Annotated in this window: 45 protein-coding genes (2 of these 45 only partly in view); 20 read left to right on the top strand and 25 right to left on the bottom strand. The window is 68.4% G+C overall.

Annotated elements, in window-relative coordinates; translation table 11 throughout:
* The 3 genes in view from A7G45_RS22800 to A7G45_RS22790 are tightly spaced (at most 18 nt apart) and all read left to right on the top strand, a layout consistent with a single transcriptional unit that may run on beyond the window.
* Positions 1 to 630, top strand: partial view of an EspA/EspE family type VII secretion system effector gene (locus A7G45_RS22800; protein ID WP_260940414.1) — the end only. 912 nt of this gene lie to the left of the window's left edge; the window shows 630 of its 1,542 coding nt (coding positions 913-1,542); its start codon lies off the left edge, out of view; it ends in the stop codon at positions 628 to 630.
* Between the two features lie 18 nt (positions 631 to 648).
* Positions 649 to 963, top strand: coding sequence for a type VII secretion target (locus A7G45_RS22795; protein WP_043394134.1), 315 nt, complete (start codon positions 649 to 651; stop codon positions 961 to 963).
* A 5-nt stretch (positions 964 to 968) separates the two neighbouring features.
* Positions 969 to 1,499 (top strand): hypothetical protein, encoded by a 531-nt coding sequence (locus A7G45_RS22790; RefSeq protein WP_260940413.1) that lies wholly within the window; start codon positions 969 to 971, stop codon positions 1,497 to 1,499.
* Here A7G45_RS22790 and A7G45_RS22785 read toward each other — a convergent pair.
* From A7G45_RS22785 to hrcA, 3 genes are read right to left on the bottom strand one after another with little or no spacing between them, the layout of a single operon-like run.
* Positions 1,496 to 2,233 carry a 16S rRNA (uracil(1498)-N(3))-methyltransferase gene (locus A7G45_RS22785; RefSeq protein ID WP_260940412.1) on the bottom strand — a complete coding sequence of 246 codons (738 nt, stop codon included), beginning with the start codon at positions 2,231 to 2,233 and terminating at the stop codon, positions 1,496 to 1,498. The genes A7G45_RS22790 and A7G45_RS22785 overlap by 4 nt on opposite strands.
* A 15-nt stretch (positions 2,234 to 2,248) precedes the next feature.
* Positions 2,249 to 3,400 carry a molecular chaperone DnaJ gene (gene dnaJ / locus A7G45_RS22780; protein ID WP_043394137.1) on the bottom strand — a complete coding sequence of 384 codons (1,152 nt, stop codon included), beginning with the start codon at positions 3,398 to 3,400 and terminating at the stop codon, positions 2,249 to 2,251.
* 41 nt (positions 3,401 to 3,441) lie between these two features.
* The gene (hrcA, locus tag A7G45_RS22775; protein ID WP_260940411.1) at positions 3,442 to 4,473 is read right to left on the bottom strand and encodes a heat-inducible transcriptional repressor HrcA; all 1,032 of its coding nucleotides are present in this window, start codon (positions 4,471 to 4,473) and stop codon (positions 3,442 to 3,444) included.
* Between the two features lie 179 nt (positions 4,474 to 4,652).
* On the opposite strand from hrcA, the gene A7G45_RS22770 reads away from it, so the two are divergent.
* Positions 4,653 to 4,982 carry a type II toxin-antitoxin system VapB family antitoxin gene (locus A7G45_RS22770; RefSeq protein WP_043394140.1) on the top strand — a complete coding sequence of 110 codons (330 nt, stop codon included), beginning with the start codon at positions 4,653 to 4,655 and terminating at the stop codon, positions 4,980 to 4,982.
* Positions 4,983 to 4,989: 7 nt separating this feature from the next.
* Here A7G45_RS22770 and A7G45_RS22765 read toward each other — a convergent pair whose 3' ends face one another.
* The 9 genes from A7G45_RS22765 to A7G45_RS22725 all read right to left on the bottom strand — a co-directional run bounded on the left by A7G45_RS22765 (position 4,990) and on the right by A7G45_RS22725 (position 24,850).
* Positions 4,990 to 5,382, bottom strand: a complete 393-nt coding sequence (locus A7G45_RS22765; protein WP_260940410.1) for a hypothetical protein — start codon at positions 5,380 to 5,382, stop codon at positions 4,990 to 4,992.
* Positions 5,383 to 5,501: 119 nt separating this feature from the next.
* Entirely contained in the window at positions 5,502 to 5,714 is a 213-nt protein-coding gene (locus A7G45_RS22760; protein WP_260940409.1) for an MbtH family protein, read from the bottom strand.
* Entirely contained in the window at positions 5,692 to 6,984 is a 1,293-nt protein-coding gene (gene mbtG, locus A7G45_RS22755) for an NADPH-dependent L-lysine N(6)-monooxygenase MbtG (protein WP_260940408.1), read from the bottom strand. Before mbtG ends, A7G45_RS22760 begins: the two co-directional genes overlap by 23 nt.
* Entirely contained in the window at positions 6,981 to 11,339 is a 4,359-nt protein-coding gene (locus A7G45_RS22750; protein ID WP_260940407.1) for a non-ribosomal peptide synthetase, read from the bottom strand. Before A7G45_RS22750 ends, mbtG begins: the two co-directional genes overlap by 4 nt.
* Positions 11,336 to 16,399 (bottom strand): non-ribosomal peptide synthetase, encoded by a 5,064-nt coding sequence (locus tag A7G45_RS22745; protein WP_260940406.1) that lies wholly within the window; start codon positions 16,397 to 16,399, stop codon positions 11,336 to 11,338. The genes A7G45_RS22750 and A7G45_RS22745 overlap by 4 nt, the downstream gene beginning before the upstream one ends.
* A 1-nt stretch (position 16,400) precedes the next feature.
* Positions 16,401 to 19,307, bottom strand: a complete 2,907-nt coding sequence (gene mbtD / locus A7G45_RS22740; RefSeq protein WP_260940405.1) for a mycobactin polyketide synthase MbtD — start codon at positions 19,305 to 19,307, stop codon at positions 16,401 to 16,403.
* Positions 19,307 to 20,611: a beta-ketoacyl [acyl carrier protein] synthase domain-containing protein gene (locus A7G45_RS22735; protein ID WP_260940493.1), complete on the bottom strand. Its 1,305-nt coding sequence runs from the start codon at positions 20,609 to 20,611 to the stop codon at positions 19,307 to 19,309. The genes mbtD and A7G45_RS22735 overlap by 1 nt, the downstream gene beginning before the upstream one ends.
* A 4-nt stretch (positions 20,612 to 20,615) precedes the next feature.
* On the bottom strand, positions 20,616 to 21,374 hold the full coding sequence (locus A7G45_RS22730; protein WP_260940404.1) for a thioesterase II family protein: 759 nt from the start codon (positions 21,372 to 21,374) through the stop codon (positions 20,616 to 20,618).
* Positions 21,371 to 24,850, bottom strand: coding sequence for a non-ribosomal peptide synthetase (locus A7G45_RS22725; protein ID WP_308204150.1), 3,480 nt, complete (start codon positions 24,848 to 24,850; stop codon positions 21,371 to 21,373). The genes A7G45_RS22730 and A7G45_RS22725 overlap by 4 nt, the downstream gene beginning before the upstream one ends.
* 105 nt (positions 24,851 to 24,955) lie before the next feature.
* Here A7G45_RS22725 and A7G45_RS22720 point away from each other — a divergent pair, with 105 nt between their 5' ends.
* The 3 genes from A7G45_RS22720 to A7G45_RS22710 all read left to right on the top strand — a co-directional run bounded on the left by A7G45_RS22720 (position 24,956) and on the right by A7G45_RS22710 (position 28,817).
* Positions 24,956 to 26,602 carry a (2,3-dihydroxybenzoyl)adenylate synthase gene (locus A7G45_RS22720; protein WP_260940402.1) on the top strand — a complete coding sequence of 549 codons (1,647 nt, stop codon included), beginning with the start codon at positions 24,956 to 24,958 and terminating at the stop codon, positions 26,600 to 26,602.
* Between the two features lie 126 nt (positions 26,603 to 26,728).
* Positions 26,729 to 27,391, top strand: coding sequence for a VC0807 family protein (locus tag A7G45_RS22715; RefSeq protein WP_308204152.1), 663 nt, complete (start codon positions 26,729 to 26,731; stop codon positions 27,389 to 27,391).
* Between the two features lie 43 nt (positions 27,392 to 27,434).
* On the top strand, positions 27,435 to 28,817 hold the full coding sequence (locus tag A7G45_RS22710; protein ID WP_260940400.1) for an acyltransferase family protein: 1,383 nt from the start codon (positions 27,435 to 27,437) through the stop codon (positions 28,815 to 28,817).
* On the opposite strand, the gene A7G45_RS22705 is transcribed toward A7G45_RS22710, so the two are convergent.
* Positions 28,758 to 29,468: a VldE C-terminal domain-containing protein gene (locus tag A7G45_RS22705; protein ID WP_260940399.1), complete on the bottom strand. Its 711-nt coding sequence runs from the start codon at positions 29,466 to 29,468 to the stop codon at positions 28,758 to 28,760. The two genes, A7G45_RS22710 and A7G45_RS22705, sit on opposite strands and share 60 nt — an antisense overlap.
* 90 nt (positions 29,469 to 29,558) lie before the next feature.
* Between A7G45_RS22705 and A7G45_RS22700 the strand changes: the two genes are divergently transcribed.
* The gene (locus A7G45_RS22700) at positions 29,559 to 30,050 is read left to right on the top strand and encodes a MarR family winged helix-turn-helix transcriptional regulator (RefSeq protein ID WP_260940398.1); all 492 of its coding nucleotides are present in this window, start codon (positions 29,559 to 29,561) and stop codon (positions 30,048 to 30,050) included.
* Position 30,051: 1 nt separating this feature from the next.
* On the opposite strand, the gene A7G45_RS22695 is transcribed toward A7G45_RS22700, so the two are convergent.
* The 4 genes from A7G45_RS22695 to hemW form a co-directional block, all read right to left on the bottom strand.
* A complete protein-coding gene (locus A7G45_RS22695; RefSeq protein ID WP_377042185.1) occupies positions 30,052 to 31,404 on the bottom strand; it encodes a salicylate synthase in 1,353 nt (450 codons plus the stop codon).
* Positions 31,405 to 31,446: 42 nt separating this feature from the next.
* Positions 31,447 to 33,201, bottom strand: coding sequence for an ABC transporter ATP-binding protein (locus tag A7G45_RS22690; RefSeq protein ID WP_260940492.1), 1,755 nt, complete (start codon positions 33,199 to 33,201; stop codon positions 31,447 to 31,449).
* 2 nt (positions 33,202 to 33,203) lie between these two features.
* Complete coding sequence (locus A7G45_RS22685; RefSeq protein WP_260940396.1) at positions 33,204 to 35,006, bottom strand: ABC transporter ATP-binding protein; 1,803 nt, start codon at positions 35,004 to 35,006, stop codon at positions 33,204 to 33,206.
* Between the two features lie 96 nt (positions 35,007 to 35,102).
* Positions 35,103 to 36,245, bottom strand: a complete 1,143-nt coding sequence (gene hemW / locus A7G45_RS22680; protein WP_260940395.1) for a radical SAM family heme chaperone HemW — start codon at positions 36,243 to 36,245, stop codon at positions 35,103 to 35,105.
* Positions 36,246 to 36,287: 42 nt separating this feature from the next.
* Here hemW and A7G45_RS32760 point away from each other — a divergent pair, with 42 nt between their 5' ends.
* The 7 genes from A7G45_RS32760 (at position 36,288) to epsC (ending at position 43,638) form a co-directional block, all read left to right on the top strand.
* A complete protein-coding gene (locus A7G45_RS32760) occupies positions 36,288 to 36,440 on the top strand; it encodes an Ms4527A family Cys-rich leader peptide (protein ID WP_407667542.1) in 153 nt (50 codons plus the stop codon).
* Positions 36,441 to 36,563: 123 nt separating this feature from the next.
* Positions 36,564 to 38,228 (top strand): nitrite/sulfite reductase, encoded by a 1,665-nt coding sequence (locus tag A7G45_RS22675; RefSeq protein WP_260940394.1) that lies wholly within the window; start codon positions 36,564 to 36,566, stop codon positions 38,226 to 38,228.
* An 8-nt stretch (positions 38,229 to 38,236) separates the two neighbouring features.
* On the top strand, positions 38,237 to 38,938 hold the full coding sequence (locus A7G45_RS22670) for a phosphoadenylyl-sulfate reductase (RefSeq protein ID WP_260940393.1): 702 nt from the start codon (positions 38,237 to 38,239) through the stop codon (positions 38,936 to 38,938).
* 8 nt (positions 38,939 to 38,946) lie between these two features.
* Positions 38,947 to 39,648 (top strand): sirohydrochlorin chelatase, encoded by a 702-nt coding sequence (locus tag A7G45_RS22665; protein WP_260940392.1) that lies wholly within the window; start codon positions 38,947 to 38,949, stop codon positions 39,646 to 39,648.
* Positions 39,649 to 39,949: 301 nt separating this feature from the next.
* Positions 39,950 to 41,866 carry a potassium transporter Kup gene (locus tag A7G45_RS22660; protein ID WP_260940391.1) on the top strand — a complete coding sequence of 639 codons (1,917 nt, stop codon included), beginning with the start codon at positions 39,950 to 39,952 and terminating at the stop codon, positions 41,864 to 41,866.
* Positions 41,867 to 42,085: 219 nt separating this feature from the next.
* The gene (cysK, locus tag A7G45_RS22655) at positions 42,086 to 43,021 is read left to right on the top strand and encodes a cysteine synthase A (RefSeq protein WP_260940390.1); all 936 of its coding nucleotides are present in this window, start codon (positions 42,086 to 42,088) and stop codon (positions 43,019 to 43,021) included.
* Positions 43,022 to 43,053: 32 nt separating this feature from the next.
* A complete protein-coding gene (gene epsC / locus A7G45_RS22650; protein WP_260940389.1) occupies positions 43,054 to 43,638 on the top strand; it encodes a serine O-acetyltransferase EpsC in 585 nt (194 codons plus the stop codon).
* Positions 43,639 to 43,808: 170 nt separating this feature from the next.
* On the opposite strand, the gene A7G45_RS22645 is transcribed toward epsC, so the two are convergent.
* The 6 genes from A7G45_RS22645 to A7G45_RS22625 all read right to left on the bottom strand — a co-directional run bounded on the left by A7G45_RS22645 (position 43,809) and on the right by A7G45_RS22625 (position 48,153).
* Positions 43,809 to 44,870 (bottom strand): sulfate/molybdate ABC transporter ATP-binding protein, encoded by a 1,062-nt coding sequence (locus A7G45_RS22645; protein ID WP_043394173.1) that lies wholly within the window; start codon positions 44,868 to 44,870, stop codon positions 43,809 to 43,811.
* 22 nt (positions 44,871 to 44,892) lie between these two features.
* Positions 44,893 to 45,705, bottom strand: a complete 813-nt coding sequence (gene cysW / locus A7G45_RS22640; protein ID WP_043394175.1) for a sulfate ABC transporter permease subunit CysW — start codon at positions 45,703 to 45,705, stop codon at positions 44,893 to 44,895.
* Positions 45,702 to 46,586, bottom strand: coding sequence for a sulfate ABC transporter permease subunit CysT (gene cysT, locus A7G45_RS22635; RefSeq protein ID WP_043394177.1), 885 nt, complete (start codon positions 46,584 to 46,586; stop codon positions 45,702 to 45,704). The genes cysW and cysT overlap by 4 nt, the downstream gene beginning before the upstream one ends.
* Positions 46,583 to 47,623, bottom strand: coding sequence for a sulfate ABC transporter substrate-binding protein (locus A7G45_RS22630; protein WP_043394179.1), 1,041 nt, complete (start codon positions 47,621 to 47,623; stop codon positions 46,583 to 46,585). The genes cysT and A7G45_RS22630 overlap by 4 nt, the downstream gene beginning before the upstream one ends.
* Before the next feature lie 121 nt (positions 47,624 to 47,744).
* Positions 47,745 to 47,837, bottom strand: a complete 93-nt coding sequence (locus A7G45_RS32755; RefSeq protein ID WP_353651654.1) for an Ms4533A family Cys-rich leader peptide — start codon at positions 47,835 to 47,837, stop codon at positions 47,745 to 47,747.
* 121 nt (positions 47,838 to 47,958) lie between these two features.
* On the bottom strand, positions 47,959 to 48,153 hold the full coding sequence (locus A7G45_RS22625) for a hypothetical protein (RefSeq protein WP_043394180.1): 195 nt from the start codon (positions 48,151 to 48,153) through the stop codon (positions 47,959 to 47,961).
* Positions 48,154 to 48,264: 111 nt separating this feature from the next.
* Between A7G45_RS22625 and A7G45_RS22620 the strand changes: the two genes are divergently transcribed.
* A complete protein-coding gene (locus A7G45_RS22620) occupies positions 48,265 to 50,301 on the top strand; it encodes a glycoside hydrolase family 15 protein (RefSeq protein WP_192830199.1) in 2,037 nt (678 codons plus the stop codon).
* 61 nt (positions 50,302 to 50,362) lie between these two features.
* Here A7G45_RS22620 and A7G45_RS22615 read toward each other — a convergent pair whose 3' ends face one another.
* Positions 50,363 to 51,601 (bottom strand): thioester domain-containing protein, encoded by a 1,239-nt coding sequence (locus A7G45_RS22615; protein WP_260940388.1) that lies wholly within the window; start codon positions 51,599 to 51,601, stop codon positions 50,363 to 50,365.
* A gap of 322 nt (positions 51,602 to 51,923) precedes the next feature.
* Between A7G45_RS22615 and A7G45_RS22610 the strand changes: the two genes are divergently transcribed.
* The 4 genes from A7G45_RS22610 (at position 51,924) to A7G45_RS22595 (ending at position 56,702) form a co-directional block, all read left to right on the top strand.
* Complete coding sequence (locus tag A7G45_RS22610; RefSeq protein ID WP_043985206.1) at positions 51,924 to 52,847, top strand: family 2A encapsulin nanocompartment shell protein; 924 nt, start codon at positions 51,924 to 51,926, stop codon at positions 52,845 to 52,847.
* Positions 52,834 to 54,636 carry a family 2A encapsulin nanocompartment cargo protein cysteine desulfurase gene (locus A7G45_RS22605; RefSeq protein ID WP_071286158.1) on the top strand — a complete coding sequence of 601 codons (1,803 nt, stop codon included), beginning with the start codon at positions 52,834 to 52,836 and terminating at the stop codon, positions 54,634 to 54,636. The genes A7G45_RS22610 and A7G45_RS22605 overlap by 14 nt, the downstream gene beginning before the upstream one ends.
* A gap of 220 nt (positions 54,637 to 54,856) precedes the next feature.
* Positions 54,857 to 55,621 (top strand): methanethiol S-methyltransferase, encoded by a 765-nt coding sequence (gene mddA / locus A7G45_RS22600; RefSeq protein WP_260940387.1) that lies wholly within the window; start codon positions 54,857 to 54,859, stop codon positions 55,619 to 55,621.
* 166 nt (positions 55,622 to 55,787) lie between these two features.
* Positions 55,788 to 56,702 carry a zinc-binding dehydrogenase gene (locus A7G45_RS22595; RefSeq protein ID WP_043985209.1) on the top strand — a complete coding sequence of 305 codons (915 nt, stop codon included), beginning with the start codon at positions 55,788 to 55,790 and terminating at the stop codon, positions 56,700 to 56,702.
* A 57-nt stretch (positions 56,703 to 56,759) separates the two neighbouring features.
* Here the strand turns inward: A7G45_RS22595 and lepA are convergent, their stop codons facing one another.
* Positions 56,760 to 57,671: the final stretch of a translation elongation factor 4 gene (lepA, locus tag A7G45_RS22590; protein WP_043985210.1), read on the bottom strand. 984 nt of this gene lie beyond the right edge of the window; the window shows 912 of its 1,896 coding nt (coding positions 985-1,896); the start codon falls outside the window, past its right edge; the stop codon is at positions 56,760 to 56,762.

The raw sequence follows: 57,671 nt of genomic DNA, 5'->3' as shown, positions 1-57,671 counted from the left end.
ACCGATCCGAGTAACCCTCCGGGAACCACGCCCAGCGGCAACACCGGTACGGGTGGCAGCCAGGGCGGTGGCGGCGGGAACTCCGGCGGCGGTGGCAGCTCCGGCGGCGGAGGTGGGTCACCCAGCGCACCCAAGATGCCCGAAATGCCCAGCACCACAGGTGCATCCGGCGGGTCCGGCGGCGGTTCCCCGACGGGTGGCATGCCGTCCTCGGGTGGCTCGCCCTCAGGCGGCGGGTCCCCCTCCGGGGGCGGCGGTAGCGGAGCCGGCAGCGGGCTCGGCTCCCTGGGCCAACTGATCGGTCAGGCAATCCAGGCCGCTCAGGAGAAGAAGGACGACAAGACCAAAGAGAGCGAAGAGGGCCCGGCCGACGAAAAGGACAAGGACGGCAAGGACAAAGAGGGCGAAGAGGACAAGCCTGGCGAGGAGTCGACGGACCCGGCCGCTGCGCCCGAGGGCGCTGCCGCAGCCGACGGCGGCGCAGGACGCGCGCCGATCCACGTCTCGGTGGACGACGGTGTCCGCCGCGTAGAGTTCGACGTCCAGCCCGAGCAGGCCCAGGGCACTGTCCACGTCAGCCTGGATCCGGCCAATCTGGCTGCGCCGCCCCGCATCACCACCGAGACCTAAACCCGAGAGGACTGCATCATGACCAACCTGAAAGTCATCCCGGGCAAGCTGCGGGAGCTGTCCGGCAAACAGAGCGAAGCCGCCGCGCACTACCCCACCGCAAGCAGCGCCACCGCAGGCGCGGCCGCCAAGGTGACGTCGACGCACGGCACCATCTGCTCGGCGACGGCCACCGCCGTGACCACTGCCACGACCGCACGCACCACCGCATGCACCAACCTCCAGCGCATGGTGACGCAGACCGCCGAAGACCTGATGACCGCTGCCGGGCAGTATGAGCGGGCTGACGCCCAAGGCGGCGAGAACATCAACCGCACCCCGATGCCGCGCTGATCGACATGCCCGGTGACTGGGATGACCCCGACGAGGACGACGCCGGCTGGCCCGGCGAAGACCAGGCCGAAACTGCTTGGGTGCCAACGCAGTATGACGAGCCGGCGCGCGAGGACCGCTGGCTGCCCAGCGACGACGGTGACCAGCAGCCGCGGGTGGCGCAATACGAGCAGCCGGCGCCGGACACCACCCCGGTCCCCGCTGTCCCGGTCTGGGTGAATGTCTCCAATCCGGCCGGTTCGGTCACGGTGCAGGCCAGCACCGGCGGGCGTATCCAGCGCGTCGCGCTCTCCCCCGAAGTCGCCCGCATGCCGGAATCACAACTCGCGGACCAGATTCTGGCCACTGCCAGGCTGGCCAATCTGAAAGGCCGGGCGGTGCAGCACCTGTTGGTCGAACAGATGCTCACCTATCAGGGCCTGGATCGGGCCGCGGCCCGCGATTACATCGATCAGCAGATGCAGCTGCCGACGCCCGAACAGTCACTGGCAGCCGAGGCCGACGCACGCGCCCGGTACCTGCGCGGCGAGTACTAGACCTGCCAGCGCGGCGTCAGCACGCCCAAGGCGCCCAACGCGACCGCGGCCGCGGTCGACGTCCGCAGCACCGATGGTCCCAGGCGAACGGCGATCGCACCGGCGGCAACCAGCGCCGCCACCTCGCCGTCGGTGATGCCGCCTTCCGGTCCGACGATCAGCGTCACAGCCGCGGTGGACGGCGAAATCACTTCGCGCAGAGCAACGTCCGCCGACTCGTGCAGGACCACGGTGACGCCGGTACCGATCGAGGCGACCAACTCGGCGGTCGATACCGGGCCGCTGACCGACGGTATGTATGGCCGCCGCGACTGCCGCGCCGCCGACCGGGCGACCGCGCCCCAGCGCCGTAAACCCTTCTCCGCCTTGGCCGCACCGTCCCAGCGCGCGACGCACCGCTCGGACTGCCATGCCACGAAAGCGTCGGCGCCGGCCTCGGTGGCCAATTCGATGGCCAGCTCGGAACGTTCTGATTTGGGCAGGGCCTGCACCACGGTCACCGTCGGCGCCGCGGCCGGGATCTCGGTGACCGACAGCACCCGCGCCGTCAGCCGGCCCTTCACCGCGTCCTCGATCACGCAGTGCGCCAACGTCCCTGCCCCGTCGGACAGGTCGAGTTCCTCGCCGGGACGGATGCGTCGCACCGTCGCCGCGTGGAATCCCTCGTCGCCGTCGACGACGGCAAGCCCGCCGACCTCCGGTACCGCGTCGACGTAGAACAGCGCCCGGCTCACCAGCAGCCCCGAAGGCTAACGGCCGCTGAAGGTTTCGCGCAGGCGGCTGAACAGTCCGCCGCCGCCGCCGGCGACGGACTGCGTGGACCGCACCTCGGTGACGTCCCGGGTCCGCTGCTCCTTGAACTTGCGCAGCAGGTCCAGATCCCGGTTGTCCAGGCGGGACGGCACCACCACATCGATGTGCGCGTGCAGGTTGCCCCGGACCCCGGACCGCAGGTGCGGCATGCCGTGGCCGCGCAGCGTGGTGATCGAACCGGGCTGGGTGCCCGGTGCGATGGTGATCTCGGTCGGCCCGTCGAGGATGGCGTCGACGCTGACGGTGGTGCCCAGCGCGGCGTCGACCATCGGCACCGAGACGGTGCAGTGCAGGTCGTCGCCGTCCCGGAGGAACAGCTCGTGCGCCTGCTCGTGCACCTCGACATACAGGTCGCCGGCGGGTCCACCGCCCGGGCCGACCTCGCCCTGGGCCGCCAGGCGCACCCGCATGCCCTCACCGACACCGGCCGGAATCTTGACGCTGACGTCGCGCCGCGCGCGCACACGGCCGTCGCCGCCGCAGCGATGGCACGGGTCGGGAATGACCTCACCGACACCGCCACACACCGGGCAGGGACGCGACGTCATCACGTTGCCGAGCAGCGACCGCTGGACCGTCTGCACCTCACCCTGACCGTGGCAGGTATCACACCGGGCCGGCTGGGAATTCCCGTGCGTGCCCTTGCCCTGGCACAGGTCGCACAGCACAGCGGTGTCGACGGTGACCTGCTTGGTGACACCCGTCGCACATTCCTCGAGGTCCAGCCGCAGGCGCAGCAGCGAGTCCGAACCCGGGCGCACCCGGCCGATCGGACCGCGCGAGGACGCACCGCCACCGAAGAACGCCTCGAAGACGTCGCCGAGACCGCCGAAACCGGCGAAGCCCCCGGCACCACCGCCGCCTCCGGCGCTCCCCATGGGGTCACCACCGAGGTCGACGATGCGCCGCTTCTCCGGGTCGCTGAGGACCTCGTAGGCGGTGCTGATCTCGGCGAACCGTGCCTGTGCGCCCTCATCGGGATTGACGTCGGGGTGCAGCTCCCGGGCCAGCCTGCGATAGGCCTTCTTGATCTCCGAGTCGCTGGCGCCCTTGCTCACGCCGAGCAGGCTGTAGTAATCGCGTGCCACGCCTAAGAACCTTGCCTAATCTCTCGAACCGCTGTGCACCCTCACCGGGTGCCCAGGACCTCGCCTATGTACCGGGCAACGGCCGCGACGTTGGCGATGGTCCCCGGATAGTCCATCCGGGTAGGACCCACCACGCCCATACCGCCGTAAACCTTGCCCAAGCTGCCGTAGGCGGTGCTCACGACTGATGTCCCTGCCATCTGCTCGGCCTCGGTTTCGTGGCCGATGCGTACCGTGACTTTACCTGCCTCCTGCTGGGCAGCCAGCAACCGCAGGACCACGACCTGCTCCTCCAGCGCCTCGAGCACCGACCGCAGGGACCCACCGAAATCGGCCGTGTTGCGCGTCAGGTTGGCGGTACCGCCGAGCAACAGCCGCTCCTCCTGGTGCTCGACCAGGGTCTCGACCAGCACCGTCGCCGCGCGGCCCACTGCGTCGCCCAGGCCGCCGTGACCGTCCATCTGCGATGCCAGGTCGGCCACCGCGATCGACGCGGCCGACAGCAGTTTGCCTTCCAGCGCCGCGCCGAGCCGCTCCCGCAGCTGGCCCAGCTCATGCTCGCCGATGGCGTCGCCGAGTTCGACAACCCGCTGGTCAACGCGTCCGGTATCGGTGATGACGACCAGCAGCAGCCTGGCCGGGGTCAGCGCGACGACCTCCAGGTGGCGCACCGTGGACCGCGACAGCGTCGGGTACTGCACGATGGCGACCTGCCGGGTCAGCTGCGCCAGCAGCCGCACCGCGCGGCGCAGCACGTCGTCCAGGTCGACCCCGGACTCCAGGAAAGTCAGGATGGCGCGGCGCTCGCCCGACGACAGCGGCTTGACGTCGTCGATCCGGTCGACGAACTCGCGATAGCCCTTCTCCGTGGGCACCCGGCCCGAGCTGGTGTGCGGCTGGGTGATGTAGCCCTCGGCCTCCAGCACGGCCATGTCGTTGCGCACCGTGGCGCTCGAAACGCCCAGGTGGTGACGCTCGACGAGCGTCTTGGAGCCGATGGGCTCCTTGGTGGAAACGAAGTCGGCAACGATGGCGCGCAGCACCTCAAAGCGACGGTCGTCGGCACTTCCCATTCGCTACCTCCGGATTCCCCGCCATTTTACGGTGACGATGGATTTGGGCGGGCGTCAGAGGCCATCTGGTGGTTGGATGCCTCGGCAAACCCCGAGTCGACCCGCTAGGGTCAGGTGTATGCCGACGCTGTCACCGCGGACCCGTTCGGCTCACGGGGAGCTTGCGGAGTGATCTACTCATGATTTTCAAAGGGGTACGCGACGGAAAGCCCTACCCGGAACATGGGCTGAGCTACCGCGAATGGGCCCAGATTCCACCGCGGCAGCTGCGTCTCGACGAAATCGTCACCACGACGACGGTGCTCGCCCTGGACCGGCTGCTGTCCGAGGACTCGACCTTCTACGGCGATCTGTTCCCGCATGCCGTGCGCTGGCAGGGCACCATCTATCTCGAAGACGGCCTGCACCGTGCTGTGCGCTCCGCGTTGCGGAACCGCGTGGTGCTGCATGCCCGGGTGTACGACATGGATGTGCCACTGTCGCAGCAGATTTCGCCGACCGGCGTGTGAGCTCGCGCTAGCGCAGGTACATACCGGCCAGCACGATGAGCACCAACGCGACGAGCCCGATCCCCATGCACATCAACGCCGTGACGACGCGATCGCGGGCGCTGCCGCCCAGCCGGTAGGTGCCGCGAAACAACAGGGACATTCCGATACTGGCGGCCCGCCAGCCCGTGGAATTGCCGTTGGGCGGCTCGGCCTGCTGCGGGTAGCCGTAGGGCTGTTGGTACCCGTACGGCTGCGGGTAGCCCGGCTGCTGGTACGGCGGCTGCGGGTAGCCCGGCTGCGCGTACGGGTACGGGTACTGCTGCTGCTGCTGCTGCTGCGGATTCGGATAGCCCTGCGGCGGCGGATACGGCCCCGGCGGTGGTTGTTGCTGCGGATACCGAGGATCGGGATACGTCATTGCTGCACTCCCCCTGGTCAGCTTTGGCTATCGCGACTCTACTCGGGCCCTCGAGCGTGGGGGTTGGCGCGGAAAATCGTCGCATTTTCCTCGTAATCCCCCACGCTCGAGGGAGCGGTTCAGCCGACCAGGGAGTCCCGCAACGTCTTGGGCCGGATGTCGGTCCAGGTCTCTTCGACGTAGGCCAGGCAGTCCGCGCGTGTGCTCTCGCCGAACACCACGCGCCAGCCGGCGGGCACATCGACGAACACCGGCCACAAGCTGTGCTGCTCTTCGTCGTTGATCAGGACGTAGAACGCGCCGTTCTCGTCATCGAACGGATTGCTGCTCATCGCTTCTCCTCGCGGATTGTGTGGAATATTCGGCACCCAGCACGCGGTCGCTGAGCAGACCGAGGCAGCTGAGGTTGGGGAAACCGGGGCCCTGGGTGAGCCAGGACAGGCTGGGCAGGAACAACTTCGGCGCGACGCCCGTGACCGCGAGGTCGTAGCCGATGGACCGCTGCAGCGAGTCGGACGACAGCGGCGCACCGATGCCCAGCTCCAGTACGTCCAGTGCGTCCTGGCTCAGCAGCGGCGTGAACCACATGGCATCGGCACCGGAACCGTCGATCACCAGGTCGAAGCCGTGCACCGTCTCCAGGCTGCCGGACTCGCGTTCGGTCTGCAGGGTCAACCGGATTCGGTCTTCCCGCGGCACCGCATGGGCGACCCGGCCGCGCAGATGCCGGATGCGGTCGTCGGCCAGGAGCGAATCCTGCACCCGGGCGGAGAACACGCCACGGTCGGTGCGGGCCATGGCATCTCGGCGCTCGGAGACGCTGAGCCCGGCCCAGCCGGTCGGGTCGGAGAACAGAGTGTTCTCGAAGTAGCCCTCGCCGCGGGTGAACAGGGTGACCCCCGGGGAGATCACCGTGATGGTCGAAACCCGGTGCGAGAACAGCTCATCGAGCATGGTGGCGGCCGTCTCGCCGCCACCGATGACGGCGACCCGCTCGGCGTTGATGCGCTCGTCCTGGGCCACGCGATGCCAGAACTGGGCGATCGACAGCACCCGCGGGTGTCCCGGCAGGATGGACCGCTCGGCCTGTCCGGGCCCGGTGATCATCACGCCGTCGGCGCGGACCTGCTGATCGCGGCAGTGCAGCACCCATTGGTCGCCATCCACCGACAGTTGCGTGACCTCGCCCGTAACCACCTGCATGGCAACGCTTTCCGCCACCCACGCCAGGTACTGGCTCCAGCGCCGGTGGGTGGGCGCGGGCCGTCCGCGGTCGATCCATTCGGCGAACTGCCCCGTCGAGATCAGGTACGACTGCCAGCTGTGCCGCATCATCCGTTCGTCGAGCTCGACATTGCGGCGCGGCACCAGCGCGGACCGGTACGGGAATCCGACGTCCTTCTCGGGCCCGGTACCCAGCCGGTGCCGGCCGTCGGTCCAGCCGCCGGCGGCCTGCCAGTTGGCGCCCACGCCAAGGCGTTCCACCGCGATGATGTCGGGCGCGTCCACGCCCATCGCCCGCAGTTCGGCGGCCTTGGCGGCCACGGCGACGGCTTTGGCGCCGGCGCCGATGACGGCCAATGTGTTTCTTGTCTCGGTCATTTCACCACTTCCCTGAGCTGCGATTCCCACAGCTGCTGCAATTCGGCAATGTCGTCTGCGCTGAGAATGTCTGGCACCGTGCGCCATTGGACACCGAGCATCGTGGTCCCCCCGTGGTCGATGATCCCGGCCATCAAGGTCAGCTCGTGGTGCACCGCGTAGTTCGGCTCGGGTACCGGTGACGCGCCGGCCAGCAGTGCACCATCGAGCTGCATCGCATCACCGCTTGCCCCGAGGTGCACTCGGCCCAGGTAGTTCAGCAGCACCTGAGGTTCCGGGTAGGCCGACAACCGCTCCGCGGTGTCCGCGCGCAGATACCGCAGTAGCCCGAAGTCGATGCCGTGGCCCGGGACCGCGGCGATCTCGACGCTGACCTCGTGTGCCGCTTCGGAGCTGATCCGCACCGGGTAGATGGCACTGAGCAAGCCGACGGTGTCACCGGTGTCGACGTCATCCGACACCACGGAGTCTGCGCGGCCATGGGTCTCCAGAGCCAGCAGCGGAGCCGGGGTGTCCTGTCCGCGGCGCTGCCGCCAGCGGGTCACTGTGCGCGCGGTCGCGGCGGCCAGCAGATCGGTGACCGGTTGACCCGCCGCAAGCACTCGCGCGGCCAGCTCCGGGTCGATGATCGCCATGGCGACCACCACGTCTGCGGCGCAGTCCGTCTCGGGCTGCACCCGGCGGCTGCCGAGCTGCGGATCGGGGCCGGCGACCTGCGCCTCCCAGAAGTCCACGGTGTCGAGGCGTTGCGCTCGTTCGACGACCAGTCGGGACCACGCCCGATAGCTGGTGTGTTCGCGGATGGCGGCGGGTTCGGCACCAGAGGTCAGTGCGTGCCAGCCGTTCTCCAACTCGCCGAGCACAATTCGCCAGGATGCCGGATCGACGGCCAGCACGTGCGCACTGAGGACCAACACCTTGTCGCCGGACTCGGTGTGTATCAGCACCGCCTGCAGCAGGCGTCCCTGCTCCGGGTCGAGCCGTTCGACCGCGAGATCGGTCTGCTCGGCGACCGCGGCCACGACGTCGCCGTCGACGGTGATCTCGGACAAGATGTCCCCCACCGGATGGTCGACCAGGGTCATCGTGGCCCGGTCCAGGCGGCTGCGCAGGGCCGGGTGTGCGGCGATGACGTTGTGCAGCAGCAGGGTCAGTTGCTCGGCGGTGATGGCGTCCGGCAGTCGCAGTGCCTGGGTCTGGGCCAGTCGCCGGCCGTCGCCGTATTGGTACAGCCAATGCACGTTGGGCAGCACCGGTACGGGGCCGGCCTCCTCGGCCACGGTGGCGGCCAACTCGTTCTCGGCGTCCAGTTCGTCGGCCAGTTCGCGAATGCTGGTGCAGTCCAGCATCATCCGCGCACGCAATGCCAGTCCGCGGCGGCGTGCGGCCTGTACCACCGACAGCGCGACGATGCTGTCGAGCCCCAGATCGAGGAAATCGGCGGTGACGTCGAGCCCGGACGGCTCCGCCACACCGAGGACCTCAGCGAACAGCTCGGCCACGGCCAGTTCGGTAGCAGAGGCCGGAGCGGCCGTCTGCCCGGCGCCGGCTGCGGCGTCGATCGCGGCCAACGCGGCGTCGTCCACCTTGCCGTTGACGGTCAGCGGAATCTCGTCGACGGCGATGATGTGGTGCGGCACCAGGTATCTCGGCAGCCGGGACGCCAGCATCCGCCGCAACTCGGCGACCGTTGCCACCCCGGCGACGTAGGCGACCAGCCGTGGCCCGCTGCCGTGCCGCCGGACGGTGACGTGCGCGTGCCGCACCCCTGGGTGCGCGTGCAACACCGCGGCGACCTCGCCGGGTTCCACCCGGAAGCCACGGATCTTCACCTGATCGTCGGAGCGCCCCTGGAACTGCAGTCCGCCGGTGGCGGGATCGCGGCGCACCACGTCGCCGGTGCGGTACATCCGGGTGCCGGGCACGAACGGATCGGCGACAAATCGAGCGGCGGTCTCGCCGGCGCGGCCCAGATAGCCGCGCGTGAGCTGTTCACCGGACAGGTACAGCTCACCGGTGACACCGTCCGGCACCGGCCGAAGCCAGGCGTCCAGGACGTAGGCGCGTGTGGAAGTGGTCGGGTGCCCGATGGACGGCGCGTCGTGCTCGGTGAATGCGGCCACGACGGCTTCGACCGTGGTTTCGGTTGGGCCGTAGCAGTTGTAGGCCGACATGCCGGTGCGGTCGCACTCGGCGCGGATGGCCGCCCACGCGTTCGGGTCGACGGCTTCGCCGCCCAGCGCCAGCGCGGTCAGTGGCACGGTCGTCAGCAGGCCCTCGGCTTGCAGCTGGGTGAACATCGACGGCGTGGTGTCGATCAGGTCGACGCCGTACTGCCCGATGGTCGCCACCAGCGCCTCGGCATCGCGCTGCACCTCATCACCGACGATGTGCAGGCCGTGGCCGTCCAGCAGCGCGGCCAGCGGCTGCCAGGCCGCGTCGAAGGTGAACGACCACGCGTGCGCAACCCGAAGTGGCCGACCCGTTTTCGCCACCGCAGGGTGCAACACTCGAGCGGCATGATCGGCGGCGTACGCCAGCACCGCGGCATGCGTGCCGATCACGCCCTTGGGCTTGCCCGTGGTACCCGACGTGAACACGATGTAGGCACCCTGGCCGGGATGTGTTGGCACCGGCTCGAATTCGCCGAGGGGAGTACTGCCCGCGGCGGTCAGCAGGGCGTCGTCCACCACGATCGATGCATTGGTCTGGCCCAGGATCTCTTCGATCCGGTCGGCGGGCATCGACGGATCCAGCGGCACGATCAGACCGCCGGCCTTGAGCACGCCGAGCATCGCAACCACGTAGTCGGGGCCCCGGCGCAGCAGTATCGGCACCGGCGTCTCGGTCACGACGCCGCGGCGCCGCAGTTCGGCGGCGACGTGGTCGGATGCTTCATCGAGACCGCGGAAGGTCAGTGCGCCGCCGTCGTAGGTCAGGGCCACCGACCCCGGCTTGCTGCGCGCCGCGGCGGTGAACTTCTCGTGGATGCCACCGGTTTCGGTGGTGGCCGGCGCGTCCGCCACGGCGGGCGCCGTCAGATGGATGCCGACGTCACGCAACGGCCGGTCCCAGCCGTCGACGAGCCGCTGCATCACCGCGAGCACCTGCCGGCCGAGACTCTCCGGCGAAAGCAGCCCGGTGGCACCATCTTTCGTCTCGACCAGAATGGTCAGTTCGCCGTCGGTCAGGTGCGCCGCGACGGTGATCGGGAAGTGCGCGAGGCTCTGCAGTGCCCGGGGCCGGAAGGTGGCTCCGCGAACCTCGAAGTCGCCGCTGCCGACCAAGGCACCCGGCGGGAAGTTCTCGTAGACCAGGAGGCTGTCGAACAGTTCCCCCACACCGCCGAGGGATCGGAGTTCGGTGTGCGTCAGGTAGCTGTGCTCCCGCAGTTCGGCGGCGTCCCGCTGCAGTGCCAGACACTGCTCGCCGACGCGCCGCAGCGGGTCCAGTCGGATCCGCAGCGGCACGGTGTTGATGAACAGCCCGACCATCGACTCGACGCCGGCCAGTTCTCCCGGCCGTCCCGAGACGGTGACGCCGAAGACCACGTCGCGCCGGTCGGTGAGCACCGACAGTATTGCCGCCCAGGCCATCTGGGTGAGCGTGTTGACCGTGACGCCGTGCGCCCGCGCAGCCTCGACCAGACGGTGCGTGTCCTCGCGGGATGCCTTGATCTCGGTGCTGTGCGGCAGATCGTCGCCGAGTTCGCCCGAGCCGAGCGCCGGAGCCAGCATGGTCGGGCCGTCGAGTCCGGACAGGTGCTGCTGCCAGAGCCGGCGGCTGGCCTCCGGGTCGCGGGCCGCGAGCCATCCGATGTAGTCGCGGTACGGGCGAGGTGCGGCGGGCAGCACCGTGATGTCGCCGCCGGCGGCGTACAGCGCGAGCAGTTCGCCGACGAACAACGGCAGCGACCAGCCGTCGATCACGATGTGATGCGCGACTACCGCGAAACGCCAACGCCGCTCCGGCATTTCGATGAGCAGGAAGCGGACGGCCGGGCCGCGCTCCAGGGCGAACGGACGGCGCCGTTCCCGCGCTTCGAGGTGGTCCGCATCTTCGGACGACTCGGCCGTGAGCTGCTGCCACGGCAGCTCGACGGCACTCGGAATCAACTGCACCGTCCGGGTTCCGGCCTGCACGAAGCTGGCCCGCAGGTTCGGATGCCGCACCAACAACGCTGCCGCGCAGTCCCGCAGGAGCGCCGCGTCGACGTCGCCATCGATGTCGGCCGACATCGCAATCAGGTACGGATCGTCCGCCTGATCGAGCTGGGCCATCGAGTACAGCCCGTGCTGCAGTGGGCTGAGTGCCAGCACGTCCTCGATGACCGGTGCCGGTTGCAGTGTGGTCACTGCGGCTCCTGCGACGCCGCGAACGACGCGGTCAACTCGGCCAGCTCTGCCGCGGACAGACCCGACACCGTCATCGGCGCGTGCTCGCGGTCCTCACCCTGTGCCCCAGGAGTTTCCGCGGACGACCGGGCGTCGATCGCCGCCGCCAACTCGTGGACCGTCGGGTACTCGAACACCATGCGAGCGGTCAGCTTCAGGCCCGTGTCGCGGCCCCGGGCCGCCAGCTGCACTGCCTTGATGCTGTCGCCACCCAGACTGAAGTAGTCGTCGTTGCGTCCGATCTCGGCGTCGGCGTCGAGCACCTCGGCCAGCAGGGCGATGAGGGCGCGTTCGGTGTCGGTGCGCGCAGGTTCCGCGACGGTTGTCCCGGTGCCGGCCGCGCGCAGCTGTACGGCTTCGATGCGCTCGAGCTGCCCGGTGGCCAGCCACCTGCCGCGTTCGCCGGTGGGTGTCGATTCCGAACCCGCCTGGTAGATGTCACCCACCACACCGACGCCCACAGGCTGACGCCACTCGTCGAGCACCAGCACCCCGTCGGTACCTTCGACCGCCTCATCGACACGCAGATCCCGCAAGCGCTGATCGGCGTTCTCGGCGATGCCGGTGATCACCCGGACCAGCCGATCAGCGAGCCGCTCCGCCGTCTGCCGCGTGTACAGATCGGTGCGGAAGATCAGGTGACCGCGGTAACCGTCCTGCGTGGCAAAGAAATTCACCGACAGGTCGGCATGCGCCACATCGAACGTCGGCTCCAGCGCGGTGAACGTGGTGTCGCCGTCGGCACGCGAATCGATGACGTGGTCGGTGGGCAGGTCTTCCCGCACGTGCACGACGACGCCGAACAGCGGGTTGCGCGACAACGACCGGGCCGGGCTGACCGCATCGACGACGTGATCGAACGGCAGGTCCTGATGCGCGTAGGCCGCCAGGGCGGTGTCCCGGGACCGGACCAGAATCTCGCGCAGGGTCGGGTCCCCGCTCAGGTCGTTGCGCAGCACGAGGATGTTGATGAAAAAGCCCACCAGCGCATCGAGTTCGGCTTCGGTGCGGCCTGCGACCGGGGTGCCGAGCGGAATGTCGAGCCCCTCGCCCGATTTCGCGAGCGCCACGGCCACCGCGGACTGCAGCAGCATGAAGTCGGTGATACCGAGCTCGCGGGTCAGCGCGGTCAGCTTGGCCCGAACATCGGGGTCGACGACGAACGGCACCGACGCGCCCTCACCCGAGAGCACCGGCGGCCGGGTGAAGTCGGGCCGCAGACCCGGGTCGGCGGCCGGCGCGGCGAGGTGGCCGCGCCAGTAATCACGTTGCTCCGCAAGCATTCCCGACTCATCGGACAGCAGGGTGGCCTGCCAGGCCGCGTAGTCCGAGTACTGGATCGGCAGCGGCGCGAACTCGGGAGCGCGGTGCTCGAGGCGAGCCCGGTACGCGGTGACCAGGTCGGTGAACAGCACGCCGGCCGACCAGTGATCGGCGGCGATGTGGTGCACCATGATCGACAGCACGTGCTGGCCCGGGATCGACAGCACCGCGGCCCGGATCGGCCACTGCGCCTCCAGATCGAACACGTACCGGCGTTCCTGGTCGAGTTCGGCCTGCAACCACTCCTCGTCGGCACCGCGGGCGCGGCGGACCGGCAGCGGCGCCGGGTCGTTCACGACCTGGTAGGGCACGCCGTCGATTTCGGTGTAGGTGGTGCGCAGCACCTCATGCCGCTCGACCAGATCACCGAGCGCGGCGACGAAGGCGTCGACGTCGCACGGGCCGGTGATCCGGGCCGCGAACGGGATGTTGTTGACCGGGCCGGGACCGTCGATGCGGTACTGGAACCATTGGCGCAGTTGCGATGCCGACATCTGGCGCGGGCCGGTGTGCTCGATCGCCAGCAGCGGCGGCCGGTTGTGCGGCGCCCCGGTGTCGACCCGAGCGGCGATCTCGGCGACGGTGCCCAGCTCGAACACCTCACGAACGCCGATCTCGGCGTTGCAGCGCGCCCGGATCGCGGCGACCAGTTTGGTGGCCAGCAGCGAGTGCCCGCCGAGTTCGAAGAAGGAGTCGTCGGCACCGATCTGGTCGACGCCGAGCAGGTCGGCAAACAGTTCGGCGACCTTCCGCTCGGTGTCGGTGGTCAGTTCACGGAAGGCGGTGCGGGACTGGATGTCCGGATCGGGCAGCGCGCGGCGGTCGATCTTGCCGTGCGCGGTGATCGGGATTTCGTCGAGCACGACGTAGCCGGCCGGCACCATGTACTCCGGCAGCGCTGCCGCCACTCGGGCCTTGATTCGTTGCACGTCAACCGATTCCAGGTCACCGCGCTCGGCCGGGGTGAGGTAGCCGACGAGGCTCTTGCCCAGCCCGGGCAGGTCGCTCGCCACGACGACGGCCTGGCCGACGCTGGGGTCCACCGCGATGGCGGCGGCGATCTCGCCGAGTTCGATGCGGAAGCCGCGGATCTTGACCTGCTCGTCGGCGCGGCCGACGAATTCGATGTCACCGTCGCTGTTCAGACGAGCCAGGTCACCGGAGCGGTAGAGCCGGCCACCCGCGGTGAACGGGTCGGCGACGAAGCGCTCGGCGGTCAGGCCGGGGCGCCGGTGGTATCCGTGCGCGACATGTGTTCCGCCGATGTAGATCTCGCCGATGACGCCGACCGGCACCGGCCGCAGGACATCGTCGAGCAGGTGCATCTGCGTGTTGATCTTCGGCTTGCCGATCGGCACGATGCGCGTGCCCTGCTTACCCTCGACGCGGTACCGGCTGGCATTGATGACCGTCTCGGTCGGTCCGTAGAAGTTGTGCAGCAGCGCGTCGAAGGTGGCGTGGAACTTGTCGGCCACCTCACCCGGCAGCGCTTCACCACCGATCGGCACGCGCTTGAGGCTGCGCCATTCGTTGACGCCCGGCAGGGATAGGAACAGCCCCAACAGCGACGGCACGAAGTGCATGGAAGTGATGCCCTCGCCGCGCAGCAGCTCGGTCAGGTACCCGATGTCGTTGAGGCCGCCCGGGCGCGGAATGACCAGGCGCGCACCGCACGCCAGCATGCCGAACACCTCGGCGATCGACACGTCGAAGCTCGGCGAGGCGACCTGCAGCAGCCGCTCGTCGGCGTCGATCTGGTACTCGTCGACGAACCACACGAAGTACTCGGCGACCGGACGGTGCGGCACCGGGACGCCCTTGGGCAGACCGGTCGAACCCGAGGTGTAGATCAGGTAGGCGGTGTTGCCCGCGGTGAGCGGCCGCACCCGATCTGCGTCGGTGGGGTTGTCCTCGCGCTGCCCCGAGAGGTCCGTGATCGGTTCGCGGATCACGAGTTTCGGATCGCAGTCACCCAGGATGAAGGACAGCCGGTCCTCCGGGTAGGTCGGATCGACCGGCAGGTACACGCCGCCGGCCTTGACGATGGCCAGTGCCGTGATCACCAGCGCGGGCGACTTCTCCAGCAGCACGGAAACCCGGTCTTCGGTGCCGATGCCCTGGCCGATCAGCCAGTGCGCCAACCGGTTCGCCTCTGCGTTGAGTTCGCGGTAGGTGTAGTACCGGCCCTCGTAGGCGACGGCAACCGACTCCGGGGTGCGCTCGGTCTGGGCCTCGATCAACGCGGCCAACGTGGTGTCCGGGGTGCTGAACTGCTCCCCGTTCGCCATCTGCCGCAGCCAGTCGGCGTCGTGGTCGTCCATCAGATCCAGCTCGGCCAGCGCCCGGGTCGGGTCGGCCAGTGCAGACTCCAGCAGCACCACGTAGTGCCGCAGCAGTTGGTCGGCCAGAGCGGCGTCGAGGATTTCGGTCAGGTACTCCGCCTCGACCACTGCCCCGTCGTCCTCGAACTCGACCATGAAGCCCAGCGGCAGCTGCGTCTGGTGGCCCCGGTATTCAGCCCGGCGGCAGGTGATGCCGGACGGGCAGAAGCCGCGGCCGTCGGCCTCGCGGGCGCCGAACGAGACCCGTGCCAGCCGCTCCACGCCGTGCCGGCGGTCCGGGTTGAGCTCGCGCACCACCCGGTCCAGGTTGATCTGCTGATGCGCGAAGGCGCCGTGGGTGGTGTCCTTGGCCTCGGTGACGAATTCGCCGAAACTCTGGCGTGATTCGGGGCGCAGCCGCAACGCCACCGTGTTGCCGTAGTACCCCAGTGCTTCCTCGGTGCCGCCGCTGCGGTTGAGCACCGGCGTCGCGACCAGGACATCGTCGGCGTGGGTGTAGCGGTGCAGCAAGGTGCCGAACGCCGCCAGCAGCACGGTGTACGGCGTGGATCCGGTCTGGCGAGCCAGCTCGGAAATCCGGGCCACGGTGTCGGCATCGATGCGCCGGGTGACGCGCTGCGAGCGGTGACCCGTCGGCACCAGGGAGCCGTGCGGGCCCGGAAGTTCCAGCGGCTCAGGCGGATCGGCGAGCACGCCGCGCCAGTACTCCAGGGCCTCGGTGTGGTCATCGGCGGGCACCGCCGCCGGAATCATCTCGGCCAGCTGCTCGCCGTCGTAAGCCCGCGTGAGATCGCCGAAGAACACCTGCCAGGACGCGTCGTCCCAGGCGATGTGATGTGCGGTGAGCAGCATGATGTGCTCGTCCGCCGCGGTGCGAATCAGGCTGATCCGCAAGGGCGATTCGATGTCGAGCTGGAACGGCGTGCCGAATTCCCGCTGTGCCAACACTTCGAGGCGCAGGGCGCGCGACGCTTCCGAGAGCTCGCTCAGGTCGTGGGTGCTCCAGCCCGGTGCCAACTGGTCGTGCACCGTCAGGCCGGGTTCGCCTGTCGCATCCGCCCGGTAGGTGGTGCGCAGTACCGCGTGCCGGCCGGCCACCGCGTTCACCGCAGCCTGCAGGCGCTGGTGGTCGAGTTCGCCGGTGATCGCGAAGGACACACAGACGTTGAGCAGGGCGCCCGCGGGTTCGGCGGTCTGCACGAACCACATCCGGCGCTGGCCGTCGGACAGCACCGGCACCACCGGCGCCCCATCGTTCGACTGCGTGTTGCCCTGGGACTGCAGGCCGCGCTCGGCCAGCTTGCGCCGCAACAGCTCCAGGCGAGCGTCTTCTGCCCGGATGTCGGTCTCGGTCACGCTAGCTCTCCACCTTTTCTGATCTATCGGTTAGCAAATCCACCAGTTCGATACCGGTGATGCCGCTGAGCAGCCCGGCCAGCGGCACGGACCGGCCGGTGCCCCGGCGCAGTCGCTTGCGCAGGTCCAGTGCCAGCAGCGAATCCAGGCCCAGGTCGAACAGGGCCGCGGTCAGGTCGATGCCGCCGGGGTCGCCCAATTTGAGCACCGCCGAAAGCTCGTGCCGGACGACGTCTTCGGCGTCGGCACCGGCACTGATGGCGACCGGAACCTGCTGCGGTACAGCCGGTTCCGCGTCAGCGGGGGCAGCACCGAGCAGCGTCGCCAACCGCTCGGCATCGGCGCTGAAGATCAGCGGCGCGGGCGCGGAGGTCCCCAGGGCCGCCTCGATGGCGACGTCGGGATCCATCTCCCGCAGCCCGGCGCGCTCGATTCGCGCCACCTCCTCGGCACCGACGATGCCGGCGCCCGGCCACAGTCCCCACCGCACGGCCACACAGTCGAGCCCCTTGGCGCGGAACTGCCCGGCCAGCACATCCTGCATGCGGTTCACGGCTGCGTAGGCGACATGACCGAGCCCGCCCCACAGTCCGGACACCGATGAGCACACCAGGATTCGGGCATCGGGACGCAACGGCCAGGACTCGGTCAGCCGGGCCAGACCGGCGACCTTCGCGGCCGCGGTGGCGATGAACTCATCCGCGCCGACCGTCGTGCCGAACGCTGCCGCACCGGCCGCGTGGACCACGAGCGTCGCACCGACACCGGCGTGGGTTGCCGCGGCGGCCGAAACCTGCTCGGACGACGTGATGTCGCACTGCACCGACACCACGTCGGTGCAGTCGAATTCGGCCAGTTGCTGTGCATCGGTGCCGCTGCGGCTCACCAGCACGATGCGCCGGGCGCCCGCGGCGGCCAGAGTCCGCGCGAAGTGCAGGCCGACGGCACCGTTTCCGCCGGTGATCACCACGTTGTCCAGTAGCCCGGGCGCCGGTGCGTCAGCATCCGGCAGGGCCGCCAGGCCGCGCCGGTACTGCTCTGAATCACGCAGCGCCACTTCGGTACCCGTACCCAGCATGGTCTCGACGACGGCAGTCGCGGCCGGCGTGTCGATTTCCCAGGAGGCCAGGTCAAGGTGGCGGAAGGACTGATCCGGATGGTCGAAGCCGATGCTGCGGTGCATGGCGGCCAGGGCCGCCTGAGCCGGCAACGCCACCGGCTCGTCGTCGCGCACGTGCTCGCCGCCGACGGTCACCAGCCACACGTCGTTGCATTGTGACCCAATGGCATTCGGGTAGTCGCAGAGTCCACCGCGGATCAGCTCGGCGAGGTCCGTGATCGCCGCCTCGGTGTCGGGGTGGTCGAGCATCGGCGCGACGACGATGAGCAGATCGGCCTCGGCGGGCTCGACCAGCACGGTGCCGAGATTGGCCCGCACACCGTCGCGGATCCGGTCGGCCAGCTCACCCCGTGGTCCCGGCAGGTCCAGCACCGCGGCACGCCGGATGATCAGCGGCACGGTCTCATCGGGCTGCGGCAGCCAGTGTTCGGCGCTGACCGTCAGTCCGGCCACCGCGGGCAGCGGTTCCGGCGCGGCCCACAGGTGCATCGCTGCCATCGGGGCATGCGGAAATCCGCGCAGCATCGGTTGATTCGGCTCGATGTGCTCGGCCCAGTCGTAACCGGGATCGGCCACAGCCACAGTGGCGATGTTGTCGGAGAGCACGTCGACGAGGGCCTCGTCGCGGCGTCCCGACCCGACGATCAGCGGCGCATCGGTATCGGCGAGCGCATGCAGCAACGCGGGGTGCGCCGACATCTCGACGAATCCCTCGACGCCGCTGTCCCGCACCGTCGCGGCGGCCCGGTCGAACCGCACGGTGCTCCGCAGATTCCGGTACCAGTACTCGGCGAATTCCGTGTCCGCGCCGACGACCTCACCGGTCACCGATCCGACGAACGGCACCGTGCCATCGCTGAATCGAGACTCCGGCACCCCGGCAAGCAGTTGCGCCCGCAGCGGATCCAGCGCGCTGGTGTGGGCGGGGAAGCTCATGGCGATGACGCGCGCGAAACGCCCGCGCGATTGCAGGTCGGACACCAGGTCCGCGATGGCGTTCCGTTCCCCGGACACCACCACCGAGGCCGCCGAGTTGACCACCGACAATTCCATCCAGCCCGCGGCATCCGAAACCGCTTGCCGCGCTTCGTCGACGCTCACACCCAGACTCGCCGCGCCAAAGTCGCCGGCCAGGCTGTCCAACGCCCCGGCCCGGGCGATCACCACGGCGACCGCTTCCGCCAGCGTCATGGCACCGGCGACATGGGCCGCGGCGATTTCGCCGAGGCTGTGCCCCAGCGTGACGTCGGGCTCGATGCCCAGCGCCTGCCAGACCGAGGTCAGTCCGACGGCGTGCGTGAACTGCGCGCTCTGACTGTGGATTTGGGTCCACTCGCGATCGACGGGGTCGACCAGGAAGTCCAGCGGAGAGTCGATTCCCGCGGCGACGAACGCGGCGGCGCAGCGGTCGACCGCGGCGCGATACACCGGCAGCTGCCGATATGCGTCGGTGCCCATCGACGGCCACTGGCCACCGTTACCCGGGAACACGAAGGCCGTCCGGGGCGCTGCGGTCCGAGAGGACACCGCCACCAGGGGGTGCTCCTCGCCCGCCGCCAGCGCCCGCAGCGCGGCCGCCAGTTCGGCGGCGTCGTGTGCCCGGACCACGGCCCGGAACCGACGACGACGGCGCAGCCGCAACAACATCGCGGCCACCGCACCGAGGCTCACGGCCCCGATCCGGTCCAGGAAGTCGGCGACGCCGGTCGCCTCAGCCGCCAGCAGCTCTTCGGTGTGCGCGCTGAGCAGCACGGGTACGCGGCCGTCAGGAAGGTGCGAAAGGCTCATCACGCCACCCGCTCCTCGGGCATGGCGACGATGACGTGCGCATTGGTGCCGCTCATGCCGAAAGCCGAAACCGCGGCAAGACGTTCGCCGTTCACCGCAGGCCACGGCGCGGGGTTGGTGGCGAGCTTCAGTCCCTGTGCGCTCCAGTCGATTTCGGCGCTGGCCTGTTCGATGTGCAGGCTCGCCGGGATGGTGGCGTGCTCGGCCGAGACGAGTACCTTGGCCAGTCCGAGCGCGCCCGCGGCGGCCTGGCTGTGTCCGACATTGGATTTCACCGAACCGAGGACCGCGCCCTGCCCGGGTGCGGTGGCACCGTAGGTCTGGGCCAGCGAGTTCAATTCGGTCCGGTCCCCGAGTTTGGTTCCGGTGCCGTGCCCTTCGACCATCCCGATCTGGTCGGGCCGGGCGCCGGATTGGTCGAGCGCGCGGCCGAACAGCCGGGCCTGGGCCGGACCGCTCGGAGCGGTCAGGCCGGTGCTGCGTCCGTCCTGGTTGAGGCAGCTGGCACGCACCTCCGCGAGCACGCGGTGCCCGTTGCGCTGCGCCACCGACTTTCGTTCCAGCACGAACATCCCGGCGCCTTCGGCCCACACGGTGCCGCTGGCCTGCGCGCTGTAGGGCCGGCAGTGCCCGTCGTCGGAAAGTGCGTGCTGCTTGGCGAATTCGACGAAGTATCCGGGCGACCCCATCACGCATACGCCGCCGGCCAGCGCCATGCTGCAATCCCCCGCGCGCAGTGCCTGCACCGCGGTGTGGAACGCAGTCAGCGCCGACGAACACGACGTGTCGACCGTCAGCGCCGGACCATCGAGGCCCAGCAGGTAACCGATGCGTCCGGAGATCACGCCCAGCGACGTCCCAGTGATCAGATGCCCACTCAAGTCCGAGTATTCGGCAAGGTCGGGGCCGTACCCGGTGCCCGAGGCGCCGATGTAGCAGCCGACGTCGTGTCCGGCCAACTCGTCCGGGTTGATCCCGGCGTCCTCCAGCGCCCGCCACGTCACCCGCAGCGCCACTCGCTGCTGCGGGTCCATCGCCACCGCCTCGCGCGGCGAGATACCGAAGAACGACGGATCGAACAGGGCGGCACCGGAGAGGAAGCCGCCGCGGTTGTGGATCCGTTTGAATCCATCGCGGCGCGAGCCCGCGAGCAGGTCACGCACGGCCCAGCCCCGGTCCTCCGGGAACGTGCTCAGCGCCTCGCGTCCGGAAGACAGTAACTGCCAATAACTTTCGGCGTTGTCCACGTCACCGGGCGCTTCGACCGCCATCCCGACGATGACCACCGGATCGTCCGTGCCCATCAAGTCAGCGCGCACTGATCACTTCCGCGATCGCGTCCAGCTGGTCGTTGAGATAGAAGTGACCGCCGTCGAATTCGGTCAGGGTGAAGGCACCCGACGTGTGATCTTCCCAGCGGCGCAGCATGTCCTGGTCGATGCGATGGTCGTCGCGTCCGCCGAGGGCGTGGATGTCGGCGGCGATGCGGCCGCCGCCCAGGTACCGGTTGAGTGCTTCGTAGTCGGCACCCACCGCCATCAACAGGAGTTCGACGAAATCTGGATCGGCGAGCAGCCGGGGGTCGGTTCCCCCGAGATCGACCATCTCCGCGAGCATTTCGCGAGGTCCGGTCGGCAGTGGAGGCGCGTCGACCACATCGCACGGCGCCTGGCCGGCGGATGCCCAGAGGCTGTGCACGGTGGCGCCGCTCTGTTCGGCGACCCGGGCGAACTCGAATGCCACCACCGCACCCATGCAGTGCCCGACGAGCCGCAGCGGGCCCGCGGCCGCCCAGTCGCCCGCGGCGAACAGGTCGGCTGCCAGTTGCTCGACCGTCGGGTGCGCCGGATGCGCGAGCCGATCGGCACGGCGCGGATACTGCACGACGTACGTGTCGATCCCCTTGCCCGACAAGGCAGTTGCCAGGTTCCGGTAGGCCACCGCGGCACCGCCGGCATGCGGGAAGACCACCACGGCCCCAGCGTCGCCGGTGCCCGGGTAGTGCTTGATCCATGGCGCGAAGGCGCCTTTCAGCCCAGTCGCGGAGGCCGATCCCATTTCGGTCATGAGACAGCCGCCGGATCCAGCGCGGTGAGCACGTCGTCGTGGTTCATCTCAGCAATCTCCAGGTAGAGCTCAGCGACCATGTCCAGCCGCCCGTTGCCGTCCTCGCGGCCGATGAGCCGCTGCGCCAGGGCTCGCACGGTCCGGGCGGCAAAGATGTCGGGCACGCCGACGGTCGGGGTGTCCAGCCACTTCCGGATCCGCGCCACGGTGGCGGTCGCCAGGACCGAGTCACCGCCGAGCTCGAAGAAGTCGTCCTCGACACCGGCGTCGACCGTGAGCAGCTCGGAGACGATCGCCACCAGCGCCCGCTCCAGCGTGGTCTCCGGCAGTGCCCGGCCGGCGCCGTCGGCCGCCTGAACCAGCGCTGCCAGTTGACCGGCTGCGGCCCGACGGTCGGTCTTGCCGCCGACGGTGAACGGAATCGCTGCAACCACCTGCAGCTGCCGCGGGATCATGTGCGGCGGTACGAGTTCGGCCACCGCCGCGCTGATGCGCTCGGAGGTCAGGTCGGGATCGTCAACCGAGACCAGCGCCGCCAGCACGTCGTGACCGCGTTCTCCTCCGGAGACCACACCGGCCACCGCGGCGCGCACCCCGGGCACCCGCTGCAGTGCGGCTTCGACGTCACCGAGCTCGATCCGGTAGCCGCTGATCTTCACGCGGTGGTCGGCACGCCCGACGAACTCCAGGATGCCGTCCGGCCGGTATCGCGCCAAATCCCCCGAGCGGTACCAGGTTCGGCCGGCGTAGCGCACGAATCGGTCGGCGGTCAGGTCCGCCCGGCCACGGTAGCCGGAGGCGATGCCGCGTCCGGTGAACCACAGTTCGCCGGCCACCCAGTCGGGGCAATCCTGGCCGGCCTCGTTGACCACCCGGCATGCGTTGTTCGTGAACGGCACGCCGTAGGGCACCGCCGACCAGGTGTCGGGCAGCTCGCCGGCCTCGAAAATGGTTGCGTGGATGGCAGTTTCGGTGGCACCGCCGAGCCCGGCGACGCGCACACCCGGTGCCTGCGCCTGCAGGTGCCGCACCATGGCGGTCCGGACCCAGTCACCGCCGGTCAGCACCACTCGCACGGTGTCCAGACGTCCCGCGCCCACCTCGACGAGCATCTCCAGCCAGCCCGGCAGGAAGTTGAGCACCGTCACGCCGTGCTCGGCGATGAGGGCGGCCCAGTGGTCCGGGTCGCGCCGGTACGGCTCGTCGACCACCACGATGCTGCCGCCGGTGGCGAGGGTGGCGAACATGTCGAGCACCGACAGGTCGCATTCCAGGGTGGCCAGCGCGAGGCAGCGGTCAGCCGGTCCGATGTTGAAGTGCCCGTACAGGAATTCGGCGGTGTTCATCGCCGCATCATGGGTGACCTCGACGCCCTTGGGCTCGCCCGTGGAACCGGAGGTGAACAGCACGTAGGCCAGCTCGTGCGGATCGGTGGCGGCGGGGACGAACGGCCCGTCGGCGCGGCGCCCGATCCGCATCGCCTCCGTCACGGTCAGTGACGGCTTCCACGACGGTGTCAGGTCGCCGCAGTACAGCGCCATCCGGACGCCGCCGGTCGCCAGAATCTTTTCGGTGCGGTCGGCGGGCTGGTCGACGCCGATCGGCAGGTAGACGCCGCCGGCAGCCAGGATGGCCAGCAGCGCGATGATCTGTTCTGCGCCCTTGGGGCCGAGCACGGCCACGGTGTCCCCCGGCGTGATGCCGGCGATCCGCAACGCCGATGCCACGGCCGAAACTTCCTCGGCCAGTTCGGCATACGTCCACTGCCGGGTCTCGCCGATCATCGCCGTGGCAGCCGGCCGCGCGGCAGCCGAGGCGAAGAAGCCGGTGTGCAGCGCCGCGCCACTCGGCGCCGCGGTGCGGCTGTTGGCCTCGTCGCGCACCGCGCGCTGGGCCGCCGACAACGGTTCCGGCGTCGTGGCCTCCCAGGCGGTGTCGTCGACGGCCAGCCGCTCCAGCTCGGCGATGTGCCGGGCGAACATGGCGTCGATGACGCCCGCCGGGAACGCCTCTTCGCGGACGTCCCAGTTGACCAGCACGCCGCCGTTGAACTCGGTCACCTGGGCGTCCAGCATCACCTGCGGCCCTTGCGAATTGATCCATCCCGGGGTGCCGAAGGTCTCGATCACCGCCGAGCCGAACAGTTCGCCGAGACCGAGGGCGCTGGTGAAGACCACCGGCGCCAGCACCTGGGTGCCGCGGTGCCGACTCAGGTCCCGGAGCACTTCGAGCCCGGAGTAGTCGGAATGTGCTGCGGCGCTGCGGAATGCGTCCTGCAGGACGGCGCATCGCCCCGTCGCGGTGGCCGCGTCGGTCAGGTCGACGTCGAGCAGCAGCGACGACGTGAAGTCGCCCACCAGGCGGTCGACATCAGCGTGGCGTTGGTCGCGCCCGAACAGCGGCACGTTCAGCAGGAAGCGCTGCCCGGCCGACCAGCAGGCCAGCGCGTCGGAGAACGATGCGGCCAGTGCCATCGCGGGCGTGATGCCGCGCCGGCGCGCGGCGGCATACAGCGCGTCCCGCACGTCGGGGGCCAGCCAGTGCCAGCGCCGGGTGGTGTGGCGCGGGTCGTTCTGCTCGGCGGCCGGTACCAGCGGCAGGCGCGGCGGATCGGGCAGTTCCGGGAGCCGGTCGCCCCACCACTGCCGGTCCGCATCAGCCCTGGGATTGACCTGTTCAGCTGATTGTGTTGTGGCCATGCGATATTCGCGGTAGGTGTAGGCCAGCGGAGCCAACTCGACACCGCGGTACAGAGCCGCGAGATCGGCCATCAAGGTGCGGTAGCTCATCGCGTCAGCGGCCTGCATGTCCAAGTCGACGTGCAGGCGGGTGGCGCCATCCGGGAGCAGCGTCAGGCTCAGTTCGAACACCTGGCCGGTCAACTGCTGATGTGCCTTGCGGCGTTGCATGGCGGCCAGCTGCTCCGCGATCTGATCGGCCGACAACGCCCGCAGGTCGGTGACCGTCACCGGGAAGTCACCGTCGAGCGCGGCGATGCGCTGCGTGCCGTCGGCCAGGAACTGCACGCGCAGCATGGGGTGCCGCACCGCCAATGCCATTGCGGCAGTGGTCAATCGCTCCGCATCGACCTCCTGGCCGTCGAATTCGACGTAGAGATGTCCGGCGACGCCGCCCAGTTGCTGGTCGTCTTCCCGGCCGATCCACATGGCGTGCTGCATCGGCGCCAGCCCGAACGGCTGGTCATGTTCCGAATTATCTTGCGGTACCGATGCTTCCGCGCGTTGCAGACCGCCCGCCGCGGACAGCAGTTCGGACCAGGCCGCGATGGTCGGCTCCGCTGCCAGTGCGGCGAAGTCGATGTCGATGCCCCGCTTCCGCCAGCGTCCGGCCAGCGACATCATGCGAATCGAGTCCAGCCCCTGACCGATCAGGTCGGCGCCGGGATCGAGGGTGTCAGCGCGGGCACCCAGCAGTTCGGCAACCTCCTCGCGGATGGCCTGCGAATTCACTGCCACGACGCCCACAACACCCCTCCAAATACGTTAAAGACAGGCTGTCCTAATTTTGATTAGGCTACCCTATATTGCTGCTACCTCCATGCCTACCCCGAGGGATCTGCCGTGACGCGCACCACTACCTCCGCCGAGGTCGATCAGCATTTGCTGAACGGATTCGTACCGTTTCCGCACGATCGCGCCGAGCGCTACCGCAGGGCGGGCTATTGGGCCGGTAAACCACTGGACAGCCTGCTGACCTACGGCGCAAGGCAGTGGCCGGACCGCGTTGCCGTCATCGATCCGTCCGCGTCATACACGTTTGCCAAACTCGATGAGCTGGCCGCAGAGGCGGCCGCCGGCTTCGCCGCACTTGGGATCGGAATCGGCGACCGGGTCCTGCTGCAAGTGCCCAACACCGCGAACTTCGCCATCGCCCTGTTCGGGCTGCTGCGCGCGGGTGCGGTGCCCGTCATGTGCCTGCCCGCCCATCGCCGCGCCGAACTCAGTCATTTCGCCACGGTCAGCGGCGCGGTCGCCCTCGTCATCGCCGACCGGTTTGGCGGCTTCGACTACCGGGACATGGCGCGCGAGCTGGTCGCCGAGCACCCGAGGCTCCAGCAGGTGATCGTCGACGGCGAGGCTGGCGAATTCACCAGCTGGGCTTCCCTTTTCGGCCGTGCGCCAATACCCGCGCCGACAATCAACACAGCGGAACCCGCATTGCTACTGGTATCCGGCGGCACCACCGGAGCGCCGAAGCTGATCCCCCGCACCCACGACGACTACTACTACAACGCCACCGCAAGCGCCGCGCTGTGCGAAATGACCGGCGACGACGTGTATCTGACGGTGTTGCCGGCGGCGCACAACTTCCCGCTGTCCTGCCCGGGCATGCTCGGTGCGATGTCCGTGGGTGCCACCACCGTCTTCACCACCGATCCCAGCCCAGAATCCGCGTTCGCCACCATCGCCCGGCACGGCGTCACCGTCTGCGCGCTGGTGCCCGCGCTGGCCACCCTGTGGACGCTGGCGTGCGATTGGGAACCGCAGCGCCCCACCACGTTGCGACTGCTCCAGGTCGGCGGCGCCAAGCTCTCCGCACCGGACGCGGCGGCCGCCCGCGCCGCGCTGACGCCCGGCCTGCAACAGGTTTTCGGCATGGCCGAGGGGCTGATCAACTACACCCGCCCCGGCGACGACCCCGAACTGCTCGATCACACCCAGGGCGCGCCGCTGTGCCCCGACGACGAACTGCGCATCGTCGACGACGAGGGTGCCGAGGTCGCGGTCGGCGACGAAGGCGAACTCCTGGTCCGCGGGCCGTACACCCTCAACGGCTATTATCGCGCGCCGTCCGACAACGAGCGGTCGTTCAGCCCCGACGGCTACTACCGCAGCGGGGATCGGGTGCGCCGCAGGGCCGACGGCTACCTCGAGGTCACCGGACGCATCAAGGACGTCATCCACCGTGGCGGAGAGACCATCTCGGCGCTCGATCTCGAAGAGCACCTGCTCACGCACCCGTCGATCCGGGCCGCCGCCGCGGTCCCGATGCCCGACCCCTACCTGGGCGAAAAAATCTGTGCGGTGGTCGTTTTCAGCGGACCGCCGGTCAGCCTCAGCGACCTCAACGGCTACCTCGACGGCCGCGGTGTCGCAGTACACAGCCGGCCTGACACCCTGGTGGCACAGACGTCGCTGCCGGTGACCGCGGTCGGCAAGGTCGACAAGAAGGCCATCATCCGCGCGATCACCACAGCCACCACCTGACAGTCCCTCGCGAGCAGACATAAAACTGTCGATTTGCGACTGAAATTGACAGTTTTGCGTCTGCTCGCGAGACAACACCGACCCCCACCAGGAGCAACCCGAATGTCACAGCAAGCCGACGCCGGCATGGACACACCCAAGAGTCTGCGCGAATACATCACGAACACGGCGATCAACACCGTGCCGCCGCTGGTCGCGTACTACGTGCTGCGCATGTTCGACTTCGAGCCGTACCTGGCGCTGGTCGGGGCGATCATCACCGCGGCCGTGCAGGGCGCGCTGACCATGGTGCGCAAGCGGAAGGTCGAGCCCGCGAACGTCGTGGTGATCGTCGGCGCCGTGTGCTCGCTGACCATCGCGCTCACCACCAAGAACCCGCGCATCGTCCAGGCCCTCGAGCTCGTCCCGATGTCCCTGCTGGTGTGGTCGTTCGCCATCAGCGGGCTGCTGCGCAAGCCGAACTCGAAAAAGATGACCGGCGTCATCTCCCCCGCTCTTGCCGAGCCGGCCCTGCCCGAACGCGGCTGGACCGAGCAGAGCCTCCAGGACTGGCACCGGTTGCACACCCAGCTGTGCGTCGGACTCGGGCTCCTCTGCGGCTTCTATCCCGTCTTCGCCCTGTACATGATCTTCAACTATCCCGTCGACCTCTCGCAGTTCGTCATCGTCGCGACGGGGCCCACCCTCGTGGTGCTCTGCATCGTGTTCGCGGTGGCCCGCATTCGTCGTTTCGTCGGACGGCACGACGCTGCCGCCGAGGCGGTGGCGATACCCACCGGTTCTGAGTAGTCACACTCATCCGCGCCGCGCGGCGCTCGGGCATCATCAGCTCATGCCGAGACTCCTGCCCGACTTCCGCACCGTGATCGACAGCACCGCGCCCGACCGCGACCGCAGTATCGATGTCGCCAGGCTGGGTGCGCTGCTGGTGGTGATGTTCGGCCACTGCACGATGCTGCTCGCCACCATCACTTCAGGCGGTGTCCAGATCGGCAATACCTTGGGCGCCGTCCCGAGCCTGCAACCGGCCACCTGGGTGCTTCAGGTCATGCCGTTGTTCTTCTTCGCCGGAGCCGCGGCCGGCATCTACAGCTGGCAGGACGGCACGCCGTGGGGCACCTGGCTTTTCACCCGGGCGCAACGGTTGTGCCGACCTGCGCTGTGGTACCTGGCCGCCTGGACGGTCGCCCTGATCGTGGTGCGGTTCACCATGGGCGCCGAATCGGCGGCCGCCCTGGGCAACGAGTCGGTGGCGCTGCTCTGGTTCCTCGGTACCTATCTGATCGTGCTGGCGTTCGTCCCCGCATTGGCCCGGCTGCGCTCGGCCCGCTCTGCCACGCTGGTGGTCGCGGCCCTGATGGCGGTCGCGGCACTCGGCGACTGGGCCCGCATCGGCACCCACACCCTGGAGGCCGGCGCAGCGAATCTGGTTGTGGTCTGGCTGATTCCGATGGTCATCGGCGCGGCCTACGCGCACCGCCTGGTCGCTCCTCGCACGGCGCTGATGGTCGCCGCCGCCACGCTGGCCGTCCAGGTGCTGGTCGCCAAGTACGGCCCATACGACGTGTCGCTGGTCGTCACCGGCACCGAACGGATGTCGAACGTGACCCCGCCGACGCTTTTGCTTGCGCTGCAGTGCATCTGGATGTCCATGCTGTTCATCGCCTGCGCCACCGTGGTCCGCCGGTGGGCCCAGCGTCCCCGCGTCTGGTACCTGATCGTGGTGGGTAACAGCGGGGCGATGACGTTGTACCTGTGGCACATTGCGGCCATCGCGATCTCGACGTTCGGCCTGCACGCGGTGGGCCTGGACGCCTACGACCCTGCGGCCCCGCACTTCTGGCGCAACATCGCGATCCGGGCGCTGGTCTTCGCGGTGGTGATGACGGTCATGTTCCTGCTGTTGTCCCCGCTCGAGCACAACCCGTTGAAGTGGTGGGATGCCCGGGTCCGAGCGACCGGAAGCCCGTCGACCATGGCAGGTGTGCTGGTCTGCGCCGCCGGCGTGGCGCTGCTGCTGATGGCCAAGTACGGGCTGGGCACCAGCTCGGGCTGGATACTGTTGGCGCTCTTCACCATTGCCCTCGCCGGTGCACGGATCAGTGCAGGACGATCGGCGACGCGGCGGCCCGTGACCCCGGGCGGATCGGCCGGCTCAGTGCGCGCTGACGAAGATCGCGTTGACTGCGCCGCTCTTGACCAGAGTCGGCCCTGACGCGGAGACGATGTACGCCTCGTTGCCAGTCGGGTAGCCGCCGCCGTTGGTCGAGATGTGCACGTGGGTGTAGTGATTGGCGTCGGGACCGCCGTAATCGGGCATCCGATGGGCAGTGCCGTCCGGGTAGTAGATCGCCTGCCGCCAGATCACATGGTTCAGATCGAACCGCCGCGCGTTGGCCAGCACGTACGACAGGATGCGGTCGCCAAGCGCCTTGCCGGCGGACGACCCGTAGTCGGGCACCATCACGTCCAGCGCCAGGCCTTCGGGATGCCAGCGCAGCGAGTCCGGGCGAACTCCGGTCATCGTGTGGATTTCCGGGAACGCCGCGCTGACGGCGCGCTCGGCGAGGATGGTGTCGACCTGCAGCCCCCGCTCGGCGGCGACACCCACCGGCAAAGCGATGCTGCGCACCATGGCGCGCGAACTCTCGGCCGCCTCGGCGACGATCAGCGAACCCGGATGCAAAGCAGTGGGCTCGGCCAGGACCACCTGCGCGCAGCAGACGTCCACCTCAGTGGCGGTGGTGCCGGTGTGGGCCGCAGTGCCCGCAGCGACGAACGCCGCAGCCGGCATCACCAGCGCCGCCAGAGCCACCGACCAACGGCGCCGTGCGCGCGTCTCGGTAGCTAATCCGGGCTTGTCCACCGGTGCACCATACCCTGCAGGTCACCGTTTGGTAACGGCTTCGAATTAGCAGCGCTGGTAAATTCGCAGTACACGTCAGCAGGAGGAGCCGTGGCGAGCGCACGACCGAGAACCACCGCCGAGCCGTCGGTCGACGCCATCGCCGATGCTCTCGTCACCGCATCGCGGCTGCTCCTGGACATCACGGCCCGCTCGGTCGCGGGCGTCGACGACACGTTGACCGTCCCCCAACTGCGGGTTCTGGTGATCCTGTCGTCGCGCGGCGCGACCAACCTGACCACGCTGGCCAGTCAACTCGACGTCCAACCGTCGACCATCGGCCGGATGGCCGAGCGCCTGGTCACCGCCGGCCTGATCGACCGGCGCACACACCCGAATTCGCGCCGCGAGATCGTCGTCGAGCTGACCAGAAGGGGACGCGCCGTCGTGGACACCGTGACCAAACGCCGCCGCGCCGAGATCGCCCGGGTCGTCGAGGTCATGCCGGCCCGCGAGCGCCTTGGCATGGTCCGCGCGCTGCACGCGTTCACCGAAGCCGGCGGCGAACCGCCCGCCGACGCCCCGGCCGGCCTGGACTTCTAGCTCAGCTGCGGGGCACCAGGTACGGCGCGAGCGTCGTCAGCTTCTCGCAGGTCTCCTCGAACTCGCGTTCCGGAGTCGACTCGGCGATGATTCCGGCGCCGGCCCGCAGCCAGGTCTGGCCGTCGGCCTCGTAGGCCGAGCGCAGCGTCAGCGCCGCGTCCATGCCGCCGTCGGCACTGAACATCACCACTGCGCCGGAATACAACCCACGCGGCGACTCGTCGAGCCGCATGATGGCGTCGACGCTCTCGGCCTTGGGGATTCCGGAGGCCGTCACCGCCGGGAAGAGTGCCTCCAGCGCGTGCATCCGGTTCATCTGCTCCGACAGCTGGCCGGACACGGTCGAGCCCAGGTGCTGCACGCTGCCGCGCTCGCGCACCGTCATGAAGTCGCTGACGACCGTGGTGCCGGGCTCGGCCACCTCGGCGATCTCCTCCTGGGAGCTGCGCACCGAGATCGCGTGCTCGACAATCTCTTTCGAGTTCGATTCCAGATCCGCACGCGCCGCACGGTCATGGTCGGCGCCGCGGCCGAAGGCCCGCGTACCGGCCAGCGGTTCGGTGATCACCGTGCCGTCGGCGCGCACCGCGGCCACCAGCTCCGGGCTGAAGCCCAGGGCGCGAATCCCGCCCAGCCGCAACAGGAATGACCGCACCGGGGTGTTGTTCGCCCGGCCCACGCGGAACGTCGCCGGGAAGTCGACCGCGAACGGCACCTCGAACCGACGGGACAGGATCACCTTCTGGTAGTCGCCGGCAACGATCTCGGCGACGGCCGCGGCAACCCGCGACGGGTAGTCGCTGCCGTCAACACTCACATCGACGGCGCGGGTGACGCCGGCCGCCGGAATCCCCGACTGCAGCAGACGATTCAGCGTGTCGGCCACGACGTCGACGTCGCCCAGCACGCAAACCTCACCGCCGGTGACGACCACCTGAGTCCGCGCGCTGAAGACCCGCGCCAGCGGGGTCCCCGCCGGCAGGCGCTGCTGCAGCCCGAACCGGTACGCGCCGAATTCGAAAGCGACCCAACCGAACAGCCGGTCGGTCTCCAGCAGCAGTCGATCGACGGCGTCGCCGAGCACCTCGCCGGGCCGGCCGCTCCACGCCTGGCGGGAGACTGCGCCGCCGGCGTCGACGATCCGCAATTCGTCGCAGTCGAGTTCGATGGCGGTGCGCACTCCGATGGCCAGCACCCACTCACCCGAATGCTCGTAGCCGACGTAGTCGGCGCCGGAGCGCTCCGGCAGTTCGGCTGCCAGTTGCGCGATCAGATCGGCCGGGGAGACATCGGCGGGCAAAGCAATCCGCGTCACAGACGCCGCGTCTATAGCTTCAGCAGTCACAAAGTTAATTTAGCCTAACCTCACCAAAAAAACACCGCCCGCCCCTGTGATTCACGCCCCAGCATCAGCCTCGGCCGCCGCTTTGGCGACGGTCCAGCCACTGGCCGACGTCCGCTGCGCCCAGAAATCGGCGTAGCGGCCACCGCGCGCCATGAGCTGCTCATGGGTGCCGCTGTCGTCCACCGTGCCGCGATCGGACAGCACGACGATGTTGTCGGCGGCGGTAACCGTAGACAGTTTGTGCGCGATCACGATGACGGTGCTGCGGTCCGCCAATTCGCGGATGGACGCGGCGACATGGCGTTCGTTCTCGGGGTCCAGTGCGCTGGTGGCCTCGTCGAACAGCACCACCGGGGCGTTTTTCAGCAAAGCGCGCGCGATCGAAACCCGCTGCCGCTCACCGCCGGACAGTGCCGAACCGCCCTCACCCACCCGCGTTTGCCAGCCGGCCGGCAGGCGGTCCACGACGGACTGCAGCCCGGCGGTGCGGGCCGCTTCCCGGATGTCGTCGTCAGCTGCGGTCGGCGCACCGATCCGCACGTTCTCCCACAGGGTGTCGTCGAACAGGTACACGTCCTGGAACACCAGGGACAGCTGCCCCATCAGCTCCGCGGTGCCCTGATCGCGGACGTCGACGCCACCGACCCGGACCACGCCGGCGTCCACGTCGTAGAACCGCGCCAGCAGCCGGGTGATGGTCGTCTTGCCCGAGCCCGACGGACCCACCAGCGCCGTCATGGTGCCGGGCGCCGCGACGAAGCTGACATCCTCGAGCACCCGGCGCCCCGGATAGCTGAATCCGACGTGGTCCAGCTGAACCCGACCGCGCTCTGAAACCGGTTGCGGGGCAGCTGGTTCCGGCAGCGCCGGGGTATCCAGCACCGATGTGATGCGGTCCAGTTCGGCACCGGCCATCCGCATGGCGGAGCCGTATTCGGCCAGTTCCGACAGCGGAGAGGTGAACCGCGCCGCCAGGCCGAGGATCGCCACCAGCGTCACCGGGTTGATCTCGCCGCCGACCGCCAACCAGACGCCGACGGTGATCAGCCCGCCCAGCACCGCCTGCACGCCGACGCCGCTCAGCATCATGCCCGCCACCGACGCCCACAGCGCCCGCTTGCCGACCTGCTCCTGCTCGGCCAGGGCCCCGGTCAGTGGATCGAACTCCGCCCCGGTCCGCCCGAACGCCCGCAATACCGGCTGGCAGCGCGCGAATTCGATGACGCGGGAGTTCACCTCGATCTCGGCAGCGTGGGTGCGCGCTTCGGCCGACGCGATCAACGTGGCCGAGGCCCGGGTGGCCAGGATCAGGACCACCCCACCGGCCAGTGCGGCGATTCCGATCCGCCAGTCGAAGACGAACAAGCCGACCACCACGGTCAGCGCACTGGTGGTGTTGACCACCAGCGGCGTCACCAGGTGCGCACTACTCGTACCGACGAAAGTCGTGCCCTTGACCGCGATCTGGGATACCTGACCGACCCGTTCCCGGGTGAACCAGCCCAGCGGCAGGGTGACCATGTGGTCGCCGAGGCGGTGGTGCAGCAGCCGCATGGTGGTCAGCGCCATCCGCATCGACTGCGCCGCCTGCACGTAGTGCGCGACAGCACTGAGCAGCACCACCACCGCCAGGACGACCAACCAGCGGCCCGCCGCACCGAAGTCGCCGTCGAACAGCGCCAGCGAGATCGGCACCAGCAGCGTCATCGAAAGACCGTGCAGCAGCCCGTAACCGACGGCCCAGGCCAGGAAGCTGTACATCCGGCCGCGCTCGGCGCCCAGGATCCGCAGGAACCCACTGATCATCGTCATCGCGATGCCTCCAACTCGCCGGACGCCGTGTAGGTCTGCCACATGCGCGCGAAAACACCTTCCCGAGACAGCAATTCGCCGTGCCGGCCCTGCTCGACGATCCGCCCGTCCCCCAGCACGACGATGTTGTCGGCACCGACGATCGACCCCAACCGGTGTGCGATCACCAGCACCGTGCGCCCCTCGATCAAGGTCGACAGCGCCGCCTGGATCTGCGCCTCCGAGTCAGGGTCCGCGAAGGCCGTGGCCTCATCGAGCACCAGGATCGGGGTATCGGCGAGCAATGCGCGGGCGATGCTGATGCGCTGCGCCTCGCCACCGGAGAAGTGCGCGTCCTCCCCGACCACCGAGTCATATCCGTTGGGCAGGGCGATGATCCGGTCGTCAATGTGCGCGGCACGCGCGGCCTGCCGCACTTCCTCGTCGTCGGCGCCGGAGCGGCCCAGCCGGATGTTGTCGGCCACGCTCATGCCGAGCAGTTGCACGTCCTGCAGGACGAATCCGACGTGCCGGTACAGCACCGCGGGGTCGATCTGGCGGACGTCCACACCGCCGATGCGCACCTCACCGGCGGTGGCGTCGTGGAAGCGCGGCACGAGCGTCGCGAGCGTGGACTTGCCGCTGCCGGACGGGCCGACCAGCGCCGTGATGCTGCCGGCAGGCAGGTCCAGCGAGATGTCGTGCAGCACAGTGTTGGTGCCATCATACGAGAAGTCGACGCCGGAAAAGCTGACCGAATTGCCTTGCGGCACTTGCGGGTTCTGGGCGATCGGCAACTCGGGGGCGGTCAGCAGCGCCGTCAGCCGGCCGGCCGCGGCCACCGCCTGGCGGCTCGCGGCGGCGGAGTATCCGACGGCCAGCACCGCGGTCGGGATGGTGACCGCAACCAGCGTGGAGCCCAGCACCTCGATGGGCGTCACCCAACCGTTGCGGATGAACCACAGGCCGCCGGCCAGGTTCACCAGCAGCACCACCGGCGCCTCGACGAACACCGACGACACCGCGCGCAGCCGCACCATGGGCCCGACGAAACCGGCGAAGCCGTCGTTGAATTCGTCGGCGGCGTCGGCAAATCGCTTGTGCGCCTTGCCGGTTTCGCCGAAGGTCTTGACGACGGAGACGCCGGCGATGAACTCGACGATGGTCGCGCTGATCTGCGCGATGCCCTCGTTCATCTGCCCCATCCGGGCCATCGCGCCGCGCATCAGGACGCCGTAGACCACGAGGTAGATCGGAATGGTGCCGATGGCCAGCAGCCCCAGCCGCCAGTCCAGGTACGAGCAGTACGCCAGGCCGAACACCGGCGTGGCCAGCGCGCCCGTCTTCTCGACCGCGGCATGGGCCACCAGGTGGTGCAGTTCACCGACATCGTGCTGCACCGCTTTGCGCACCTCGCCGGAGGACGTCGCGCCGAACCAGCCCAGCGGCAGCCGTCCGAGCGTGGTCACCAATCGACGACGAAGCTCGCCCTGCAACTGGACATCGGCGTGATGCGTGAGGGTCAGCGCCAGACCGCCGGCCAGCGTGCGCACCGCCAGGCCGCCACCGATCAGGACCGCGACGATGGTCCACACCCGTGCCGCGTCGATCGGGCCACCGGCCAGCAGATACCGGCCCAACTCGACGATGCCGATGAACGGCACCACTGTCGCCGCTGCGGCGATCAGCTGCAGCAACTGCGCCAGTGCGGTGCGGCCGCGCACCGGAGCCAGCAGTTCTTTGAGCGCCACGCGGTCCTGCGCCGCCACGAGCTTGGCCTGTTTGAGCTGCTCACGCGGCGACGGTTCTGCGTTGGTCATACGAATACCCACTCCACCCGAAGACTAAGGTTTGCCTAACCATAGCGACTGGCTGCGGGGTGTGAGTACCCGCCTGCTCGTTCAGTTCAGTCCGGTTCAGTCCAGGACGGTGCGCACCACGGCGTCGGCCAACAACCGACCCGGGTCGGTCAGCACCAGACGGTCGTCGGTGACCGCCACCAGACCGTCGGCCACCGCCTCCTGTGCCCGGTCCCGCTCCGCGGGGGTGAGCACGGCAACCGGCAAACCGGAGCGCAGCCGCAACCGCAACATCACGTCCTCGACGTGCCGGGTGGCGTCGTCCAATTCCTCGAAGTCCGCGACCGGTAGCCTGCCCTCGGCCAGCGCCTCGGCATAAGCGTTGGGGTGCTTGACATTCCACCACCGACGGGCCCCCACATACCCGTGCGCGCCGGGTCCGGCACCCCACCACTGGCCGCCGTCCCAGTAACCCAGATTGTGCCGGCACTCGCCGCCCGGGCGGCTCCAGTTCGACACCTCATACCAGTCCAGCCCGGCCCGGCTCAGGTGTGCGTCGAGCAGCTCGTAGCGGGCCGCCAGCACGTCGTCGTCGGGCGCGGGGAGCTCGCCGCGCCGGACCCGTCGGGCCAGGGCAGTGCCGTCCTCCACGATGAGCGCGTACGCCGACACATGGTCGACGCCGACCTCGATCGCGGCGTCCGCGGATCGGCGCAGGTCGTCGTCGGACTCCCCCGGCGTGCCGTAGATGAGATCGAGGTTGACGTGCTCGAACCCGGCCGCCAGCGCCTCCCGCGCCGCCGCGGGCGCCCGGCCGGCCGAGTGGGTCCGATCGAGTGCCGCCAAGACGTGCGGCGCCGTCGACTGCATACCCAGGGACACCCGGGTGTAGCCCGCGTCGAGGAGCTCGGTGAAGAACTCGGGTGACGTCGACTCCGGATTGGACTCGGTGGTCACCTCGGCATCGGGATTCAGGCGGAAATTGTCCCGGACCGCGTCGAGCACCGCCCGCAGCCCGGAGCCGCCGAGCAGGGACGGGGTACCGCCGCCGACGAACACCGTGTCGACCGGCAGATCGACCTGGGCACCGGCCATCGACAGCTCGGTGCGCAGCGCGGTCAGCCAGCCCTCGGGACTGGCTCCCCCCAGCTCACTGGCGGTATAGGTGTTGAAGTCGCAGTACCCGCACCGGGTCGCGCAGAACGGCACGTGGATATAGATGCCGAACGGCCCGAGACGGCTGGCGTCGGCATCACTCATGTGAACCAGTGTCCCATCGCAGGTGGCGAACTTTTGCTCGCGATGATTCCGAACCTGGCCCGGTTAGGCCGAATGTCCTGTTCGTGGCAGAATGACGGGGTGTCCGCCAGCCTCAACCGCGCCCTCGGTTCCGCATTGGTAATGCGGCGGCATGTCGACTTCAAGCGTGTATGCAGCTGTTGCTGTCTGCCTTGATGCCTGCCTCGATGCCCTAGTTCTGACCACAGAATCTTTCAGCCGGCACAGGATCGGCAGTGCCGGACAGCCCCCGGCGAACGCGTGATCCAACGCCTGCTCTTGCGCGAAGGAAACCACCCAGTGACAACAGCAAAACCCGCCAAGACCCGCGACGAAGGCCAGTGGGCGCTGGGCAATCGCGAGCCGCTGAACCCCAACGAGGTGTTCAAGCTGGAGGACGACGCCCTCAATGTGCGGCAGCGCATCATCGACGTCCATTCCAAGCAGGGCTTCGAGTCGATCAGCAAGGACGATCTCCGCGGCCGCTACCGCTGGATGGGCCTGTACACCCAGCGCGAGCAGGGTTATGACGGCACCTTCACCGGCGACGACAACGCCGACATGCTGGAGGCGCCCTACTTCATGATGCGGGTGCGCTGCGATGGCGGCGCCCTGACCAGCGCCGCGCTGCGGACCATCGGTGAGATCTCGACCGAGTTCGCCCGCGACAGCGCCGACATCACCGACCGCGAGAACATCCAGTACCACTGGATCCGGGTCGAGGATGTGCCGGAGATCTGGCGTCGCCTCGAATCGGTCGGCCTGCAGACCACCGAGGCGTGCGGCGACTGCCCGCGCGTGGTGCTCGGTGGCCCGCTGTCCGGTGAGTCCCTCACCGAGGTGCTCGACCCGAGCTGGGCCGTCGACGAGATCGTGCGCCGCTACGTCGGCAACCCGGAGTTCTCGAACCTGCCGCGTAAGTACAAGACCGCCATCTCGGGTCTGCAGGACGTCGCCCACGAGATCAACGACATCGCCTTCATCGGCGTCAACCACCCCGAGCACGGCCCCGGCCTGGACGTCTGGGTCGGCGGTGGCCTGTCCACCAACCCGATGCTGGCCCAGCGCCTCGGCGCGTGGGTGCCGCTGGCCGAGGTGCCCGACGTCTGGGAGGGCATCACCAAGGTCTTCCGCGACTACGGCTACCGCCGCCTGCGGTCGAAGGCCCGGCTGAAGTTCCTGGTCAAGGACTGGGGCGCGGAGAAGTTCCGGGAAGTTCTCGAGACCGAATACCTCGGGCGCAAGCTCATCGACGGCCCGGCGCCGGAGCAGGTCCCGCACACCATCGACCACGTCGGCGTGCAGAAGCTCAAGAACGGCCTCAACGCCGTCGGCGTCGCGGCCATCGCCGGCCGCTCCTCGGGCACCATCCTGACCAAGGTCGCCGACCTGGCCGCGGCCGCCGGTTCCGACCGGATTCGCCTGACCCCGTACCAGAAGCTGGTCATCCTCGATGTCGCGGACGACAAGGTCGAGGAACTGGTGGCCGGGCTGGAGGCGCTGGGTCTGCAGGCGCGGCCGTCGCACTGGCGCAAGAACCTGATGGCCTGCAGCGGCATCGAGTACTGCAAGCTGTCGTTCGCCGAGACCCGGGTGCGGGCCCAGTCGCTGGTGCCCGAGCTCGAGCAGCGGCTCGTCGACCTCAACGCCCAGCTGGACGTGCCGGTCACCATCAACCTCAACGGCTGCCCGAACTCGTGCGCCCGCATCCAGATCGCGGACATCGGCTTCAAGGGCCAGATGATCGACGAGGGCAACGGCCCCGAGGAAGGTTTCCAGGTGCACCTGGGCGGCAGCCTGGGCCTGGACAGCGGTTTCGGACGCAAGCTGCGCCAGCACAAGGTGCTGGCCACCGAGCTGGGCGACTACATCGACCGTGTCGTGCGCAACTTCGTGAAACAACGCGAGGCCGGAGAGCGTTTTGCCCAGTGGGCCATTCGGGCCGACGAAGCTGACTTGAGGTGACCGCTGACATGACGGACGTATCGGAAACCGACTTAAGGGAATTGGCGGAGCGCGGGGCCGCGGAACTGGCCGACGCCAGTGCCGAGGAACTGCTGCGCTGGGTCGAGGAGAATTTCTCCGGCCACTACGTCGTCGCCTCCAATATGCAGGACGCCGTACTGGTCGAGATGGCCGCGAAGGTCCACCCCGGCGTCGACGTCCTGTTCCTGGACACCGGTTACCACTTCGCCGAGACCATCGGCACCCGTGACGCGGTCGAGGCCGTGTACGGCGTGAACGTCGTGAACGTGACCCCCGAGCAGACGGTCGCCGAGCAGGACCAGCTCGTGGGCAAGGACCTGTTTGCCACTGACGCCGCCCGCTGCTGCAGCCTGCGTAAGGTCCAGCCGCTGTCCAAGGCCCTCAAGGGCTACACGGCGTGGGTGACGGGCATCCGCCGGGTCGAGGCGCCGACGCGCGCCAACGCGCCGCTGATCAGTTTCGACGAGGCGTTCGGTCTGGTGAAGATCAACCCGATCGCCGCGTGGAGCGATGAGCAGATGCAGGAATACATCGAAGCCAACGGCATCCTGGTGAATCCGCTTGTGGACGAGGGCTATCCGTCCATCGGCTGCGCACCGTGCACCCAGAAGCCGGTCGAGGGTGCTGATCCTCGCAGCGGTCGCTGGGCCGGTCTGGCCAAGACCGAATGCGGTCTGCACGCATCCTGAGGCAGCCTGTGCAACTGATCCTCACCGCGCACGGCAGTGCCGATCCGCGGTCCGCGGCGAACGCCCGCGAGGTGGCCCGTACAGTGGCCGCCTTGCGGCGCGACGTCGACGTCAAAGTGGCGTTCTGCGAACAGAATTCGCCGAATCTGCGGGAGGCACTGGCCGACTCCCCCGCCGGCGGTGTCGTGGTGCCGTTGCTGTTGGCCGACGCCTATCACGCCCGCATCGACATTCCCGAGATGATCGCCGACGCCAATCCGGCGGTCCTGCAGGCCGGCGTGCTCGGTGAGGACGACCGGCTGATTCACGTGCTGAGCCAACGGCTCACCCACTGCGGGGTGTCCCGGCTGGACGCGAGCGTCGGTGTCCTGGTGACGGCCGTCGGGTCGTCGTCGGCCGCCGCCAATGCCCGCACCGCCACAGTGGCCACCGGCCTGGTTGCGGGCACCCACTGGCAGGCCACGACGGCGTTCGCCACCGGCCCGCAGGCCAACCTGGCCGAGGCCACCGAGTTGTTGCTGGCCCAGGGTGCGACGCGTCTGGTCATCGCGCCCTGGTTCCTGGCCCACGGCACCATCACCGACCGGGTCGCCGAATTCGCCGCAGCGCACCGGATTCCGATGGCGCAGCCGCTGGGCTCGCACCGGCTCGTCGCCGAAACCGTGCTGGACCGCTTCGACGACGTTGCGGCCGCTCGCCGCGCCGCGTAACCCAAGCCGGCTGAATCCCGGCAAGACCGGGACTCTCGCCGTATGGATTGCGTATAGATCGCCGCACCGCAGCGATGGCGCCGGTTGACTCGGGCTCATGCGAATATCTGGGACCGCTGATGTCTGACCTGCTGCAACTGCTGTCGATGCTGGCGCTGCCGGCATCGGTCCTGCTGCTGTGCCGACGCGCCAACCGGCGCAACCCGCAGGCGCCCGCGATTCGAACCTGAGCACGCACCCTGCCCACGTCGCCTACGATCCGGACCGTCGACCAACGATCCGGACGAAGGAGACACCGCGCGTGGGCACACACCCCGACACCGGTCGGAAAGGGCTGGGCGCCGGCCTGGCCGTCAGCGCGCTGGGCGTCGTCTTCGGTGACATCGGCACCAGCCCGATCTACACGATGCAGACGGTGTTCGATCCGGGCGACCCGCATCCCGTGCCGATCAGTCGCGACCACATCTACGGCGTGGTCTCGGTGATCTTCTGGTCGGTGATGCTGATCGTCACCATCACCTACGTCAGCCTGGTGATGCGCGCCAACAACGACGGCGAGGGCGGCGTCATGGCGCTGATCACTCTGGTGAAGCGGTCGTCGGACAAGCTCGGCAAGCGCACCGCGGGCATTCTGGCCAGTCTTGGAATCCTCGGCGCCGCACTGTTTTTCGGTGACTCGATGATCACCCCGGCCATTTCGGTGCTGTCCGCCGTCGAGGGCGCGAAAACCATCGACCCCGGTCTCGCCGACTGGGTGGTGCCGATCACCGCCGTCATCATCGCCGTGTTGTTCAGCGTGCAGCGGCACGGCACCGCGGCGGTCGGCCGGCTCTTCGGCCCCGTGATGATCCTGTGGTTCGGCGCGATCGGCGCCTGCGGCGTCATGGGCATCAGCAGGGAGCCCGAAATCCTGCGCGCACTGAACCCGATGTACGCACTGGGCTTCATGGCCGGGCACTTCCACATCGCGTTCTTCGCCCTCGCCGCCATCGTGCTGTCGGTGACCGGTGCCGAGGCCCTCTATGCCGACATGGGCCATTTCGGCCGCAAGCCGATCACGCTGGCCTGGCTGCTGCTGGTGTTTCCGGCCTGCACGCTGAGCTACTTCGGTCAGGGCGCGCTGCTGCTGCAGAATCCGTCGGTCCACGACGCCCCGTTCTTCCTGCTGACGCCCGACTGGGGCCGACTGCCGATGGTGCTGCTGGCGACGGCAGCGACCGTGATCGCGTCGCAGGCGGTGATCACCGGAGCCTTCTCCGTCGCCGCCCAGGCCGCGCACCTCGGATACCTGCCACGGCTGCGGATCCTGCATACGTCGGCGTCGACCATGGGCCAGATCTACGTGCCCTGGATCAACACCATTCTGATGGTCGCGGTGCTGACCCTGGTGTTCGCCTTCCGCAGCTCGGCGGCGCTGGCCTACGCGTTCGGTATGGCCGTCACGGGGACCATCACCATCACCACCATCTTGTTCCTGGCGGTCGCCCGGGCCCGATGGAACTGGCCGCTGTGGCAGGTGATCGGCCTCGGCGCCACCCTCCTCACCGTGGATCTGCTGTTCCTGGCCGCGAACATGACGAAGCTGGTGCACGGCGCCTGGCTGCCGCTGCTGATCGGCCTGGCGACGTTCACCGTGATGACGACCTGGCAGGCGGGACGCAAGGTGGTCACCCGCGCCCGCGATCAGGTCGAAGGGCCGCTGCGCCCGTTCGTCGACGAGATCGTCTCCAGCGAGCCGCCGCTGACCCGGGTCCCAGGCACCGCGGTGTTCCTCAACCGCGGCGTCGAGACCGCGCCGCTGGCCATGCGCGCCAACGTCAAGTACAACCGGATGCTGCACGAGCACGTCGTGGTGCTGTCTCTGACGACGACGACGGTGCCGCGCATCGCCGACGCCGACCGATTGTCGGTCGACGATCTGGGCTACAGCGACGACGGCATCATCCACGTCACCGCCACCTACGGCTACATGGACCGGCCCAACGTGCCGGCCGCCCTGGCGCTCGTCGATTCTGCCCACACAGAGGGGCCGCTGGACCTCTCCGGCGCCACCTACTTCCTGTCGAAGGTCGACCTGGTGATGGGCAAGGAGCCGTCGATGGCCCCGTGGCGGACAAGGCTTTTCATCGGTACGTCGTACATCACGTCCGACGCCGCGGCCTATTTCCAGCTGCCGCCCGACCGCACTGTGATCCTGGGCTCGCGCATCGAGGTGTGAAATACCCACCCGTGGGGCACGCGTTGTCCCAAGCAGATAGATTTTGTGATGATCGAAACCCTTGACGGAGCACCTGCGATTCAGCAGATTCGGCAGGTGCACTTCGCGGCGTGACGGTCGTGCGTGGCACCACGGTGCCGCGTGGGCACCCACAATTTCACCAGCAGGTCCGCTGCGAGCCACCCACGCGGTGAGCTTGCGTATGACGAGAGGTTGTCGATGGGCAAGATCTACGCCAATGTCACCGAATTGGTCGGGCGCACCCCACTGGTCCGGCTCAACCGGTTGACCGAGGGCGCTGGTGCTCAGGTCGTCGCAAAGCTCGAGTTCTACAACCCCGCCAACAGCGTGAAGGACCGCATCGGCGTGGCGATCGTCGACGCCGCGGAGCAGTCCGGTGAGCTCAAGCCCGGCGGCACCATCGTGGAGGCCACAAGCGGCAACACCGGCATCGCCCTGGCCCTCGTCGGCGCCGCCCGCGGCTACAAGGTCATCCTGACCATGCCCGAGACCATGTCCCTCGAACGACGAGTGATGTTGCGCGCGTACGGCGCCGAGATCGTGCTGACGCCGGGCGCCGAGGGCATGGCAGGCGCCGTGGCGCGGGCCAAGCAGATTCTCGCCGAGACCCCGAACTCCGTCGCGGCCGATCAGTTCGCCAACCCGGCCAACCCCGCCATCCACGAAAAGACCACGGCCGAAGAAGTATGGGCCGACACCGACGGTGAGGTCGACATCTTCGTCGCCGGCATCGGCACCGGCGGCACCCTCACCGGCGTCGGGCACGTCCTCAAGGCCCGCAAGCCGGACGTGAAGATCGTCGGCGTCGAACCCATCGACTCCCCCATCCTCACCGGCGGCCAGGCCGGACCGCACAAGATTCAGGGCCTCGGCGCCAACTTCGTTCCCGAAATCCTGGACCGCTCCGTGTACGACGAGATCATCGACGTCGCGTTCCCGGACGCCATCGAGGTGGCGCGCGCGCTGGGCACCGATGAGGGCATCCTGGGCGGCATCTCGGCGGGCGCCAACGTGTGGGCGGCGCTGCAGCTGGCCAAGCGCCCCGAGAACGCCGGCAAGCTCATTGTGGTGATCGTCCCCGACTTCGGCGAGCGGTACGTCTCCACGGCGCTGTACGAGCACATCCGGGACTGACCGGCGAGCGAAGCGACAGGAATTAGATAGGGATGACGCTGTTCTCTCGCCTCCGCGAGGACCTGGACAACGCACGCAGCCACGACCCGGCAGGGCGCGGAGACCTTGAGAACGCCCTGGTGTACTCCGGCCTGCATGCCATCTGGTCGCACCGACTGGCCCACCAATTATGGGCCAGGCCGGGCTGGCGCGGGCCTGCGCGCCTGCTGGCTCAGGCGACGCGGTTCTTCACGGGTATCGAGATTCACCCGGGCGCGACCATCGGACGGCGCTTCTTCATCGACCACGGCATGGGCGTGGTGATCGGCGAGACCACCGAAATCGGCGACGACGTGATGCTCTACCACGGCGTCACGCTGGGCGGCCGCAGCCTCAACAAGGGCAAGCGCCACCCCACCATCGGCAACCGGGTGACCGTCGGCGCCGGCGCCAAGGTGCTCGGCCCCATCCTCGTCGGCGACGACTCCGCCATCGGCGCGAATGCCGTTGTCACACACGATGTTCCGGCGGACTCCATCGCGACCGGCATTCCGGCGATCGTGCGTCCCCGCACCGAGAAGCAGCGCGAGCCCGCCGTCGACCCGACGACCTACATCGACCCCGCGATGTACATCTGACGCTCTTCGCACGGCCGAGTGGCGTTGACCCTGTAGTCAGGGTCAACGCCACCCGCACTCTTGCGCCCTGATTACAGGGTCAACGCAAAAGCACCGCGACCGTGCAACCAGAACCTCGGATCCGCAGATCTGTCAGCCTGGTTGCACGGTCGCGGTGCAAACCCTGGGGATCACGCCCGAGCGAGGACCGCCTCGACTTCTTGCGTCTGTCCCGCGATCGGGGGGATGCGGGTAGCGCGGACGTACACGGTGTCGCCCTCGAGGAGCCGCAGCGCTTCGGCGTCGCCGCGGGTGATCTGCGCGGTGAACGGCGTGTGGTCCGCCGCGGTCGTCAGCTCGACGCGAACCTCGAAGCCGAGCACGACAACGCGGTCGACCTTGGCCCGGAGCACTCCGGTGGCCGCCACATCGCCGTCGGCCAGCGAAATGGCCATGTCGGGGTTCCGGCCCACGCGGATGTCGTGCGGACGCACCAGCGTGCCGTTGAGCGTCGACACCGCACCGAGGAACGACATGACGAACGGGTTGGCCGGGCTGTCGTAGACCTCGGTCGGCGAACCGACCTGCTCGATGCGGCCCCTGTTCAGCACGGCGATCCGATCGGCGACGTCGAGCGCCTCGGCCTGATCGTGGGTGACCAGCACGGTGGTCACGTGCACCTCATCATGCAGACGGCGCAGCCAGGTGCGCAGGTCGTCGCGCACCTTGGCGTCGAGGGCGCCGAAGGGCTCGTCGAGCAGCAGCACCTGGGGGTCGACCGCCAAGGCCCGAGCCAACGCCATGCGCTGACGCTGACCACCGGAGAGCTGGCTCGGGTAGCGCGTCTGGAAACCGCTCAGACCCACCACCTCCAGCAGGCTGTCGACCTTCTCCTTGATTTCCGCCTTGGGCTTCTTGCGGATCTTCAAACCGAACGCGACGTTCTCGCGGACGGTGAGGTGCTTGAACGCCGCGTAGTGCTGGAAGACGAACCCGATGCCGCGCCGCTGCGGCGGCACGCCGGTGACGTCGTTGCCCTTGATGGTGATGGTGCCGGTGTCCGGGGTGTCGAGCCCGGCGATGGCCCGCAACAGCGTGGACTTGCCCGACCCACTGGGGCCGAGCAGCGCGGTGAGCGATCCCTCGGGCACGTCGAAGTCGACGTTGTCGAGGGCCGCGAAGTCGCCGTAGCGCTTGTTGGCACCGCGCACCGTGATGGCGGGAGGGCTGCCCTGCTTCTGCTCGTCACTCATGATCGGTTCTTCCTATCGAAAGCTATTGTGCCGCCCGGACACGCCGGGCGTCGAGGATTACCTGCACGATCAGCACGATCACCGCGACTGCCATCAGCAGTGTCGACATGGCGTACGCGCCGTATTCGGCGCCGCGGCTGTACCGGTCGGACACCAGCAGGGTGAGGGTCTGGGATGTGCCGGGCAGGTTGGAGGACACCATGATGACGGCGCCGTACTCCCCGAGCGTGCGGGCGACGGTCAGCACGATGCCGTACGTCAGGCCCCAGCGGATGGACGGCAGCGTGATCCGCCAGAACGTCTGCCACCACTGCGCACCGAGGGTGGAGGCCGCCTCTTCCTGGTCGGTGCCCAGCTCATGCAGCACCGGTTCGACCTCGCGGATCACGAACGGCACCGTCACGAAGATGCTCGCCAGCACGATGCCGGGGAAGCCGAAGATGATCTTGAGACCCCAGCTGTTCTCGACGAAGCCGAGCAGTCCGGCCGACCCCCACAACAGGATCAAGGCCACACCGACGACGACGGGCGACACCGCGAACGGCAGGTCGATCACGGCCTGCAGCACGCTCTTGCCGCGGAACCGGTTGCGGGCCAACACCAATGCGGTCGGCACCCCGAACAGCACGTTGAGCGGCACCACGATGGCGACGACCAGCAGCGACAGTTGCAGCGCGGAAACGGCTGCCGGCGTGGTGATCTGGGTGAAGAACTCACCCAGGCCGGGCTGGAACGTCCGCCACAGGATCAGGCCGACGGGCACAATGACGAGCACCGTGATGTAAGCCAGCGCCAGGTAGCGGGCGAGGTAGCGCACCACCGGAGAGAGTGTCATGCGGCCAGCTCCTCACGCTTGGCTGCCCGCGATCCGATGACCCGCAACACGAACAGCACCACGAACGAAATCACCAGCAGCACAATCGAGATCGCGGCCGCACCGGTGCGGTCGTCGTTCTCGATCAGGGTGCGGATCCACTGCGACGACACCTCGGTCTCACCGGGTACCGCGCCGCCGATCAGCACCACCGAGCCGAATTCGCCGATCGCGCGGGAGAAGGCCAGGCCGGCCCCCGACAGCAGCGACGGCAGCAGCGCCGGCAGGACCACCTTGGTGAAGATCACGAAGTTGTTGGCGCCGAGCGATGCGGCCGCCTCTTCGGTCTCCCGGTCCAGTTCGAGCAGCACCGGCTGCACCGACCGCACCACGAACGGCAGCGTGACGAACAGCAGCGCCACCCCGATGCCCCACTTCGTGTGCTGCAGATGCAAGTTGACCGGGCTGGCCGGACCGTAGAGCGCCAGCATCACGAGGCTGGCCACGATGGTCGGCAGCGCGAACGGCAGGTCGATGACCGCGTCCACCAACCGCTTGCCGACGAAGTCGTCCCGGGTCAGCACCCACGCCACCAACAGGCCGAAGACCAGGTTGATGAGCGCGACGGCCGCCGAGACCTCGAGCGTCACCCGAAACGATGCCACGGCCGAGTTCGACGTGACCGCGGTCCAGAAGTAACCCCAACCGCCGCGGGCCGACTGCACCAGGATCGCGGCCAGCGGCAGCAGCACGATGACGGACAGCCAGATGCTCGCCGCTCCGACCCGCAACGACGTGGTGCCGAACGCGTTCCTCACGCCGGGACCCGGCCCGGCCGAACCACCATTGCTGGTGGACTCGGGCCGGGCCGGGACGCCGTCGAACGTGGTGGTGGGTGTCATCCAGTGGCCTGCTTGTAGATCTTGGTGATGCTGCCGTTCTCCTTGTCGAACAACGCCGGATCGACGGTCTTCCATCCACCGAGGTCAGCGATGGTCCACAACTTCTCCGGGGTCGGGAAGTCCTTCGCGAATTCTGCCGCGACGGCGGGATCGACGGGGCGGAATCCGGCCTGCGCCCACGCCTTCTGTCCCTCTGCGGTGTAGAGGAAGTTCTTCAGCGCGTTGGCCTTGTCCTGGTGGGGGCCGGAGGTCACGACCGCCACCGGGTTCTCGATCTTGAACGTCTGCGCGGGGTTGACGTGCTCGACGTCCTTGCCCTGACGCTCGACGTTGATCGCCTCGTTCTCGTAGCTGATCAGGACGTCACCGGTGCCGTGCAGGAACAGGTCGGTGGCTTCCCGGCCCGAACCCGGACGGGTCTTGACGTGCTCGACGACCAACTGCCGCACGAAGTCGATGCCGGCCTGGGCGTCCTTGCCGCCGTTGCTCTTCGCCGCGTACGGCGCCAGCAGGTTCCACTTGGCCGAACCCGAGCTCAGCGGGCTCGGGGTGACGACCTCGATGCCCGGCTTGAGCAGGTCGTCCCAGTCCTTGATGCCCTTGGGGTTGCCCTTGCGCACGACCAGCGAGACCACGGAACCGAACGGGATGCCCTTCGTGGCATCGGCGTTCCAGTCCTTGGAAACCTTGCCGGCCTTCACCAGGCGCGTGACGTCCGGTTCCACCGAGAAGTTGACGATGTCGGCGGGAGCTCCCGACTCGACCTTGCGGGACTGGTCACCGGAAGCGCCGTACGACGTCGTCACCGCGACGCCCTTGCCTTCGGGGGTGGCGGCGAAGGCCGGGATGACCTTGCTCCATCCGGGCTCCGGCACGGCGTAGGCCACCAGGGTCAGGGTGGTGTCCGTACCCGACTGTGCACCGCCACCACCGGCGACGTCACTCGCTCCGCCACCGCAGGCGGCGAGCACCGTGGTGCTGGCCACAACGGCTGCGACAGCGGTGGCCGGCCGCCAGTTCTTGATGATCTTGTGCATGTGATGGACCTTCCTTGCGGGTTTACGGATGAACTACTCCGTCACACGGCAAGGAGGTGAAATCAGCACGTGGGCATACCTAAAGCCGGCGCCGACCCCAGTAACCGCGGACGGAAACGGGTCAGCGACAACAGGCGACGTCAGCAACAGCGCGGGTACCCACGGCAATGAGCGCCAGGATGTGGCCCTCGGTAGTGCCGGACGCTGCGTACATGGCCGGAAGAATATCAGAGGTTGCCTGATAGCTACTGCTCAGCGAGTCAACAGCCACATGACAATGACCAGCACCACCAGCAGCACCAGGATCAACGTCACCCGTGACTGAGGCAGTCCGTTCACAGCGCTTCCTCCTCGACGTGGCGGGCCCGGTGCAGCAGCGTGGTCGCATAGGCCAGGGCCACGTCGAGCAGCACTGCCAGGCCATATGCGAGCGCCAGCACCACCGGCATCACGATGATCGTCTGCAACACGAACGACAGGCCGGACAGCCACAGCTCCACGCCGTCCCACCAATTCAGAAAGCCGTTCATCGATTCCAGCCTACGGTGTGGGCCCTTTCGAATCGCGGTGGGTGGAATCTGCCGGGCCCCGTCGGGAGCGTTAGGTGGACGCCAACCGCAGATGCAGTCGATGATGTGCGAATGGTGCTGCCACACACTGACAAGTCGGGACAATCCAGCGACCCCGGCCACATCTTGGCGAACGGCCACGGGATTCCACACCTTGCCGCCGCGGGCGACGACTCGGTGACCGGCGGTGCGATCTCGACGGCGGTGCGTACGCCGTTTCCGCCGATCGCGGACTACGCCTTCCTGTCCGACTGCGAGAACACCTGCCTGATCTCCTCGGCGGGGTCGGTGGAGTGGATGTGCGTGCCGCGGCCGGACTCCCCCAGCGTCTTCGGCTCGATCCTGGATCGCGGTGCCGGCCACTTCCGGCTGGCGCCCTACGGGGTGACGGTGCCGTCGGCGCGGCGGTACCTGCCGGGCTCCTTGATCCTGGAGACCACCTGGCAGACGCACACCGGCTGGGCCATCGTGCGCGACGCCCTCGTGATGGGGCCCTGGCACGACATCGAGACCCGCTCGCGCACCCACCGTCGTACGCCGATGGACTGGGACGCCGAGCACATCCTGCTGCGCACCGTCCGGTGCGTCAGCGGCACGGTCGAGTTCGTCATGAGCTGTGAGCCGTCGTTCGACTACCACCGCGAAAGCGCGGCCTGGGAGTACTCGGCCGCCGCCTACGGCGAGGCGATCGCGCGGGCCGGCAAGAACCCGGAGGCGCATCCGACGCTGCGGCTGACCACCAACCTACGGATCGGGTTGGAAGGCCACGAGGCGCGGGCCCGGACCCGGCTGACCGAGGGCGACAAGGTGTTCGTCGCGCTGTCGTGGTCCAAGCACCCGGCGCCGCAGACCTTCGAAGAGGCCTCCGACAAGATGTGGAAGACCAGCGAGGCGTGGCGGCAGTGGATCAACGTCGGTGACTTCCCGGACCACCCGTGGCGGTCGTATCTGCAACGCAGCGCGCTGACCCTCAAGGGGCTGACCTACTCCCCGACCGGCGCCCTGCTGGCGGCCAGCACCACGTCGCTGCCGGAAACGCCTCAGGGCGAACGGAACTGGGACTACCGGTACTCGTGGATCCGCGACTCGACGTTCGCGCTGTGGGGCCTGTACACCCTGGGACTGGACCGCGAGGCCGACGACTTCTTCTCGTTCATCGCCGACGTCTCCGGCGCCAACAACGGTGAGCGCCATCCCCTTCAGGTGATGTACGGCGTCGGCGGCGAGCGCAGCCTGGTCGAGGAGGAACTGCACCACCTGTCGGGCTACGACTACTCGAGGCCGGTGCGGATCGGCAACGGCGCCTACAACCAGATGCAGCACGACATCTGGGGCACCATGCTCGATTCGGTGTACCTGCACGCCAAATCCCGCGAGCAGATTCCCGAGATGCTCTGGCCGGTGCTGAAAAACCAAGTGGAAGAGGCCGTCAAGCACTGGAAGGAACCCGACCGCGGCATCTGGGAGGTGCGCGGCGAACCGCAGCACTTCACCTCCAGCAAGATCATGTGCTGGGTGGCGCTGGACCGCGGCTCGAAACTTGCTGAGCTGCAAGGGGAAAAGTCCTACGCACAGCAGTGGCGCAAGATCGCCGACGAGATCAAGGAAGACGTCCTGACCCACGGCGTGGACAAGCGCGGCGTGCTGACCCAGCGCTACGGCGACGACGCCCTGGACGCGTCTCTGCTGCTGGCGATCCTCACCCGGTTCCTGCCTGCGGACGACCCGAGGGTGCGTGCGACGGTGCTCGCCATCGCCGAGGAACTCACCGAGGAAGGTCTGGTGCTGCGCTACCGCACCGAGGAGACCGACGACGGATTGTCCGGCGAGGAAGGCACTTTCACCATCTGCTCGTTCTGGCTGGTGTCGGCGCTGGTCGAGATCGGCGAGGTGAGCCGGGCCCGGCACCTGTGCGAGAAGCTGCTGTCATTCGCCAGCCCGCTGCACCTGTACGCCGAGGAGATCGAGCCGCGCACCGGCCGGCACCTGGGCAACTTCCCGCAGGCGTTCACCCATCTGGCGTTGATCAACGCCGTCGTGCACGTGATCCGCGCCGAGGAGGAAGCCGACAGCAGCGGCGTGTTCCAGCCCGCGAACGCGCCCATGTAGGCAGTGATTTGTGCACGTTTTTCCGCGGGCCGCGCGGATTAACGTGCACAAATCCCTCGGATCAGAAGGTCAGCTCAAAGTCGATGACGGTCGGGGTCGGCACCGCGAGTGCGACGGGCGTCAGGCTGCTGTCGTAGGCCACGCCGGTGATGACCCGGCCGCCGAATCCGTTCTGTGCCGCAGGCACACTCGCGGTGACGGTCACGCGGCGAACCGCAGGCGCGGGACGCAGATAGATGTCGCTGCCGGGGACCACCGGCGTGGTGATGGGCTCCCCTGCCGCGTCGACGAGGGTGCCACCCACTGCAGTGAGCGCGGCGGCGTCGGTGGCCTCGAACCGGAACGGGCCGACGATGTCGCCGACCGCCGCGCGGTCGGCGATCAGCCGCGGCACCACCGTCAGGCTCCGGGCCGCCTCGGCACCGGCGACGAGGTAGTTGTACAGCGCGACAACGCGTTCGGCGTTGCGGTAGTTGCCGGACCCGTCGAGGGTGAAGCTCACCTCTTCGATATCGACGAATGCGTCGCGGTCGGCGAGCACCTGCAGCCGGTAGAAGCGGTACCCGCGGTGCTGACGGCCCGGGCGGCTGTCCGATGCGGTGGCCCCGGCTCCGATGCCCCTGCGGTGGCGCCCGTAACCGGCCGCGACGTTGAGCCCCGACGCGGCGACGTCGCGCCACGACGTGCCGTCGACCGACTTCTGCAGCACCAGCGAGACCGCGGCGTCGCTGGTCAACTCGACGGTGTAGCTGCCCAGCTGGGGCTCGCCGTCGAATTCGAAGGTGACGGCACCCGGCTCCTGGGTGACGGCGACGGGAACATTGAGCGGGCGGTTGTCCAACCGCAGGCCGTTGGTGAAATGCCAGATCGCGGCCTGCGTCGCGGCGATGGCCTCGTGCTCGGCCAGGTGCGCGTCACCGCTCAGGTGGCCGGCCGCCCGGACCCGACGGCTCAGCTCGGCGGTGCCCAGCGTGGGGTACGAATTGCGGATGATCCAGTCCACCTCGGCCTCGAAGGCGCGCGCTGCCACGTTGGGGACCGCCGACCAGTTCGCGGGCCGGTACTGCGAGGGCCGGGTCGGGGCGACTCCGAGGAAGTCCAGCGAGTACGCGTCGATGTTCGGATTGAGCCGGATCAGGTCGGTGCGCGCGCTGGTCCCGTCGGCGAACACCACGGTGTCGACGGTCGACGAGTACGTGCCGCCGCGGTACCGGGTCATGCGGGTGATCTCGGCGTCCCGGCGCACGGTCCGGCGGACCGCCACGGAGGTGCGGGTGGATTCGAGCAGAGAGGAAGACATTGCGGTGTTGCTTTCTGGAGGCTGTGAACAGCGCGTATACGTGCTCCGCCAGAAGATGGGCGGGCAGAACGCAGAGGGCCGGCGTCAGAAAATCAACAACAACAACAACACGGCACGACGAAGCAGCGCCGCATGGGCATGCGCAGCGATCCGTCGTGGGTCATGCCGCCTACCATACGGCACTCGCACGGAAAAGCCACGGCCGAATTCGTCACAGCAAATCGGGTTATAACCGTGATGCGCGCTAACCCTGTGGGAACCCCAATGACGCCGTAACGTGGCCGCCGCATCCCCAACACACCGACCCGTCGGAGGTAGCTTCATGACGTCTGCGCAGAACGAATCGCAGGCCCTCGGCGATCTCGCCGCAAGGCAGCTTGCCAATGCCACCAAGACAGTTCCGCAACTGTCGACCATCACCCCGCGATTCCTGCTGCACCTGCTGAGCTGGGTGCCTGTCGAGGCCGGCATCTACCGCGTCAACCGCGTGGTCAACCCCGAGCAGGTCGCCATCGCGGCCGAGCAGGGTTCGGGCAACGAGGACCCGCTGCCGGAGACCTACGTCGACTACGAGACCAGCCCCCGCGAGTACACGCTGCGCTCCATCTCGACGCTGCTCGACGTACACACCCGGGTCTCCGACCTGTACTCCAGCCCGCACGACCAGGTCGCCCAGCAGCTGCGGCTGACCATCGAGACCATCAAGGAGCGCCAGGAGTCCGAGCTGATCAACAACCCGGAGTACGGGTTGCTGTCACAGGTCACCCCCGAGCAGACCATCCAGACGCTGCGCGGCACCCCGACCCCGGACGATCTCGACTCGCTGATCACCAAGGTGTGGAAGACCCCCGCGTTCTTCCTGACCAACCCGCTCGGCGTGGCTGCGTTCGGCCGGGAAGCCACCCGTCGCGGCGTGCCGCCACCAGTGGTCAGCCTGTTCGGCGCCCAGTTCATCACCTGGCGCGGCATCCCGATCATCCCGTCGGACAAGGTGCCGGTCGTGGACGGGAAGACGAAGTTCGTCCTGGTCCGCACCGGTGAGGAGCGCCAGGGTGTGGTCGGCCTGTTCCAGCCGGGCCTGGTCGGCGAGCAGGCCCCGGGCCTGTCGGTGCGCTTCACCGGCATCAACCGGTCGGCGATCGCGTCCTACCTGGTCACCCTGTACTCGTCGCTGGCGGTGCTCACCGACGACGCACTGGCGGTCCTCGAGGACGTCGGAGTGGACCACTTCCATGAGTACAAGTGACCTGCCGCTGAGCGAGGACGCCCTGTCGGCACTGGCCAGCCAGCTGTTCGCCACCAGCTTCCGCCCCGGACCGGACAGCCCGCCGGTGACCACCCAGGTGGCACCGCGCGGGGTGGCCCCGGATGCCACCACGGCGACGTCGGCGGGCGCCACCGCCGCCGGTCTGGCACACCCGGGCACCCCCGGCGAGTTCGTATCGGTGCCGGAGGTATTGGTGCCGGCACCGACTTCGCCTGGGCCGGAAGGGATTCCGCCGGGCACGGCACCGGTCGCGCCGCGCGGTAACGCGGTGAGCCCGGTCGCGCCGTTCGGTGGGTTGGAGGCGTTCGCGGTACCGACGGGCCTGGTCCCGACGGTGCCGGGTGTGCTGGCTTCGGGTCCGCCATCAGCTCCCCCCGCTCCGCGAGGGAGTGCTCCGACCTGGCCGGGGACGGTGCCGTCGGTGCCGGATCTGGGATGGTCGGGAGCGCCGGCGCCGTCCGAGGATGCCGGGAGTTACTACTTCCTGCAGTCCCCTGCGGCGGCTCCTGAGCCGGTGGAACCCGTCCCTTCGATCCCCGACGATCACGAGGTCTTCGACGTCCACGCGATCCGCGCCGATTTCCCGATCCTCAAGGAGACGGTCAACGGCAAGCCGCTGATCTGGTTCGACAACGCGGCCACGACGCAGAAGCCACAGTCGGTCATCGACCGGCTGGCGTACTTCTACACCCACGAGAACTCGAACATCCACCGCGCCGCGCACGAGTTGGCGGCGCGGGCGACGGACGCCTACGAGGACGCCCGCGAGGCGGTACGGCGGTTCATCGGGGCGTCGAAGACCGAGGAGATCATCTTCGTCCGCGGCACCACCGAGGCCATCAACCTGGTGGCCTACTCGTGGGGTGGCAAGCATCTGGGCCCGGGTGACGAAATCGTCATCACCCACCTGGAGCATCACGCCAATATCGTTCCGTGGCAACTGATTGCGCAGCAGACGGGCGCTGTCATCAAGGTCGCCCCGGTCGACGACGCCGGCAACCTGCTGCTCAGCGAGTTCGAGGACCTGCTGGGTCCGCGGACGAAACTGGTTGCGGCCACGCAGGTTTCGAACGCACTGGGCACAGTGACACCGGTCAAGACGATCGTCGAGCTGGGTCACCGCTACGGGGCCAGGGTGCTGATCGACGGGGCCCAGTCCGTCCCGCACATCCCGATCGATGTGGCCGAACTCGGCGCGGATTTCTTCGTGTTCTCCGGGCACAAGATCTTCGGGCCGACGGGCATCGGGGTGCTGTACGGACGCGAGGACGTGCTCGCCGAAACCCCGCCGTGGCAGGGTGGCGGCAACATGATCGCCGACGTGACGCTGGAGCGTTCGGTGTTCCAGGGTCCGCCGAACAAGTTCGAGGCCGGCACCGGCAACATCGCCGATGCGGTCGGACTCGGTGAGGCGATCCGGTACGTGGAACGCATTGGCATCGAACGGATTGCGGCCTACGAGCACGCCCTGCTGGAGTACGCCACCCCACGGTTGGCGGCCATTCCAGGAGTCCGACTGGTGGGCACGGCCGACGAGAAGGCCAGCGTGCTGTCCTTCGTGCTGGCCGGGCACGAACCGTTGGAGGTCGGCAAGGCGCTCAACGCCGAGGGCATCGCGGTGCGGGCCGGGCATCACTGCGCCCAGCCGATCCTGCGGCGCCTGGGACTCGAAGCGACGGTGCGTCCGTCGTTCGCGTTCTACAACACGTTCGAGGAGATCGACGTGTTCATCGACGCGGTCCGCCGCATCGCCGAGGGCTCGCCTTAGCCCTGGCAAGTAGTCGTGAGAACCCCCAGTTCCTGCAGGAGTTGGGGGTTTTCGCGTCTCCTGGACCGCCAAAGAAATACATACCCACCTGCGGGTTTCAGGAATATATTGAAAGAGTGACCAGGGGCTGCAGCGCCAGGTATGACGTCACGGACCGGCAATCTGCCGGCCCCTCCTCCATCTCTTGCGTCACCGGACCATTCGAGATTCGGAGGACAGGATGAAGCGCTATCTGACACTGGGTTACGGCGTGCTGTGTTACGCGGTGTTCCTGGTCTCGTTCCTCTATGCCATCGGCTTCGTGGGCAACGTGGTGGTGCCCCGCACCGTCGACCACGGGATCGCCGCATCGGTCGGCGAGGCGGTGGTGGTCAATCTGGTGCTGCTCGGCCTGTTCGCGGTGCAACACAGCGTGATGGCGCGGCCGACGTTCAAACGGATGTGGACCCGCTTCGTGCCGCAGTCCATCGAACGCAGCACCTACGTCCTGATGTCGAGTCTGCTGTTGGGCCTGCTGTTCTGGCAGTGGCGGACCATGCCACAGGTCGTCTGGCACGTCAGCGCGCCGGCCGGGCGCTACGTGCTGCTCACACTGTTCTGGGCGGGCTGGGCCATCGTGCTGATGTCGACGTTCATGATCAGTCACTTCGATCTGTTCGGGCTGCGCCAGGTGTACCTGGCGTGGCGCGGAGAACCCTACCGCGACTTGCCTTTCCGGACCACGATGTTCTACCGCGTGGTGCGGCACCCGATCATGGTGGGATTCCTCATCGCCTTCTGGGCCACCCCGACGATGACCGCGGGGCATCTGATGTTCGCGCTCGCCACCACCGGATACATCCTGATCGCGATCCAGCTCGAGGAGCACGACCTGACTGCGAGTCTCGGTGACTCGTACCGGAACTACCGCGCCGAGGTACCCATGATGATCCCCGGGCTACACCACCACGGCGGTCACTCCGCCGGTCCGCACCACGCGGTGTAGCCCGCGAGCAGTCAACCCCAATTCCCTTGGGAATTGGGGTTGTTCGTGTCCGCCGGTCAAAACACGGATCGCGGTCCACCGGTAGCTGGATTCGGCGATGCCCGCACAGCTCCATCGGTGTCCGAATACCGGGAATACGGGAATACCTTCCGGGGTTGGCCTGTTGGTGCGCGCTCTCGTCTATGCCCCCGACGCCCCTGCCAATCTCCGGTTCGACGAGGTGGCCGAACCTTCACCCACCGAGTCCCAGGCCCTGATCGACGTGCATGCGATTGCACTGAACTTCGGTGAGCTGCACTTCATCGACCAGATGCGCCGTCCGGGCGAAGTTCCGGGGTGGGACAGTGCAGGCGTCGTGGTTCGGGCCGCGGCCGACGGCTCGGGGCCTCAGGTGGGGGCACGCGTGGTCGGATTCGGCGGTGAGGCCGGCTGGGCGGAACGACGTGTCGTGTCGACCGACAATATGGCCGAGCTGCCCGAGTTCGTCGAGTTCGAGGATGCCGCTGCCCTTCCGGTGGCCGGCGTGACCGCACTGCAGGCACTGCGCGCTCTCGGCCCGGTCGTCGGCCGCCGGGTTCTGGTCACGGGTGCCTCCGGCGGGGTCGGGCGGTTCGCCGTGCAACTGGCGGCTCGGGCCGGCGCCCATGTGGTGGCCGCGGTCGGAAGCGCACCCCGCGGCGAAGGCCTGGCGGAACTGGGCGCGGCCGAAGTGGTGGTCGGGCTCGATGCGGTAACCGAGCCGGTGTTCGGGGTACTCGACAACGTCGGCGGCAAGCTCTTGGCACAGGCCTTCAGCCTGGTGTCCGACGGTGGCTCGGTGCAGTCCATCGGGATGGCCTCCAATGAACCCACCACGATCAACTTCGAGGCCGAACGGCGCACCGGCACACGGAAACGCTTGGAGCCGTTCACAGTCCGGGCACCATTTCGCGCCGATCTGGATTACCTGCTGACGCTGCTGGCCGACTGCGAAATCGATGCGCAGATCGGACTGCGGGACTCGTGGGAGAACATCGCCGATGCCGCGCAGGCGTTGTTGGGGCGCACCGTCGCGGGCAAGGCCGTGCTGCGGGTCGTCTGACCTCTGGATTTGTGCACGATCATCCGCGGTCACCGCGGATGATCGTGCACAAATTCACTACTTCTTGGGCTTGTCGCTCGCCGCATCGGAGGACAGCGCAGCCACGAAGGCTTCCTGCGGAACTTCCACCCGGCCAATGGTTTTCATGCGCTTCTTGCCCTCCTTCTGCTTTTCGAGCAGCTTGCGCTTACGGGTGATGTCACCGCCGTAGCACTTGGAGAGCACGTCCTTGCGGATGGCCCGAATATTCTCGCGCGCAATGATTCTCGACCCGATGGCGGCCTGCACCGGCACCTCGAACTGCTGGCGCGGGATCAGTTCCTTGAGCTTGGTGGTCATCTTGTTGCCGTATGCGGCCGCACCGTCCTTGTGCACGATGGCGCTGAACGCGTCGACGGCCTCGCCCTGCAGCAGGATGTCGACCTTCACCAGGTCGGCTTCCTGCTCGCCGGCCTCTTCGTAATCGAGGCTGGCATAGCCGCGCGTGCGCGACTTCAGCGAGTCGAAGAAGTCGAAGATGATCTCACCGAGCGGCATCGTGTAGCGCAGCTCGACGCGCTCCGGGGACAGGTAGTCCATGCCGCCCAGCTCGCCGCGACGCTGCTGGCACAGCTCCATGATGGTGCCGATGAACTCGCTGGGCGCGATCACCGTCGTCTTCACGACGGGCTCAAAGACGCTGCGCACCTTGCCTTCTGGCCAGATGGACGGGTTCGTCACGATCAGCTCACTGTTGTCGTCTTTGACCACGCGGTACACCACGTTGGGCGCCGTGGAGATGAGATCGAGGTTGAACTCCCGTTCCAGGCGCTCGCGGGTGATCTCCATGTGCAGCAGGCCCAGGAAGCCGCAGCGGAAACCGAAGCCGAGCGCCACGGAGGTTTCCGGCTCGTAGGTCAGCGCGGCGTCGTTGAGCTGCAGCTTGTCCAGGGCCTCGCGCAGCACGGGATAGTCCGAGCCATCGACGGG

It is taken from the genome of Mycolicibacterium llatzerense, assembly GCF_025331195.1.
Classification (GTDB): Bacteria; Actinomycetota; Actinomycetes; order Mycobacteriales; family Mycobacteriaceae; genus Mycobacterium; species Mycobacterium llatzerense.
This window is presented reverse-complemented; position numbering and strand designations above follow the sequence as displayed.

Coding starts and splice junctions, on each gene's coding strand:
- mddA (WP_260940387.1), top strand. CDS start 54,857: ATGAAGCGCTATCTGACACTGGGTTACGGCGTGCTGTGTTACGCGGTG.
- hrcA (WP_260940411.1), bottom strand. CDS start 4,473: ATGGGAAGTGCCGACGACCGTCGCTTTGAGGTGCTGCGCGCCATCGTT.
- A7G45_RS22625 (WP_043394180.1), bottom strand. CDS start 48,153: ATGAACGGCTTTCTGAATTGGTGGGACGGCGTGGAGCTGTGGCTGTCC.
- A7G45_RS32760 (WP_407667542.1), top strand. CDS start 36,288: ATGATTCCGAACCTGGCCCGGTTAGGCCGAATGTCCTGTTCGTGGCAG.
- A7G45_RS22620 (WP_192830199.1), top strand. CDS start 48,265: ATGGTGCTGCCACACACTGACAAGTCGGGACAATCCAGCGACCCCGGC.
- A7G45_RS22770 (WP_043394140.1), top strand. CDS start 4,653: ATGATTTTCAAAGGGGTACGCGACGGAAAGCCCTACCCGGAACATGGG.
- cysW (WP_043394175.1), bottom strand. CDS start 45,705: ATGACACTCTCTCCGGTGGTGCGCTACCTCGCCCGCTACCTGGCGCTG.
- A7G45_RS22710 (WP_260940400.1), top strand. CDS start 27,435: ATGCCGAGACTCCTGCCCGACTTCCGCACCGTGATCGACAGCACCGCG.
- A7G45_RS22795 (WP_043394134.1), top strand. CDS start 649: ATGACCAACCTGAAAGTCATCCCGGGCAAGCTGCGGGAGCTGTCCGGC.
- A7G45_RS22690 (WP_260940492.1), bottom strand. CDS start 33,201: ATGATCAGTGGGTTCCTGCGGATCCTGGGCGCCGAGCGCGGCCGGATG.
- epsC (WP_260940389.1), top strand. CDS start 43,054: ATGACGCTGTTCTCTCGCCTCCGCGAGGACCTGGACAACGCACGCAGC.
- A7G45_RS22790 (WP_260940413.1), top strand. CDS start 969: ATGCCCGGTGACTGGGATGACCCCGACGAGGACGACGCCGGCTGGCCC.
- A7G45_RS22730 (WP_260940404.1), bottom strand. CDS start 21,374: ATGACCGAAATGGGATCGGCCTCCGCGACTGGGCTGAAAGGCGCCTTC.
- A7G45_RS22610 (WP_043985206.1), top strand. CDS start 51,924: ATGACGTCTGCGCAGAACGAATCGCAGGCCCTCGGCGATCTCGCCGCA.
- A7G45_RS22765 (WP_260940410.1), bottom strand. CDS start 5,382: ATGACGTATCCCGATCCTCGGTATCCGCAGCAACAACCACCGCCGGGG.
- A7G45_RS22645 (WP_043394173.1), bottom strand. CDS start 44,870: ATGAGTGACGAGCAGAAGCAGGGCAGCCCTCCCGCCATCACGGTGCGC.
- cysT (WP_043394177.1), bottom strand. CDS start 46,586: ATGACACCCACCACCACGTTCGACGGCGTCCCGGCCCGGCCCGAGTCC.
- mbtG (WP_260940408.1), bottom strand. CDS start 6,984: ATGACCGAGACAAGAAACACATTGGCCGTCATCGGCGCCGGCGCCAAA.
- A7G45_RS22605 (WP_071286158.1), top strand. CDS start 52,834: ATGAGTACAAGTGACCTGCCGCTGAGCGAGGACGCCCTGTCGGCACTG.
- A7G45_RS32755 (WP_353651654.1), bottom strand. CDS start 47,837: ATGTACGCAGCGTCCGGCACTACCGAGGGCCACATCCTGGCGCTCATT.
- A7G45_RS22735 (WP_260940493.1), bottom strand. CDS start 20,611: ATGGGCACGGACGATCCGGTGGTCATCGTCGGGATGGCGGTCGAAGCG.
- cysK (WP_260940390.1), top strand. CDS start 42,086: ATGGGCAAGATCTACGCCAATGTCACCGAATTGGTCGGGCGCACCCCA.
- mbtD (WP_260940405.1), bottom strand. CDS start 19,307: ATGAGCCTTTCGCACCTTCCTGACGGCCGCGTACCCGTGCTGCTCAGC.
- A7G45_RS22760 (WP_260940409.1), bottom strand. CDS start 5,714: ATGAGCAGCAATCCGTTCGATGACGAGAACGGCGCGTTCTACGTCCTG.
- A7G45_RS22670 (WP_260940393.1), top strand. CDS start 38,237: ATGACGGACGTATCGGAAACCGACTTAAGGGAATTGGCGGAGCGCGGG.
- hemW (WP_260940395.1), bottom strand. CDS start 36,245: ATGAGTGATGCCGACGCCAGCCGTCTCGGGCCGTTCGGCATCTATATC.
- A7G45_RS22615 (WP_260940388.1), bottom strand. CDS start 51,601: ATGTCTTCCTCTCTGCTCGAATCCACCCGCACCTCCGTGGCGGTCCGC.
- A7G45_RS22630 (WP_043394179.1), bottom strand. CDS start 47,623: ATGCACAAGATCATCAAGAACTGGCGGCCGGCCACCGCTGTCGCAGCC.
- A7G45_RS22715 (WP_308204152.1), top strand. CDS start 26,729: ATGGACACACCCAAGAGTCTGCGCGAATACATCACGAACACGGCGATC.
- A7G45_RS22685 (WP_260940396.1), bottom strand. CDS start 35,006: ATGACCAACGCAGAACCGTCGCCGCGTGAGCAGCTCAAACAGGCCAAG.